The organism is Candidatus Dojkabacteria bacterium, assembly GCA_016927995.1.
Taxonomy (GTDB): Bacteria; Patescibacteriota; Dojkabacteria; order JAFGLO01; family JAFGLO01; genus JAFGLO01.
Window position 1 is genome coordinate 57672 of sequence record JAFGLO010000015.1, and the last position, 57671, is coordinate 115342.

Consider the following 57671-nt stretch of genomic DNA (forward strand, 5'->3'; position numbering starts at 1 on the left):
CGAAAAGATTGGAATGATCTGTGACGTTATAAGGTATGACGATATAACAACGGCCGAGTTAATATCCAAAATAAATCTTTTAAATAAAGACGATACAGTTGATGGAATTATGCTTCAATTACCACTTCCCGAAGGGTTTGATAAAGAAAAAATTTTAAACAGCATAGACTATACAAAGGATATCGATGGATTAACTGCCACATCACTCGGGCTTGTTGCTCAAGGCAAACCGTATTTTGTTCCTGCAACATCGCTTGCAGTAATCAGGCTTCTTGATGAGTATAAAGTTGATATTGTCGGAAAGGATGTTGTAATAATAGGTGCAAGTAGCTTAATAGGTATTCCGCTTGGACTTTTGCTTAGATATAGAGGTGGTACGGTAACACTTTGTCATTCACGTACACAAGGACTAGACGAAGTGGCTCGTACTGCCGACATATTAATCTCTGCCACGGGTAAACCACATTTGGTGAACAGTGAATTCGTAAAGAAGGGCGCAGTAGTAATTGATGTCGGTATTGAACAGGACCCTGAGACTGGAGCAATTGTGGGAGATGTCGATACCGGTTCAATAAAAGACATTGCCAGTGCCGTTTCGCCTGTTCCTGGAGGAGTTGGTCCGCTTACTATAGCAATGCTTCTTAGTAATTTAATGGACGCAGTAACTCAAGATCCATTATAACTCAACTTATAAAACAAAATAGAATCAATTAATGTATTAATAAAATGAATGAGCCAATTGGTAAAGTCGATCCGGTAGTTGCCAAGCTTATTGAGTCCGAATCCAAGCGTCAAGAGGAAGGGCTTGAACTTATTCCTTCCGAAAATTATGTTTCGAGAGCAGTACTTTCCGCACTTGGATCAGTGTTTACTAATAAATACTCCGAAGGATATCCTAAGCGTAGGTATTATGGCGGACAAAAATATACCGACCTTCTTGAAACAGAAGTAATAAACCGAGCCAAGACTTTATTTCACTGTGATCATGCAAACGTTCAACCTTTGTCCGGTGCTCCCGCAAACACTGCGGCTTATTTTGCGTGGTGTAATCCTGGTGACACAATAATGGCAATGGATCTTACACATGGTGGACATTTAACGCACGGACATCCCGTTACCCACTTATCAAGATTGTTCAAATTCGTTAGATATAAAATAAAAGATATTGAAACCGGCGAAATTGATTATGATCACCTAAGGGATACAGCGCTTATGGAGCGGCCCAAAATTATTCTTGCCGGGTACACCTCGTACCCACGAAACTATAATTATAAAATAATGGCCGATATCGCAAACGAGGTTGGGGCTGTTGCAATGGCTGATATTGCTCACATTGCCGGGCTTATTGCAGCGGGTGTAATTGACAATCCATTCGATTTTGGGTTTCACATGGTTACGACTACAACGCATAAAACTTTACGTGGACCTCGTGCCGGCTTGATTCTTACTAGGGGAAAGGTTGGTAATCCACTTGCCAAAGTTAAACGGACAATTGAAAATTTGCCAACACTTGTTGACAGATCAGTTTTTCCGGGGCTTCAGGGTGGGCCGCATATGAATGCTATTGCGGCAATCGGTGTTGCACTGAAAGAAGCGTCAACAAAAGACTTCAAGGTGTACGCAGAACAGGTGATTAAAAATGCAAAGGTCCTGTCAACCGAACTTATGTCACTTGGATGTAAACTTGTTACAAACGGAACCGATAATCACTTAATGGTAATTGATTGCGTGAAATCTTTTGAAGTAGATGGCAAAATCGTCGAGGATGTACTTTCCAAAGTTGGTTTAAACCTTAACAAAAACGTTGTTCCGGATGATCCTTTACCTCCATATAAGCCAAGCGGAGTCAGACTTGGCACTCCGGCAATGACAACTCGCGGACTTAAAGAATTCGAAATGAAAGAAGTTGCAGAATTAATTGTAGAGTCAATAAATTCACGCAAGAACGAGACAAAGCTTAAGGCAATAAAAGAGGAGGTGACTGCACTTTGTAAAAGGTTTCCTGTATACTAGAAAAGACTATTGTGTTACGGAATTCATGTGCTATAATAACAATAGCTGTAACTGAATTTAAATAAATAAAAATGCTTGATATCGATAAAATAATAATGCAAGCTGCGCCTGGTACATCTTCCGCATCGGGGGTATCAACTCCCTCGGGTGTTCCACAAACACTTGCCGAGCTTGTTCAACGTGCATTGACTCCCATTTTTGCAGTTGCGGGGGTTGTACTTTTGGGGCTTTTTATTTACGGTGGATATACCTGGCTTATGAGTGCAGGTGATCCAGGTAAACTTAAAGAAGCTCAGGGAATTATTGTTAACGCTATTATCGGTATTGCAATTGTAATGAGTGCGGCACTTTTAACTAGAGTTGTGGGGCATCTTTTGGGTTATGAAGGTATGGGTATATTTTAAGTTTATTTAATGCTTCTTGTAATGGATAATTTATCAAAGGTTATCAGTACAATAGGGAAAATTACTGTTGACCAAGGAATTACGGATCCCAACGAATTTGTTAGAAAAGCAATAACAATCGCTGTTTCCGTAGCAGGTATAGTAGCTTTGGTTTACGTGGTTTTAGGTGGGTATAAATTTTTGATTTCTTCGGGTGATTCAAATAAATACCAGGAGGCTATTCAAACAATAATGTATGCTGTAGTTGGGCTTGTTGTTGTTGCAATGAGTGGGCTTGTTATAAATTATGTCGGAAAAGTTTTAGGCTTAAAGAATCTCTTTGATTTAAGCTCTCTTCTAAACTAACTCTAGAAAACATAGAGTATTCATGATACAATACAGACTGATTTTAAATTCTTGTTATGTTTAATGGCAAACTTATACGCAGCAAAAAGAGCAATTCGCACAATTAAAAGACGATCCCGTCGGAATCAGGTTTGGAGAAATAAAATAACGTCAGTTGTTAAGGGATTTAAGAAATCCGGCAAAGTAAACGGGGAAGATTTAAAAACTGCATACAAGACCCTTGATAAGGCTGCAAAAAATAACGTTATCCATAAGAATAAAGCAGCAAGGTTAAAATCAAGACTTGCAAAGGCTTCTGCCGATGTTAAGTCAAAGCCTAGTAAATCCAATAAAGCATAAGTTTTAATTAAGTATACATTTTGGATCCTACGGTTACTCCCACAGTTGTTCCTGTTTCAGAAATCGGACAGGTATCCTCAGTTCGTCCCGTTGAATTCGTTGATCTCGACCAACAGTTCAAACCAGAAGGTCCTGTAGTGTTTGACCAAGAAGCTCCACAGGCCAAAGCTATTAAAGCAGAACTTGATCAGCTTAAACAACCATCTCCGGATATAGTGGAACCAATTAAGGACAATCGCCAAACGGATCAAGGAGTTCAGGCAATGGCCCAGACGGATCCAAACACACCGGCAGGAGCTCAACCGGTTGTTAGTCCGGCCCAACAAATCTTTGAAGCTGCAATAAAAAATGCTCCTGGGTATCAGTTGTCAGATAATGTCATAAGCGCTGCCGATAGGTTCGCACAAGGTCCGGCTCAAGAGGCTGCAACAGCGGCGGGTCTTAAGGCAGGGTCAATTTGGCTTCGCACCCTCAAGCTTGCCGCCTAAGTCCCATTTGCCAGTCATTTCCCTTTAGTATAAAATCAATCATTAGTTTAATACTCTGCCCGTGGAGTTTTTATATACAATCGCACAGTACGTAAAACCTGTTCCATACAATGATTCTACAAATGATTCCGTTACTACTGCAGCTTCAGCTCTTGATTGGAGCGCTATAATAATTTTTCTTGCCTTGTTTGTTTTTATCTGTGTACTTGTCGTTGTTGCAATATTAATCTTTGCAAAGAATCAAAGGGAGGAAGATAGAGAGGACAAGTCCCTCGATAGTGTACTTTATCGAGTAAGAATTGCTCAAAGCAACGAAATTGAAATAGGGGTTGCCGAGCAGTTTTTCTCGAACCTCTACAGTATTGGTAAAAAACAAAAGTTTTGGGAGCGGCTTTTAAAGGTAAATCCATCAATAAGTCTTGAAATAGTATCGCTTCCGATTGGAATAGATTTTTATATCTATACACCCAGAAAATTTGCAAAACACGTGGAAAACCAAATTTTGGCAACATACCAAGTTGCTGAAGTAGAGGAAATATTCGATCACAATATATTTAAAGAGGGTAAACGTGTAGCTGCCGTAGAACTTGTTTTGTCCGATGAGCCACATCAACCAATCAAAGTACATGAGGACTTTAAAGGAGACCCGCTTTCCGGTATTTTAAGTGGACTAACCAAAATTCAAGAAGGAGACGGAGCTTGTCTTCAGATAACAATATCTCCGGCAGATTCTTCTTGGCAGAAGTCGGGGACCAAATTCATCCAAAAGATTAATTCCAATAATGCCGATCCGGAAAAATCAAGAATAGAAGAGAGTCAGGAAAAGCTCCAGGCAATCGAAAAGAAATGTACTAAAAATGGTTTTTATACTGCAATCCGAATAGTTGCAACTGCTGATACCGACGATCTGGCAGAAGCCAGAGTAAATGGTATTGCATCTGCGTTCGATCAGTTTTCAAATCCGGGCATTAACTCCTTTAAAAAGAGAACACCCAAGGGAGCTGAACTAAAGCAATTTATGACCGACTTTATCTATAGAAAAAGTCCAATAGGAAAGAAGAACATACTTAATGTAGCTGAACTTGCTACAATTTTTCACCTTCCGAACAAGGAAATACAGACACCTTTGTTAAACTGGTTAGGATTTAGAAAGGCTCCACCCGACCCACGAATTCCTGCAGAAGGTTTGTGGCTGGGTACTTCAGTATATCGTGGCGAGCGTAGACCAGTTGCAATACGTCCGGAAGACCGTAGGCGACACATGTATATAATTGGTAAAACCGGAGTAGGAAAGTCATGGTTTTTGCAAAACCTTGTTATGCAAGATATCTATGCCGGACATGGAGTTGCGTTTCTCGATCCTCACGGTGATACGGTTGAATGGTTACTTAAGAGAATTCCGGCTGATCGGGCCGAAGATGTTATTTATTTTAATGCAGCCGATCATGAACGTCCGGTAGGGTTTAACATAATGGAGTATTACAACGAGAGTGATAAGCACTTGGTTGTTAACTCTTTCCTCGGACTTATGTATAAAATGTTTGACCCAAATAACCAGGGTATTGTAGGCCCAATCTTCGAGAGAGCCGTTCGAAATGTAATGCTTACCGCAATGTCCGAACCGGGTTCAACGTTGGTTGAGGTTGTGCGTATTCTTACCGATGAAGAATGGGTTAAATCATATTGGCTTCCAAAGGTAAAAGATGATCTGGTAAGACGTTATTGGACCGATCAAATGTCCCAAACCGATAAATTCCATAAATCCGAAGCGCTTGGCTATCTTGTTTCAAAGTTTGACCGTTTCGTTACAAATGAGCTTATGCGTCATATAATCGGACAATCAAAGTCGGGATTTGATTTTAGGGATGTTATGGATAATAAAAAGATTCTCTTGGTAAATCTATCGAAAGGTTTAATAGGTGAAGAAAATGCCGAATTTCTGGGACTTTTAATGATTCCTAGGCTTTTGCGTGCCGCCATGAGTAGAGCCGATATAGACGAAGAGCAGCGCCAAGATTTTTATCTTTATGTTGATGAATTCCAAAACTTTGCAACGGATAGCTTCGAACAAATATTATCCGAGGCCCGTAAATATCGACTTAACCTTATTGTTGCAAACCAGTATATTCAGCAGATCGACGAAAAAATCCGCGACGCAATATTTGGAAACATTGGTAGTATTGTAAGCTTTAAAGTTGGTACTGACGATGCCGAGTATTTGCAAAAGGTATTTGAACCCGTGTTTAACTCACAAGATCTTATTGGTATTGAGGCAATTAACGCCTATGCAAGGATTCTTGTTAATAATGAATGGCCACCTGCATTTTCAATGTCTACTTGGTATGATTCCGGAAAATGGGTTTCAAATCCCAAGGTTCGTGATTTGGCTGTTCAGCTTTCGCGAGTTCGATATGGTGCCGATGTTAATGCAGTTCGTGAAGATATTTCAAGGAGAGCTCATCTTGCCGTTGAAAATGCTCCTCCGGCAACGGGTGGAATTCCTGGTCTACCAACGTTCTAATATGTTACTATCTAAAATCAGTTTGCGTATACATTCATGAGCTCCGAATATAAGCTTAACCCTGCAGAGGAGAAAATGTATACTAAAGTTTATAAGAGTTACCGAGAGGAGATATTTCGCTTTGTTTATAGCCGGATTCATTCCAGGGAGATAGCAACCGATATTGCAAGCAAAGTTTTTGTTAAGCTTTTCACAAAATTTAGGACAATTCGTCATGAAACCGTTCGAGCTTGGCTTTATCAGGTCGCCCGTAACGAAATGATCGACTACTTTAGAGCTCGAAAGCAAACAGTCTCTTTGGAGGAGGAATTTTTTGAGGATGTATCAAGTGGTGATGATGCCGCAGGTAAAGTGGAAAAAGAAATTCAAAGCGACAAACTTAAAAAGATAATGGGCAAACTTTTGCCCAAATCCCGAGAAATCGTAACGCTTAGGGTATATGAAGAGTTAAGCTTTAAAGAGATTTCCGATGTCATGAATATTACTGAAGGATCTGCCAAAATGATGTATTATAGAGCAATAGATAAATTATCCGAACTTCTAAATGGAGGAAAAGCAGACATATAAACTAACATTTGGCGAAATCTTCAAAATAGTAAAGATTTGGTTGTTTTTGACAATTATTACTACTGTTTTGATCTCCTTGATGCTTGTTATATTTAAGTTAGGGGTAACTGTCTCAAAAGAAAATATTGCCTGCGTGGGCGATATTGTAAAAGGTAATTCCCCTGCCGACTATACAAGTTATTACGAGCTTAACGGGTTTGTTTATCCATTAACCTCAGTAGTAAATAAGGGTGAGCATAAATTTATTGCCGGTTGTGGAGAAGCTAATGGGCTCTTACGCTCAGGTGCATTTTTAGTTTTAGTAAATGTTCCGGCATGGCTTTTCGTTTCCGTAATTGTTACTTTCCCTGTTGCAGTAACACTTTATCTGATCGAATTAGTAACTCGTGGCACATTCGTTGAGAAAATCATTGGCTTCCTTGGAAAAGTTAAGCGATTTGCTGGATCAGTCGTTAGAAATGTCTTAAATATAAAGCTTCCGGTGTGGATCTCTTTGGTTGCAGTTATTGTTATTGCCGGTGGCTTATTTATTGCATACAGTAGCAAAGTTCAATCCAGGTTTAAAGATATATTCGGAAGTTTCCTTGGTACTAGTGAGGAAGTAGATACACTTAAAGAACAGATATCCGATTTAGAAACTGAGGTAGGAGAGAAGGGAAAATCCGTTGATGATCTAGAGGAAACAATAGAAGAACTTGAAACTCAGCTTGATAAACTTAAAGCGGGTGAGAGTACAAAAGCAAAAATTTGTGTTACAGGACTTGATAACAGAGCAAAGTGTACTGGTGCAGAGAATATACTTCATCCTTATTCCAGTTCAGGCTTTGATTACAATGACTGGCAAACCATTAATGCTAGCGATATAAACGCAACTTTTAAGTTTCCCAACGGGGAGTATTCTACTGATTCGCCTTCCAGCACGGAAACATATTACCAGTTAATGGTCGGAACCGATAGACAGTATCTAATTTCTAGGTTTAGTGATGTAACGGATTTTGATGGATTTATAAACGAATTTGTAAACGTGAATGATCCTAATTCCCAAACAGAGTATTCATATATGGTTCGAGATGGTCAGTTTATAATAACGGTTATAAACGAAGATTCTGAGGGCACATTATGTATTTCGTTTTTCTTTTCAGGATCTAATGCATATATGTTAGCGTATGGATATTATGGTGATGCAGAACCAGATTATACAGAGTTTTTAATGTTGCTTGATAGTTTTGAAATTGTTACTAATTAATCTAAAAAACGTAATCTATTATAGAAATAACTAATGGCAAAGGTAATGAAAAAACTTAAAACAATGGTAAAACAGATAAAGGAGGGAGTAAGTAAGTTTGTTATTGTAATGACTTCAAAGGCTAAGGATTTTCTGTCGAAATTTAGGAAGTCAAAGCCGGTCGATGGCACAAAGTTAAATAACAAAGAAACTTCCGTTGATGCCAAAACGGCAAAAAAAGAGCGCGAGGTTGTTAACTTCCTTAAAAAACATAAAACAGTAAAGCCAACAAAAGAAATGCTTTCGTCTTTAGATCAGGCAGTATTTGAATCTACCAAAATAGAAGGAATTAAGCCGCGAAAAACTTTTGAACTCGACTTTAAGGGGCTTTTTGCTAACACATATTTTAAATATTCAGTTGCAGTGTTTTCAAGTTTATTCATTTTTCTTTTGGGGCTTTCAATTTTGGGATTACCTGTATGGTTGTTTCTTCGAAGATTCTGGGTAAATGTCACAACTAATCCTGTTTATGCACCAATTGAGGTTGTTGCAACGGCTTCAACAAACTATGGTGTTTCGAGAGGAGCAACGTTTATAATAAAAACTGATGAAGGGGTTGATTCAAGGCTTTTGGCTGAAAGTATAAGTATCTCACCGGAAATTGAATTTGAAATTACAACAGAAGGTGAAAGTCTTTTAATTGTCCCGGTAGAAGAACTTTCGGCAGACACAATTTATGTAATTACAGTTCCCAAAGATACCAAGATTTCTTCGAGTACCAGGCTTGCCGTGGATTTGTCATTTGTATTTGTCACTGAACCGGATTTTAAGGTTACTGGTACAACCCCTCGAAATGGGGTTTCCGGTCCTGCAGATACTGCCCTTGAAATCGAATTTTCGTATAACAATGTGGTGCTTGATTCGTTTACGCAACGGTTTTATGTAACACCTGCACGTGCCGGTGAGTTTTTACAAGTCGATCACAAAATTGTTTTTGTACCTACGGAGCCTTTGGTACCAGGAGTATCATATACATTTGGAGTTACCGATGGAGTTGAAACAGCTGATGGTCGAGTTTTGGCTAGTGGTGTCGAGAGTACATTTATTGCCACACATCCTAAAGATTATGACATTGAAGTCGGCTATTTTATGCCAACTTTGTGTGCAACGGATGGTGAGGGACTTGTTAATACGGTCGACAACTTATCCTCGTGTGATTTTTATGATAATGGATTAACCAAACGAGATGTTACAGCAAAGATCTTTGCAGTAACAAAGGAACAGTTGGTTCGTGGGGTTGTGGAATTCTCGAATATGAGGCCGGATTTTGTAGACGGATTAACTCCGGTTTGGAGCACTACCGTTGGTGGTGGGGATTATGGCAAATATAGCATTAGACCAGGTATTACGGCAGCCGGAATTTACATGCTCGAGCTTTCAATGAGCTTTCCAACGGGGGAAACCTCATATAATTACGAATATATTATCGTTAGTGATCTCTCGGCAGTATGGCAACAGTATAACAACTCAAACAATGTTTGGATAACTAATGCCGGAGCAAATGCGGTTATTCCCAATGCTACCGTTGAAGCTTATGGCGATGATAGTATACAACTTGCTACGGTGCAGACCGACTCAAATGGACTGGCAGCCTTCGATAGTGAGGGTGTAGAACTGATAGTCGCTTCAATAGACGGTAAATATGTAACAGTTGCGCCTTCCAGGTATTACTACGGCAATTTCTCTTGGAGAACGGATCTTGTAACAAGTGTTGTTTTGGATAGGCCGTATTATTCCTATGGTGATAAGGTGCAGTTCAAAGGTATTGTAAGAGATAAAAACACATTACTTACCGTTCCCTTGAATATTAATTCGATACGTGTCGAAGTTGTTACCCAAATGTACGAGTTTGGTATAAGTAACGAAAAAGTAATTACACAATACAACGTTCCTTTTAATCCAGTAATGGGTACCTTCTCCGGGGAATTTTATTTACCTTCAAGTATCTCCGGATCTGTATACTTAAACCTAAAGGTTGGTGACAATATAATTGAATCAAAAAATATCAGTATAGCGGAGCTCGAGAATGTATCAGAGGTTACATACGAACTCTCAACGAGGACAGAGATTTTTTCACACAAGTCTAGTGTGGATGTTTTTATTGATGGTTATTATGCCAATGGGTCGCCAGTACTCTCCGAGATGGTTGATTTAAATGTCTCGGTTAGTAGAGCAATGTTTTACGGAATTCCGGAGGGAACTCTTACTAAGGCGGATATGACAGCATCTTATTCGGCTGAAAGTTACATAATTTCTAACGTTGAGATTGAAGAGGGTCGTGCAGTGGTTTCCATTGACACCTCTGCTTGTCCAGATCTCTGTAGATATAATATTTCTGTTCAGCCCAAGGAAGAGTATGGCTATAGTACTAGCAAATACGCATATTTTACGGTGAATAATATAGATACTTATCTTGTTGCAGAGTCAGTAAAAGAAACTTATAACTCCGGAGAGGCCTTTACAGTTAATGCTTCGGCCGTTACCTTATGGACAGGTGCCAAAGTTCCAGGAATTTCGGTGACGGGCACGCTTCAGCGTACTTGGTACGAACCATATGTCGTTAATGAATATAATCCTGAAACTAAACGAACAGAACCTGTAACCAAATACAATAGACATGTTGATACATGCTGGTCAGGTTCGGCAACGACAGACTCAAGCGGAAATCTAAGCTTTAATATTCCTAACTCAGGGGAAGGTAGCTATGATCTGAATATTGTATTTACCGGGGCCGGAGGTAGCCTAATTACGCTTCCGAGACCGGTTAATTGGTATGTTTATGGATCAACTTCAAGTTCCGGTTATGCACAAGTTCTGTTTGACAAAGATTCTTATGCGCCGGGAGAAACCTCTGTGATTTCTGTTACCGGAGTGTCCGAAGGTTATATGTACTTCCAGATTCAGTCATCTGCAAATAAAGTTGATTACGTGGTTAACTTAGCTCAAACAAACTCGGTAAATTATACTGTGCCGCAAAATGGTGTAGGGCAAATCAGTGTTAATTCTCATTACCAGGTTGGTGTAAACAAATGGCGTACAAGCTATGATTCAGCGGTTGTTGATAGATCAGATAAAAAATTAACAATTAGCTTTGAAGGTATTGCCGATTCATATCTGCCCGGACAGGAAGTTTCTTTCGTTGTTTCCGTAAAAGATTCCTCGGGCAATCTGGTTAATGGTGAAGTCGCTATTGACATATTTGACTCGCGCTTAGATAGTGTCGATTCAGACTATGATCTGTTTAATGAATTTTACGGACAGTACGTGTCAATGTTTTCCTCAAGTTATTATTACAGTTTATTATATTTGCCTGGATACGGGGCCGGCGGTGGTGGCGTAGGTTTCGTAAGGTCTGATTTTGAACGGTTGGCATATTGGAATGACACAGTTACCTTAGAGGATGGAAAAGCGACAATAACATTTAAGCTTCCCGATACAATAACAAGCTGGAACGCCTATGCGATTGCGTATACTGCCGACAGCAAATTCGGGTATGGTAAAGATACACTTGTAAGCACTCAGGATATATATGTTTCCGTACCTGAACTTCAGTTTATACGTGAGGGTGATACCGTTACACTTCCAGTGAGTGTTCGAAATTATACTTCAGGTAACGTCTCCGGTACATTATCTGTTACCGCAACCGGTTGTAACGTCACGGAGGGTGCAAGTAAAAATATATTAATGGCTCCGTTTCGTGGTTCGAAAATGAATGTAACTTTAGTACCTGTTGGCTCGGCGGACTGTGTAGTAACTTATGCATTTACAAGGGGGTCAACTCTGCTCGACGGAATGGAAGTAAAATACGATGTTTTTTCCAACGAGAATTTAACTACAAAAGCTGAGTTGTTAACCGTCCCGGCCGGAGAAACAGTTAACGTTTCAATTGACTATACAAAGATTGAGTACATTAACAGTCTTACAATTTCAAATGCGACCAATAACCCTTACGATATAGCTTCATCTTTTGACATAGATACAGTTTCAACTCAGGAAGTTGCTGCACTGGTTCTGAGCCAGTCATTAGAGTCCGATCGAAACAATGAAATGCTAGCGTTTGCTCAGACGGTTCTTGCAAATAATGTCACAAATGATGGTTGTTTCGGTTGGTTTAGTTATGACGCAGGTGATATCGAGGCTACCGTTTATGGGTATATAGCCCTAAATCAGCTTTTGGAGTGGGGTTACGATGTAAGCGATATCTCTAAGGTTGAAACATATCTTGAAAATATTTTGCAAAGTACGGCAGTTGATAATAAGTACAAAACAATGACAATTTGGGGGCTTTCATTTTCGCAGAATCACAGAGCACTGGCGGCTGCGCTTAACCTTGTCTCGGACGGTGAAACACTCACCGATCTCTCGTATGGATATCTTTTGTACGCATTAAACAATTTTGGTGCAACCGGTCAAGGAATTGGTATTGCAAACAGACTTATACAAAATGCAACCAAATCAGAGAAAATGGCTTGGTGGAGTGACCTTGGAAGTATTTCGGCAGGTTCCGACAACGACAGGTACGTTACGGCAATAATTGCATTGGCTCTAAAGCCGTATAACGGCGATGCCATTACAGACAAGGTCTACAGATCTGCTATCTATTATGTACAAAACACAACATATAAGGACTCTAAAAATATTAAAAACTTCTTTATAGTACTTGCAAGTGGTTTCCTTGGGGGTGAACCTGAGCCGCTAGACGTTAGTGTGTCGATTAATGACCAATCACTTGATTGGGATCTAAGCTACGATAGCGCAATAATTCCGGAAGAACTTTTGGTAAGTGGGGAAAACAGTATAAGTGTAACTAACAATGGAGCTACACCGGTAGTACTAAAACTTGAGTACTACAAACCGATAGAGAATTTTGCAGTCAGTATTCCGGCAGCTCAAGAGATATTCAATGTTTCTACCGGGGCACCGGTTTCGCGAAACAGAATAAACGTTGGTGATACGATTGTTGTGAGAACTCAAATTGACCCGATTAACGATTCGGGAACACTTGTAGGAAGTAGTGTAATTCCAACAGGGTACAGAGTGGGTTACCCATATAACGTCGATTGGGACACATATCAAAACTACCTAAAGCAGCTTCCCGATACGGTAAGTTTTATGTATTCTTCAAGTCTTACGCCCAGATTTTTTGAGTATTTTGGCAGGTACGACAAGGATACCTCCAGAGTTGTTATTGATCAAATCTTAACTTGTCACTTTGCCGGCAGTGCAACCGTTGGTGAAACCTTTGTTGCTATCGATGGTGATAGGTCCATTGGAGTATTACTTTCAGGAACTCAAATTACCTGTGTCGAGTAAAGTTATGTCATAAAGTTGACACCTTTTAGCTTTTTTGTTACTTTGGATATAGATATAAATTACATATTCTTATTCAATGGCTAATGTATTTTCCAATCTTTTTTCTACTGTCTGGGAGTTTGTTAAAAAATGGTGGTGGGCAATTCTTTTGGGACTTGTTGTAGTAAGTGTAGGAGTTTGGGGTTATCTATACTTTTTTAAGTACAATAGTAAGGTCAGCAATATTAGGCTTACCAATCTTACAGCCACCTCTTTTACAGTTTCGTGGGTTTCCGATTCACAAGAACCAGGAGTTGTGCTTGTCCGTGACAAAAAGGGCTTTTTGCCGGGGCCGTTGGCGTCTATTGGTTCAACCAAATTTTTTGACGACAGAGATGTTAACGCAGCCGAGCTTTCCGCCGGTGAAAAACGTGATGAACGTGCAAAATCTACAAAATATTCCGACGGGGAAAGTATAATCGTTAACGCCAATGAGCTTAACTTTAAGGTTAAGGTCAATAAAAAAGGTAATTATTACCTTCACTATGTTACTGTTTACGGGCTTAAGCCGGAAACCGAGTATTATTACATGATTGGTAATGGTATTCGCTGGTATGGGAATAAGGCTTTGGAAGAACAGGCGGCTTTAAATGTTGACTTTGGAGAAGTTAATCTACTTGAGATGAAAGTTACAACATTCCCTGAGCTTTCCGACCTTATTGATCCACATCAATCCTATGGAACGGTACTCTTTAACGAAGGAAGGAGAGAAAATGTTGTTGTTTACTCATATATGAGCGGGGGTGACAACCCTGCCTCTCTTCCGGTGTCATCGCTTTTAAATGAAGACAATGGCTGGTATATCGACATTGCTAATGCTAGGTTTGCAGATGGTTCCGCCTATGGTGGTTATACCGATGACAATCTCCAAAATTTTGAGATTGTATATGTAACTGATACTAAAGTTACGGGATCAAATTTTGGTGTAACTAGGTTTGATTATAATGCCCCTGCGCCTACTTATACGATAAATGCCATGGTAACAAATGCAACCTCTCCCAATAAGAACTTCTCTGTGCTTTCTGCAATTAGTACTCCCGTTTACGCTGCATGTGAAGGATATACCTATGCGTATCCTGAAGAATATTGTGCAACTAAAAACGCTGCGGGAAGCTGCTGCAGAACTTGTGTTAGAAATGTTTACAAAAATGGTAGTGGACTTTTTTGTACAAAAGAGGTTGATGGAAGCTGTAATGATACAGGTGCGTGTTCTGTTGCGCAACCTGCATATCAGACAACCCATCAGGAGCAAACGGAGACTGGGATACAGCCGGTTTCTCCAGCTACCAACGATAAAATCTCGGTAGATAGTTGTTCGAGTCCTGTTATAAAAAAAGTAAATTGTGGGGAAGAAAAAATTAGTTGGGGCGCAAAATGTGGATGCGTAGATTCTTGTAATTGTACATGTCCTGACAGTTCACTGGTTGGTCCTGGTAAGACCTGTGTAGATCCGCAGGTCAGAGTCACGTTTAGTGAAAACAATAGGACAAGTTCAGAGGTGTTTACCACAGATGAGCATGGTTCTGTTGTTGCTGATATTGAAATGTCAGACAGTATGGGACGTACTTATTCTGGAGAATTTAATAGGACATTAGAAGGAACGACACGGGTTGCTCAGTTACCTCCAAGTAGCGGAACCTTTAAACAGTATTCTGGAACCGTGATTTCATATGAAGGGTCTTTTACAACTCCGACCACGACTTATAGCGGAGAATTCAGGACATCTTCTACTACACTAGATTACATTAGTAATTATGATGCAAGCCTTGGTGATTCAATGGGAACGGGCAAAAGCGAAGAGGGAGTCTTTGTTGCTAACCCTGACGCTCATGTGAAATTGTCGGGAACAGTTAAAATGGATGGACAAGATGTTCAGGGTACCTTTACAACTGATAAATCTCTAAAAGAGCTGGAAGGGGAAACTACTGTTGTGGTAAAACAATCAGGGAAGTTTGTATCTTCTCGGGGTCAGGTATATGTTGGTACATTTGAGCCAGGTAGTGGAGACTCAAGTAACATGGGTACATTTAAACGAACAGAAGGAGAACCTTCAATAGAGGTAGGTCCTGACACCAATGTTCCAACGTACGCAAGTACAGGATCGCTGGCATTATCTTCTGGAGAAGTTACTCTATATTGTGACGTTACAGGCACTACGGGAGTAAGTACTTGTAGCAAAGTTGTTGTCGGATTACAAAAGCCAGGTGATGCATATGAGGCTAGTGCATATATGGAAATTGATGATACAGCAATAATTGCTGAGACTGATTTGTGGGAGAAGACGAAGGAAACTGTAAGGGTTATTGCTGTAAATACGAATGGAACTATACAGAACCTGGCTGTTGAGGTAGCTGAAACATCTGAGTCTCCCAAGGATTATGTACTTAGTTTGATTCCTGTAACACCCTCGGACGGTAGTAACTTAACTAATGTTGTGTATGCTGGAGAAAAAACGGTGAGCGTAGGTAACAATGGTTTAGTGATATTTGAGGGTAGTGGAGAATTCCAGGTAATTCCTGAAGGTTATTCACTCACAACCTCAATAAATACGACTGTTTCTGAAGGGACTCAAGGGGCAATTATTCTTTTCCTTGATACCAACGAAAATGGAGTTTTAGATGAAAATGAAGAATTTCTAGAAACTCCAGGCATCGAAATTACACTTAAAAAAGTGGCTGACAATTTTCAAGTTAACCTTACCGAAGGCTTTAACTATATGGCATTTCCATTCTACTCAGACGATATGAGCAAAGCTTCCGTGTTTGTTGAAACAATGAATGCCCAAGGATGTGATGTGACTTTAGTTGCCAGATACGATAGTGCTTGGAAAGCATACCAAACTAGAACCGATGGCGCTAAAACCGAAGATTTTGTAATAACGCCGGGTGAGGGATATGTAATCCGAAGTCACAATGCTTGTACCTTTAATGTGTTTGGATACCTTGTAGAAGGTGCCGTTCCAGTCGATATTAAGCCGTCATGGAACTTAATAGGAATTCATGGACTTGAAAGTTACAGTGGATATACTGCCGACGACGTAATTTTGTCACTTAATTCACAGGGAATTCCTGTCGAAATAGTAACTCAGTGGAATAAAGGTAGATATGAAAGCCGAATTATTAAGCAAATTGAGGGGACAACTCGAAAATACGGTGAAGATTTCCCGATTGACGAGTTTAGAGCCTATTTTATCCAAAGTACAGGTCGTGGTAGGTGGGATCCGGGCAAACGCGAGGACCTGAAATAATGACCTAGTTACTAATTTATGGTATATTGGGTAACAAATTTGGATTAGTAATGGTTTTTAATGTATATCTCTTTCGAGACTAAAAGAACTCTTAGGACATTAGGGATTTCACTACTTGTAATATTGGCTTTAGGCGCTATTGTATGGGGACTTTTAAGTGTTATAAAGTTTAAACCGGGGGCAAGTCCCGCTACAACACCCCAAAACGTAAAACTCACCGATCTTTCAGATACTTCGGTGGTGCTTTCCTGGGTAACCGAAACCGACACAACCGGATACGTAATATACGGAACAACAAGTGATCTTAGTATGTTTGTGCGCGACAGGCGTGACATAATTGCTGGTTCATTAAACCAGTATACTGTACATTACGTTGTCTTAGAGGATCTGGATCCCGAAACCACATACAACTACAAAATAGTCTCTAACTCGGTCGAGTATGGATCAGGTGATAATCCTTACAATTTCTCAACTCTTCCGGTAACCGATTTAGGACTTTCTGCTCCAAGCCCGCTTTATGGAACAGTAGTTAATGATCCGGGTAGAGCAGCAATTGTTTACGTGTTTTTAACCGATAATTCCGGTGCAAATTCTGCAACAGTTTCATCTATTACAAACGAAGACGGTGGCTGGGAGGTCGATCTCGCCAATCTTTTAACTGAGAATGGCTCAGGGAAATTCACATTTGACGGTGACACTCAAGTTACCATTTCGGTTCAGGGTGGGTCGCTGGGTGTGGGTCGTGTAGTTTCTACTGTTGGAGCTAACGTTACTGCACTTGACGTAACATTATCGGCAAGTGCAAGCCTTGAACAACAGCAGACAAATAACACGGGCACCAATACAAATGCTAACACCAATACCGACACTGACACCGACACTAACACTAATACCGGGACAACAGATAACACAAACGCCGGCAACACTACTAATAACTCCGAAAATCAGGCAAGTAATCAATCGGTTAATAATACCACACAGGGATCTTGGTCAAACCTTAGTCAGGATATATCCCTGAGTACTTCTTCGGCGTTGGGTACCTCTTCTATTGTAACCGGTGAATCAAGTGTAAAAATTACAAATGTTACCGACACAAGATTTTCCGTTTCTTGGGTAACACCTGTTAAAGTTAAAGGTACTGTATCTTACGGGAGTTCAGGCAACTCATTAAATAACACGGCCTACGACGAGCGTGATACCGTAGCGAGCCAAGGGCTTTACTACACCCATCACGTTACCTTAACAGATCTTGATATAGGCGGAACCTATTATATTCGTGTAAATTCCGGAACCGATAGATATTTTACCCCAACAGCAAGGGCTGTAACGTTAAACCAGTTATCGGCAACTCCTCCGGCACTTTCACTTTTAAATGGTTCCATTTCCGGAACCGGACAAAATGATACACTTGTTTATGCTACAATTTCCGATGCTGACAGCCAGGGGTCAGGAGGATCCTCTCAGGAGCTTTCGACCGTTGCTTCGGCTACCGGTGGATTTACAATTAGCCTTGGAGAGGCTTATACTACATCTGGAACATCATACTATCAGTCAACTAATAACGATGACGTACTTGTTTCAATGGCAACCTATGGTGATAATGACACCCAAACGGTTAAAGTATCCGCAGCCGAGACCGGAACCTCGTTTACTCTTGATTCATATGGCTCGTCCGATGGTAGATCAAACAAACTTTTAGATATGTCAGTTCTAAAAGGATCATCCCCCAAAACGGCCGGATTAATAACGATTATAATGTCGGTTGCCACCTTTATTGTGTCCATACTTCTTTCCAGCCAGCTGTACATATATAATAAAAAGCATGCCTGGGAAAATAAAATAATAGATACCTTAAGTGAATAGTAAATCGGGTTTAAGTTTATTATTCTTTACAATCTTGGGGAGCTCGTTAGGTTTTACTTTGGTTGCACAGCTATTCTTAAATCAGGTTAAGGCCGAGTCACACTATCAAACAGTTGATGTAGACAGAAATATAGCGGAATCGGGATTTGATAAGTATGCAAAGGTCGAGAAAATAGTATTATGTAACATTGATAAATCTAGTTTATATAATAATGTTTCGTCAGAAGATTGGTACAAATCTCTATATTTTTATACAATAACATCACTTCATTTTTATGATATTCCATACAATTTTGTATATGATGGTGGAACTATATATCAGGGACGGCAAACTTCACATTGGGTAGATTTACAGCCACTTGTTGTAAACAACACTCAGGGAATCGTGCTTGTTGGCGTAACAAATCTCGCAGGGAGTCTAGATTCTACACTTTCCTCGTTTATTTCGTATCTTTTAGATGTATACGATATTTCTCCGAGTGCAGTTTTGGTAAAAGATTGTAAAATTGAAAAGACCCAAATTCAAGATAGTTTTGTGTCAAATTTCTCGCTTGAAGAATCTTTTGTTAGCATATCTTCTTTTGTTGGACAACTTTCAGTGTCCGACAATTTTAAGCGAACTTACGAGGGGAGTGTAACAACAGTTTCCAATGAGGAATATACAGATCCCGACAAAAATCTGTCTGTAAAAATTAATATTGAGAATACCGGCGATTATGCTTGGTATGCAGTAGACGATTTCTACATTGTTACAACCGACTTGTTTTTGCATGATAGTCAATTCTTTTTAACAGGAGTATGGCCAAGCAGATCACATGCAAAAAAAATCGATCAGGATATACCTCCGGGAGAAACTATTCCAATCACTTTTGAACTTAGACCGGGAATAATGCCCGGAGAATATACGGAAAAGTTCATTATCGTTGACAAAAACAAACTACCCATACAAGGAACCGAATTTAGCGTAAGCTTTATTACAAACAATGTTGACTATACTTTTGTACGTGTAAAAGAAAATCAGTGGGGCTTTTTAAATGTACGTGAAAGTCCATCCTCATCAGCAGAAATAGTAACGAAAGTGTCGCCGGGTGAGATTTTCATTGTTGTAGAGCATGTTAATTCGTGGTACAAAATTAAGATAGATGAGACTCGCGAAGGCTGGGTTTCGGGAACATATATAGAATTTCTTTAATGGATCTTCAGACACTTAACGACAAGCAAAAAGAGGCAGTTACTTATTTTGATTCTCCACTTTTGGTTTTTGCAGGTGCAGGCTCCGGAAAAACTCGTGTTATCGTTCACAAAATCGCATATTTAATCAATGAGCTTAAGGTTTCGCCACATAACATTTTGGCACTTACCTTTACCAAAAAAGCTGCAGAAGAAATGAGAAGTAGAGTATCCCAGATGCTTAACTCAAGTGTAAATCTTAAGGGTATGTTTGTTGGAACGTTTCATTCATGGGGTGCATATATTCTACGTCGGGAATCCCAAGAGATAGGTCTTAATCAAAACTTTCCAATATTCGACAGTACCGACAAAGACAACATAATTAAAGAAATAATAAAAGATTTTAACATTGGTAAGGTTTCATTTGGTGCAGTTTCTGCCGTAATTTCAAGGCTTAAGAGTGACTTGATTTCAAGTTCCGACTACTTAAAACTTAATTTTAGCTCTCCTCAGGTTGAGCTAATGGCTAAAGTATATGACGAATACGAAAAACGCAAGTCCAACATGGGTGGAGTTGATTTTGATGACCTGTTAGCGTATCCGCTTAAATTGTTTTCTGAGAATTCCGAAATTTTACAAAAATATAAACAGACTTATTCATACATTCTTGTCGATGAATACCAAGATACCAACAAAACCCAATATAAGCTAATCAAGAATATTTCAAACGAAAATGTGTGTGTAGTGGGTGACGACGACCAAAGTATTTATTCATGGCGGGGTGCAATTATTGAAAATATCCTGAGATTTAAATCTGACTTTGCACAGGCAAAGATCATTAAACTTGATACAAATTATAGATCCACACAAAAAATAATTGATGCCGCATATGGTCTTGTTGCAAATAACACAAAGCGTGAAGATAAAGAAGTTTTTTCTGTCTCTGATACAGGCGAAGATCTTACCTTGTACGAAGGCGATGACGAGAACGACGAAGCTTTCTTTGTGATAAGTCGGATCCAAAAGCTTTTGGATGAGGGTTATTCTTTTAATGATATTGCCATTTTCTATAGAACAAACAGCCAATCCCGTGTGATTGAGGAACAGTTGGTAAGTTATGGATTGCCGTATAGGATATACGGAGGGTACCGGTTTTACGAACGTGCTGAAATAAAAGATCTAATTGGATATATTTCCTTTCTTGTTGACAACAAAGATGACATATCTCTATTTAGAATACTTAATACACCTGCAAGGAAAATCGGACCGTCAGCTATTTCGAAACTTAAGGAAGTTTCGTCACAAAACGGTATAAGCGCCAAGGAGTTAGTAAGAGCATATATTGTTAATTCCGGGGTTGCACTACCGTTTGGAAGTAATACCAAAAGTCTTTCCGACAAAGACATAAAAGCCCTTAAATTCTTGGACAAGTTTGTAGAAGCTTTTAGGGAAATTGATTTTTCAAGGTTTTCAACCCTTACCGAATTTGTTACCACTATAATTGAAACAACTAATTACAAAGAGTATTTAGCCAATAAATACCCCGAGCTATACGAAGAAAAACTTGAGAATATTGTTCAACTAAAACACGTCACCGAAAAATATGGATTTCAAAACAGTGACCTGCTTAATTTCCTAGAAGAGGTCGTACTAATGCTGGATATTGAGAGTGAATCAACGAATAAAGAAGGTGCAGTAAATCTTATGACACTACATGCTTCAAAGGGTCTTGAGTTCTCGGTTGTGTTTATTGTTGGGATTGAGGAGGGGGTCCTGCCACATTTTAGATCACTTGAAAGTACCGATGCAGTTGAAGAAGAGCGTAGACTTTTATATGTTGGCATCACTCGTGCGAAGCGAAAAGTATTTTTAAGTTATACAAGATTTAATTCAGCAAGACTTATGTCCAGAAGTCCTTCTCGCTTTTTAAGTGAGATCCCGGAGGAACATCTTCAGATAATTATGTAAACCTGTGGAAGCTTTTGTGTTACGATTTGTTGTGTTTTCATTAAAGAATAACACTTCAAGCTTTGTCAAACATGATTTCCCGTGGTGATGAACTTTAATAGGGGATCCGAATTATATTGAAACTCGCTATTTCAGACGATTTCTTTAACTTAAATTTTTGGGTAATTTAGAGTTGACCCACGTGCAAGTTTTTTGAGCATTAAAGCGACCTGCAGGAGGCGACTTTGAGGGTGTATACCTTGCGTGTACGTGTCTGTACCTGTTTTGTATACAAGTTATTGAGAAGCAAAGCTCTTTTTAAAAAAGTTGGAAAATCTTTCTACTGCTTAACTTTAGTAGTCAGTACCGAAATTCATAAACAGTGATTTTGCGTGATTTGAGGATATTTATATAAGATAATTTAGGAGATGATCAATTGTAACGCCATTCTTTTTCAGCCTGTTACAATAGTCGCAATAGTGCTTTTGTTAGATGGTTTTATGACCTATCTGTTGTTGTCTCCGTTCCGAGTTTTTGTTATAGTGAAGAAGTATTATATACCGTCAAAACATAATGCAACTATTCAATAAATTAAAGAAAACTTTCGGACTTCGCGAAAGTTCTAGAATTAATCGTTATTTTAATATTGTTAGCACTTTTTTCTTTGTTATATTTGCGTTGTTTTCAACCTTTAGAGTATCCCCCGCATATGCCGGTTCAATTGAACAAGCTGCACTTGTTGCACTTGCAAATGTTGATAGAATTTCCCGTGGATTAATTCCCTTGCAAGTAAACAACGAACTTGTGGCAGCAGCGTATCTAAAGGCTTATGACATGCTTGATAAACAGTACTGGGCACACTATGGTCCCTCCGGAGAGAGTCCGTGGATGTATATTTTGTCATCGGGATACGATTATACCTATGCAGGTGAGAACCTAGCTTATGGTTTCGAGGACTCATCCGGGGTGCACGAAGCATGGATGAATAGCCCGACTCATCGAGACAACATATTAAATAACAGCTTTATTGATGTAGGAATTGCTGTTGTTAAGGGCTTCTTTGAAGGATCCGAGACTACCCTAGTTGTGCAACTTTTTGGATCGCTTGGTGATTCATCCAAAACGGTTGATATATCATCGAAGCCGTTAAATATCCTTTATCCGACAGAAGGTTCTGTTGTAATTGATGAGCTGTTCGGTGTGCTGGGAACTGTTTCAACCGATGTACAAAATCCGCTGGTTCAGATTTTCATGGATGGTGAGAGTATTGGTGGAGCAATTATTTCGAGTGGGACCTTTAGTAAACGATTAAACTTTTCAAAACGAGGTGGGCATAAACTTACTGCCGATCTACTGGATTCAATGGGAAATATTGTTTATAGTGACATGGTAAATTATGAAATTGCAAACAATAATTGGGTCCAATTAGCTCCAACCAACCTTTCTTATGAACGATTAACAGATGACACATATAATTTAACTGGAACGGTAACAAAGGACGTTCTAAAAGCGAATATTAAAACATCAACAGATGTTATTAATTGTAATGTGATAAATCAATCGCTAACGTGTGTTGTACCCAAGAAGATTTTTGAACAAAAAAATAAACAGTTAATCCTTCTTGACAACTCCGGAACGGCTGCCAATGTGGGTGTCGATAATCTTATTGTATATGGTGTTTCGGGAGCTGTGTTCATGGGAAGTAATGTACTTGGTCGGCTTCTTACCGAAGGGCAACAGATGACTTCAAAGTTTTTGAACCGGGGAACAATCGGTCTGTTTTTGTCGATATTTGTAATGATTGAGATTATTCGTGTAATTATATTGTGGAGAAATAACAGCTACAAAGGTCACTACGGCTACAGAGTTCTTATATTCATGCTTGCGCTTTTTGCACAGCTTTCATTTACTGGGGGAGGGATAGTTATATGAAAACCCAAAGCAAAATATTCAAAAAGAATCTTTTAATTAGTTCGTTAGTATATTTTGTCGTGCTTGAGCTTACTTTTTTTGTTAAGCAGTCTCTTAATACTGATTCATACCTTTTATCTTGGCATCTTGTACTTGCAATACTTTCACTTGGACTTAATTATCTTTCCTTTTACGTTTTGTTGACAAGAATAAATGATCAGAAACGAGCGAAAAGGAACTGGACTTTAACTCAAATATTTTTTGGTTTTCCGATTCTAATATGGACTCTTACAATTGGAGTTCTGATTCTCTTAACAAGTGGGTATTCAGGTCAATTATGGATTTTGATCTCATCAACAATTTGGACGGTTTTTCTTGCTGCATTGCTTAGATCAGTACAAAACGCATATTCGGTCTCAAAATATATAAAACTGATTGACTTTGTTGCCGTATATATTTTCTTTGCGGGAATACTATTGGTTGGATATTTCTTAAAAGATCTAACCTTTGGTGCTGTTCTAATCGTTTATCTGATAATGATATTTGCAACCTTTAAGCTTGAACTTTTAACAAAGCCTTTCTTTTATATAATAAATCTCTTAGCAATTTTTGTGATGTATATGGTCTTTTTGTTTATAGATCATCAGTCGAAACTGCTTTTCTTTCGAGAGGCACTTTTCTTTACAAATATTTTTTTCTTGTTTTCATCGGTCCTAAGGCTTATTGAACTTGGACGATTCAAAAAAGACAACATATTTCAGACAATAATAGCCTTTCTTGTTGTGGCAATTGTAACATTGGGTGGCTAGTTTACCGATTTGATTTTTACTGATTCTTTTTTACCAGACGGGGTAGCATAATTTGCAGTATCTCCAGCTTCTTTGCCTAGAATTGCCTTGCCAAGTGGTGATTCAACCGAGAGTTTGTTTTCTTTGGGATCTGCCTCCTGTGGAGAAACGATTGTATATTCGATATCCTTTCTACCCTTAACAACGGTTACAGTTGATCCGATTTCGGCAGTTTTGGAATTAACGTTCTTTAAAATTTTTGCGTTTTCAAGTATCTGTTCAATTTCGTTTATTCTTGCTACGTTGTTTTCGTACTCTTCCTGAGACATGCTCCAGGCACTGTTTTCCGATAAATCACCAGCTGATCTGGCTTCGGCCATTCGCTTACGGATATCGAGCATCTTGGGTCCCTTGCGTTCGGCAAGCTCGTTCTTTAATTGTTGTACTCCCTCTGCAGTTAATTGTACAACCTTATCCATGTATATATAATAAAGTTAATGAAAAACGAAAGAATTATTACACGTGTCATTCTAGTATGTCAAGTGATTGTTTCGGCTTTTGTAGATTTGTTAATAGTTGTCGCAATTACAGGGTACCGAAGTTCCGAACAATTGATAACATTGTTAACAAATACCTTACCCGTTGGAATAGAGCTAGAATCATCTGTGATTGAGGATTATATCGGTTGTTCAAGGTGGGAACAACTAAAATAAAGGTCTTCGCAGAAAAGCTTATTGATGCCAAGTTAAAGATGGAAAACAACAAGCTGGTAATGCCTTTTAATAACTATGCAATTGTTGATCTTTCGGAACAAAGAGAATATGTGTTTTCCGATGAGACTATTTATGTCTATAGAGTTGCAACCGGGGCTGCCGAAAATCCAACTCCTGTGGGTGTCTGGAAGATTGTTAAGTATTATGAAGATTTTGAACTGAGTTCACTTTACGGACCGTGCCTTTTAAAACTTAATTATTTTGATGGACGCACCTGGATTCCAACAGAAAGAGCTTTGCATGGGACTAATACGCCTGATATAATAGGTTCACCTGAGTCTTTTGGGTGTATATATCATTACAATGATGATATCCTTAAGATTTGTGAGCTCTTTAAAATTGGTGACTTTGTAATTGTGATCGAGTAGAGATTGTTGACCGCAGGTTGCTTATAACCCGTTATCAATGCTATGGGTTTGGCGTTTCGGGTTTGATACCTTTTACGTAATACCTTTAAATATACCGTTTCTCACTTGTGCCGCTATCGTCTAACGGTTAGGACGCGGGATTCTCAATCCTGTAATCGGGGTTCGATTCCCCGTAGCGGTATTTATTCAGTGGGGAATCGAACCTGTATCACTTGTTTAGTTTCTTGATCCATGCTCCAAGTATTCGCATTCAGCCTTAGCCTGAGTTAGGTACATCTCAGGCTCCCCGTAGCGAGTGGGTATTTTGCAAAGCGTAAATTGTATTCATAAATTTTCAAAAAAGCCGTGATTAAATTTAAAATAATAACTCCGTTTCCGGACTTTGTCTCAACAATAAAAGACTTTAGCATAATAAAGAATGCTATTAATAAAAAGCTTGTATCGATAGAGGTCCACGACTTGCGAAAGTGGAGTTTAGGTAATTACAAACAGATTGATGATACTCCATACGGTGGTGGTGCCGGGATGGTTTTAATGATCGAGCCGATATTTAATGCCCTTAATGATCTAAAGAGTACTGACTCGCATGTTGTTTTGACATCTGCAAAGGGTAAAAAGCTTGATTATCAAAAATCACACGAACTCTCAGAAAAAAAAGAGATTATTATAATATGTGGTCATTATGAAGGTGTCGATCAGCGGATAGAAGACAATTTGGTCGACGAATCAATAAGCATTGGCGATTATATTCTTTCCGGCGGTGAACTACCTGCAATGACTATTGTGGATGTGGTAACACGCCTTGTTCCCGGAGTTATTAATGCAGACTCATTAACAGAAGAAACAGATCAGAAAAATAAAGAATATCCTCATTACACACGACCGGCAAAGTTTAAGGGCTGGGCGGTACCGGAGGTATTGTTAAGTGGTAATCACGAAGAAATTAAAAAATGGCGAGAGTCTCAGCGCAAGAAAACATAAAAATTGCTGCCGAAATTGCAACTTCGGAGTTACGGGCATGTTATACATCCGATGGTATTATTGCCGGATCTACAACGTATGACGACTATTGGACGGGGGATTTTTTCTGGGCTGCACTTGGAGCTTTGAGCTTAGGCGATGTTGCTCCTGTTATTTCTCATGTAAAATTGCTTGCAAGGTTTCAGCGAAAAAGTGGACAGATTCCATTTTTAATAAGAAGAAATTTTCCGGTTCTCCCATTTTGTGGAATAAAGGTTGGAATTCCTTATATCTCACAAGTAAGAAGTCATAAGTTTTTCTTTTTAAGCTCGTTTTCTGACAGCACTCCATATTTTATTATTTTACTTTCGGAATTGTGGGAAAAAGGAATTTTAGAAAAAGCAGATTATTTAGAAAATTTTAGACATGCTGTTAACTGGTGTATACAAAGAATAGGCAAGGATAACCTTGTATTTGATTTACCAATATCTGGTTGGAACGATGGAGTTTACAAGCTTGGTAAAGTGCTCTATACAAATGTGCTATTTTATAAAGCGTTAGTGGAAGCTGGTTCAATTTCCAGTGAGGCTAGAGATATTTCTCAAAGGGTCTTAAAGTCGATTCGTGAAAAGCTATGGGGTAATGGTTATTATAATGACTGGGTATTTTTAAAATCTCATACAAACTTTTGTACTGTAGGCAATATGCTTGCAGTAGTTTATGACGTCGCGACAAAAGCAGAAGTTGTATCAATATTGGATTTTGTGGAAAAAAATCTATATAAGGATCCTTTTGTTAGTACTGTTTTTCCGGCATATAAACAACACAAAATTGATATTTGGAATCGGCTTAGTGGAATGGGCGATTATGCCAACGGAAGTAGTGTGTACTGGCTTGAGCCTGTGCTTTTATATGTAATCGCACTTGCCCAAATTGGACTTAAATCCAAAGCCGTTAATATCTTTAAGAAAGTGGCTAGTCAGATAGTAAGGTCGATAGGGGTGTACGAGATATATGATTCGAAAGGAAAACCGTTTAGCAGTAGGTTATATAAATCTGAACATCCTTTTGCAAGGAGTTGCGGACTCTTTCTTTTAGCAAAAGAATCGCTTAAAGATTTTCACCACCAATAAGGATAATGTTTTTAGGATCCAGAATTCGTTCTATAAACATATCACGTTTTTTGCGCCTAAAGTCGAACTCATCTTTTGTTAGAACGGAATACTTAATTTCGCGCTTTTCTTCTGTTTCGACTTGTTTTACAAGGTGGCTTGCAACGGGCACGTGAATTTCTCCGACCAATAAAAGGTCGACATCGTACTGGTTTTTGTGGGTATTGTTAACATAGTTTATTGTTAAAATAGCAATTTGAACATTTCCAATAGCCGTTGAATTTTGAATGATACTTTTCCCAAGTCCTGTTGTTTTATATACAAGTCTTAGAAATTCTTCATAAAGTGGAAATTGCGGATTGGCAGAAAACATTTTTTTTCGACCGGCCTTTTCGGCTTTAATAAAGCCAATATCGAGTAGGTTAGCAAGCTCACGGCTTACGGCATTTACCTGTTTTTTTATAATTCTAGAGATGCTTCTTAGGTGGATTTTTTCTCCCGGGTTTTTAATAAACCAGGTAATAAGTGATCTTCTTGTGTCAGCAGTTAGTATCTTGTCTAATATGTCCATATAGAAATTCTAAAGGTTAATATACTACTATACCATACTTTTTGTGAACATTTCAATAATCAGGCTACCTGTCTTGCAATGTATACAGGTTTATCGGAAGAATCATAACCCAGATTTGACCCCTATTAAATACTACCTCCTCATTGGTTCCTCTAACGTAATATTTTGTTCTGTCGTTAACATTGGATTTACTCCATGTCGCATCGATTTTTTTACCGTCTATATAAATTGTAGCGTTTCCTTGTCCCGTGGTCCCAAGTATAAGATGACCCTCATAATCAAAGCTTTGAGTAAATGTAGTCTCCTCAATGATTACTGTTTTAACGGAGATTTGACTACCCGTTATTGCGTCAACATGAGGTTGTCCGGCTAAATATCGTTTATAAGAATTGGAATCTTTGTCATATTTAAACTCAACGTCCATTCCGGATGTAAAGTTCTTCCAGGGTATAACATAGCACGAGGTTTCACCTCGATTGGTGTACGTTGCATCGGTTTTAAAAGGAGGGTTAGTGAAATTACTTTCCATACTATAGCCAAGTGTTTTAGCAGCACTGATCATATCTTCTGTGTTTACGTATGCGTTGTGTGGTGATGCACGCTTGCTGTCTCGCCAATAAATGTCGGAGAATCCAACGGTTTTAACGTTGTATGTAAATAATGCACCCATTGCATTTGTATTTGGACTGTCTGTTACGGCCCCGCCAATATGGGCATAGATTGCATCGAATGGCAGAAGCCAGTGAATATAATAAAGCCTTGTGCTTCTTACCGGACCTACGTATTCAGGCATGTGTGACCAATAAATTGGCATGAATCTTGTAATTCCGCCTTCTGCAAGTGTTTCAAAAACGATATCGGCATATATAAGTCCCGTTTGGGGTCTTGCGTCGGGGTGGTTCTCTATCATCACGGCGATTGGGGGTGTTTCTGTCATTTTTTCGTATTCTTTTACAGACATAAATATCCCGTTTATTGGGTTCTCCATGGTTTTAGGGTCAGAAATCTGTTCCAAAAATATGCTTGGGTTGGGATTGTTTACTTTTGCGTCAATATCAGAGGGAAGATTGATTTTTTGTGGGTCAACTCTACTGGTAATTGACGTGTAGGTGAAATATCCGATTCCTCCGATTATTAAGGCAAATGGAAGTGATATTACAAGTATTCGTGGGACGAATGGTAGTTTTGAGACCCAGTTCTTGATGGCTTTTAAAAACTTTAAGAGTTTACGTTCTTTTATTTTGGTGGGAATTGAGGATTCTAATGGGGTATGTGTCATTGGAGATGTGGCATGTTTTGGGTCGATCGGTGAATTGGTAGCGGTTGAATGTGTTTTCGAGGGTAAGCTTTGATTAATGTTGGGGTTTTTTGTGGTATCAATGATTTTCATTTTTATGGTGCTTAAGTTAATCAATCGTTATACGAATAGTATACGTTAAATTTTGTTTATTGTAACTATCTATTGTGGCAAAATGTCAGTTTAATTGGTTTACACACGAGGGTTGGTTTGTTACAATCGAGCCACTAAGTTTTAAAGGTATTTTAGATGGTAAAGCAAAAGAATGATGACAGTATTGCCGTTGCTTCAAAAGATAGTGCCATTAGTGTTGCCGTGTCCGAGATTGAAAAAATGTTCGGTAAAGGTTCAATTATGCGTTTGGGTGACAAAAAACATGTTGATGTTGATGTAATTCCAACCGGAGCGCTTTCATTGGACGTTGCGCTTGGGGTCGGTGGGGTCCCGCGCGGTAGAATAATAGAAATTTATGGACCTGAATCTTCAGGCAAAACTACGCTAGCATTGCATATTGTTGCTGAAGCCCAGAAAAAGGGCGGAAGAGCCGCTTATATTGATGCAGAACATGCACTTGACCCTGTTTATGCAAGCAACTTAGGAGTCAATATTAAGGAACTTTACATTTCTCAACCAGACTATGGTGAACAGGCACTTGAAATATTAGAAATGCTTGTACGCTCGGGTGCAATGGATGTTATCGTTATTGATTCAGTGGCCGCACTTACACCAAAGGCCGAAATAGAAGGAAATATGGGTGATACACACATGGGTCTTTTGGCAAGACTAATGTCTCAGGCATTACGCAAATTAACTGCAATCTCAGCCAAAACAGGAACAACCGTAATATTTCTGAATCAAATAAGGTTAAACATTGGTGTATTTGTTGGCAACCCGGAAACAACTACCGGAGGTAAGGCGCTTAAATTCTACTCGTCCGTTCGAATGGACATTCGACAGCGCGAAAAAATCACCGAAGGTGACGAGATTGTTGGACATTTGCGGGAGGTCAAGGTTGTTAAAAACAAGGTTGCCCCACCATTCAGACGGGCAACATTTGCAATTATTTATCCACAAGGAATGGACAAAGAATCAAGTATCATTGACGCAGCAATAAAAGTTGGTGTACTTGAAAAGAAAGGCGCATGGATAAGTATGGAAGGAAAACAAATTGCACAAGGTCAGTCAAAGATGATTCAGCTTCTTAAGGAAGATACAAAGTTTTGCAAGGATATTGAGAAAAAAGTAAGGGAAAAAATTAAGTAATATAATTATGGCGCGATGGATCCTTTCCGATAACTCCATTCTGGAAGGTAATATCCCATCAGACTTATCGGACTACAATCCTTATTTACTGCAACTTTTGTTTAACCGTGGTGTAACGGACAGAATAAGTATTGAAAAATTCTTACACCCGCAAATTTCCGATTTACCACATCTTTCGGAGTTCAAAGATCTTCGGAAAATCGTTGATAGAATAAATCTTGCCGTCGAGCGAAAAGAAAAGGTATATATTCACGGCGATTACGATGTTGATGGTATGACTGCTACGGCAATTTTGTGGGAGTATCTTTACAATCGACTAAAACTTAATGTGCTTCCATATATTCCGGATCGGGAAGGTGAGGGTTACGGCTTAACTGACTCATCAATATCTACAATGTCCAAACGTGGAGTAAACCTTGTAATAACTGTTGACTGCGGCATAAGAGATCATGAACTGATTGATAAATGGAGCAAGAAGGGAATTGACTTTATAGTTACCGATCATCATCAATTGCCTGCTAAAATGCCGGATTGTTTAGTTTTGCATCCGGAAGTAAAAAGTAAAAAAGGGTTTTTAGGTACATCCGGGGCTGCAATTTCTTGGATTTTGGTGTGCGGTTGTGAATATTTTAAAGATACTAAGAACTTTTCATATCTTAATATTCCGGGCTTGGATCTTGTCGCGATATCAATACTTTCGGATATGATTAACAGTATAGGAGTAAACAGGGTTCTTCTTTGGTATGGGCTGGAACAGCTTAAACTAACAAAGCGTGCAGGCTTAATAGCCTTATATCAGGCACTTGGTTTAAATTCACTAGAAATTTCGTCGGCAGACCTTTCGTACAAAATCATTCCGAGACTTAATTCTTGTGGTCGGATTGGGGATCCACTTGATCCCGTTAGGTTACTTGTTGCAGACACCGAAGAAATTGCCGAAAAACATGTGCTTAAAATAAATGATTTAAATGATAAAAGAAAAGGAATAACTACAGATCTTTATAATCAAGCGAAAGCCCAAACTGTTGATGATAGTTCCAGCACACTTGTTGTTATTGGTGAGGATTGGCCCGAGGGTCTAGTCGGACTTGTTGCCGGTAGACTTAACTCCGAATTTAACAAAGTTTCAGTAGTGTTAAGTAAACGACCGGATAGGTCCGTTGGATCGATTAGGAGTATATCCAGTGTAAACATTGTATCTGTACTTGAATCAATGCAAGAGCTTTTGGAAAAGTTCGGCGGACATGACCAAGCAGCAGGCTTTACCGTTAATACTGAAAATATAGACAATTTTGTTAGTAAACTAAGAGCAAGTATTAATGAAATAACAAACAAGGAAGAACGTTATGTTACCCATAACATTGAGCTTAGTTTAAAACCCGATGAATTTGACTGGAAGTTACTTTTGACAATTCAGCAGTTAAGGCCGTTTGGTGAAGGAAATCAGGAACCATTAATTATGTTACGCAGTGGTAGGATTGATGCAATAAAAATTGTCGGCGATTCACACCTTAAACTAACTGTCGGAGGAGAGTATAATTACATAGACTGTATAGGATTTTCGCTTGCCGAAAAGACAGCAACCGTTAAAATCGGAAACATTGTTGATCTTGTAGGATATCTCGAGGTAAACAAATGGAACGGTAGTGAGTCATTGCAGTTCAGATTTATCGATATTCGAGTAACAGATTAACATGGATTTCTCTAAAATGCATCAAAACTTTCTAAGTCCTGAACCGAAAGATAATACCGGTTTATTATCCAATAATTTACCGGAGTCCAAGTTTCAAGTTGAACATGGATTGAAAAAGCAACCCTCTAACGAATCCTCTAATATTATCGATTCGGATGTTACTGCTGGTACTAGTAATCAGTCAGCCCAAACATTCTCCACAGATTTAAAAGAAAAGCCGATATATGTTTCGGGAAGTTGGAAAGACCTTGAGGCAAGACCGTTTAACCCCAAGACCATTTTTCTTATTGCTTTTATCATCACTCTTCCAATACTTATTTTTGTAATAAAAGGTATTTTTACCACAAGTGAGGCTGCAGGAAATTATTTAGTAGGAGCGGACATTGTTGACCCAAATATTCAGATTGATAGTAAGGCGCAACCTGCAGTGGAGTTAAAAAATTTTTCAATAGACTATGCTGAATGTGTTGATAAGCTTTCGGCCGCATTGATTGTTGATTTGTCAACGGGCGAGGAGATCTTTGCATACAATGCTTCAAATAAACGTGCCATTGCAAGTATATCCAAATTGATAACAGCCTATGTCGCATACAATACTTACAGTAAGGACCAGCTGTTAACGGTGGTTACACCAAGGTATTATTATGGTAGTCAACTTGGACTTTTAGAAGGTGAATTTCTTACAGTTGATGATCTTGTTTCGGCAATTCTGATTCAGTCTTCGAATGACGCAGCTTATATTCTTGCCGACAATTATCCCGGCGGATATAACAATTTTATTGCCGAAATGAATAATTTTGCAAGTTCACTTGGGCTTACAAATACAAACTTTGCAAATCCCGTTGGACTTGATGACTCCCTTCAGTATTCTTCTGCCGCAGATGTTGTCAAGATTCTAAATGTAATTCTAAATATTTCTTACCTAAGGGGTAAACTTGAAACAAGTAATAAGGATATTTCGGTATATACAATGGATGGTGAATTTATTCGGGAAATTAATCTTACAAACATTAACGAACTGTTAATCGATGATTTGGTTGATGGTGGGAAAACCGGCTATACCGGTAGTGCCGGTGGTTGCCTTGTTAGCTATGTAGGTGATGTTGTGTATGTTGTCCTAGGGTCTTACGATAGATTTGAAAGTACGAAGTGTTTACTGGGAGTGGGTGAAGCAGTAAGTAGTGAAGCAGTGAAATAGTGAAGTAATCCTCCGGAAGATAACTATGAGAGAAGTGGCAAGCTTTAACAATAAAAATAAAACAGATAAAGGGTTCACTTCGAACATAGGAATCAACGGAAGCTTACGCAGTAAGTAGTAAAGTAGTGAAACAGTCACCTGTTACAGATTTGTCCCTAAGGAAGTAAACTAATACTTTATTGCCGGAACGTAAATAACGAAATCAGCTTTACCATAACTTGTGTTGGCTTCACCAGTAAAAACATAAACCGGTTGTAGGAATTCCTGTTCGTAGCTAGTGTCTAAATATGCAAGCGAGATATCAAAGACTCTAAGTGAGGTTACAACGGTATCGGCCGGAACGGTATCAAGCGTTAGTGCACCGTCAAGCTTTAAACTGACCAGATAACCATTACCGGTTTTAATTTTTTGAACAGCGTTTTCCTCACCAATTAGTTCATAGGTTCCGCAAGGCGCTTCCGAAATCGGCCAGTTGGTATAGTTAAAAAAAAGAAGTGAATCTTTTGCGGTGGTATATCGCTCAGCTCCGGCTAGCACAATAAATATATTTGATTGACTGGGCTTTTCGGTAACAAGAGGTACGTTGTAGGCGCGTACAACAATATTTTTGCCATCTGATTGCAATCTTTGCTTTGGGGCATTAGCTAATTCTTTTTGGAGAAAGGCGCCAAGTTCTCTACTTTCAAGATATTCCTCTTCAATTACCACAATTGCCTTGGTTTTGACATAATCGATTCTAAGTACATCTGCATCAATTCGAGAGGCTGTTTCTTGTAGATTGTTTTGTGAGGTCACAAGTAAATACCTGGTAATTGTTTTCGATTCGTCAATATTAGAAGGCATTATGCCTAGACCGGTAATCAAAGACTTTGCAGATGAAGTGATTGAATTAACGTCAATGATACTTGAGCTCGATGGTTGGAAATAGGATAGGTTTGTACTTATTGTGAAGTTTTGATTTCGTGTTTCTACAACCATAATTTTTCCCTTTGCCGTATTGGTGAATATATAGGCAGTTTGTCCCTCGCGGCGTATTGTTTCAGGATCGAATCCGAGCGACTTTGCAAGTGATTTTGCAATGTCCATTACTCCAAGATCGGGTGAGACTTCATATTTGTAGACGTTAACAATTTTGGGAAGGCCAGGATATTTTCCGGTCTCTGTTTCAATTTCAAGGTTCTCAAAATTTACCTCAAGCGGAAGTCCGGTGAGACTGGGTGGATAAACTTTGCCGCAACCGTTGTTTGCAATAATATACTTGTCAGGAAGTTTAGGCCCTGGATACAAAAAAGCAACAAGTTGCCAAATTCCAAGCACAAAGAGTATAGCAACACCAACGATTATTCCACCTTTTTTTGTCCAGTAGGACGCCTCTGTAAGTGTCATTGCCAAATTGAAGTAAAGATTTAACTAGAGTATACTTCTGTTATGAATATAGCTTAATTATGATACTTCGTCAATGAATAAAGTTCGTGTAAGGGCCGCTCCAAGTCCGACAGGGAAGGTGCATATAGGGAATATTCGTACGTACCTTTATAACTATCTTCTTGTTAGAAAATACGGTGGTGCCAATATTATCCGTATAGAAGACACCGATCAGAAACGAAAGGTTCCACAGGGTGTTGAAGCAATGATAGAAGCCTATGAAGCCTATGGAATTACCTTTGACGAAGGGCCTCATGTTGGTGGATTGCATGGACCATACGTTCAGTCCGAGCGCAAAGAAATCTATTCAAAGTATGCTCACGAATTAGTCGAAAAGGGTGCAGCATATTACTGCTTTTGCACGGAAAAAAGATTGCAGGAGGTGCGTAGCCGTCAGCAAGAGAATAAGGAGAGAGTGATGTACGATCGTGCCTGTAGAAATCTCTCAAAGGAAGAAGCCCAAAAACGTGTGAACGCCGGTGAAAAATACGTTGTACGAATGAAGTTTCCGCTTGCGGGTTTTACCGAATTTAACGATGTTATTTATGGGAAAATCAGAATAAATAATAATGAAATTGATGATATGGTTCTGCTTAAATCCGATGGCTTACCAACCTACCATTTCGCAGTAGTAGTTGATGACCATCTGATGCAAGTAACACATGTTATTCGAGGACGAGAGTATCTTACTCAGACCACTAGAAATGTATTTCTCTATAACGCTTTCGGATGGGAGCAACCTATATGGGTAAATGTTCCACAAATTCTTAATCCCGATGGTAAAGGAAAGTTAAGCAAACGCCACGGGGCAATGCCTGCGCTTGCATATTTACGTAAAGGATACCTAAAAGAGGCGGTAATTAATTATATAATGCTTTGTGGTTGGTCGCCTCCACCTGAAAAGTCCAATCAGGACGACATCTATTCTGTCGAGGAACTTATTTCCCTTTTTGATTTGACGCGATTTCAAAAGGCTGGTGCCAGGTACGATCAAAAGAAACTTGATTATATAAATGGAAAACATATAAGAAACCTTAGTATCGACAAGCTTTGTTCGGTGATAATATCTTGGGGTGAAAACCTAGTGCTTAAGCCGTTTATTACTGACAAATACGAGGATCCGGAGCCGTGGGAGGCAAGTCTTAAACAAAAGATTTCTAAACTCCTACCATTATGGAAGGCTGACCTGAATAAGTTTAAAAGAATTCTAGAACTTGTTCAGGAGCGAATGGTTTTACTTTCCGACATCTTAGATAGTACTCTGTTTTTTTATGAGCAGATTAAGTCACCGGAACTAAGTACGGTAAAAGGGCTTGCTGCATACGAATCTACCGTTTTGGAAAATGCCAAAGAAAAATACACTGAAGTCTTTAACGGATACAATGATTTATCCGATATTTCGCAAGAGAAATGGGTTGCAGATGTAAGATCAACGGCTGATGAATTTGGCATAAAGCATGGTGATTTGTTCATGCTTGTTCGTGTACTTATCTGTGGATCGGAATTTTCACCACCACTTTTTGAATGCTTGCAGCTTCTTGGAAAGAAAGAAGTCTTGGCAAGGCTTTCGCAATAAGTTGCAAACTGTTGCTATGGATTTGATTTAAACGTAAACTTATATATAAAATAAGATTTATAAAATGAAAATGGACCCAAAGACAGGTAAAAAGATACTTCAAATTCTTGGCGTTGTAGGTGCCGTATTTTTTGTGGGAGCTCTAGGATATGCAGTATACGTAAAATTTTTCTGGGGTAAGGTTTCCGACGAAAATCGTTTAAAAGCACAGGAGTATTACCTTACAGCAATCGATAATATTTCGGACTTGAGCTATTCAACGGCGCTTGAAAATCTAAACGAAGCTCTTAATCTGGATCCTTATAATATTGACACATATCTTGCAATTTCCAACGTTTACAAGAGTAAAAACCGATATGACCTTCAACTTCAGTTCTTATCTTCTACTGAAGGAGTAGTAAGATCGGATGAGCGAATTCAGCGTGAGATAGGTATAAGTCAATATAAAAACGGAAGATATGATGAGTGTTCGGCAACGTTGCAATCACTTTTTAAGGCAAACTCTGTTCAGGAGTCAGATGTATATTTGTTTAATGCCCTGTTAAAGGTCGGAGAATATAATCTTGCAACGGGTTATCTGTCAGACATAAACAGTTGTGACAATAATTACAAGCAAGCTCTAGTCCTTATAAAAACACTACTTGCGGGTTCTGATTACAACACAGCAATTAACTCTATTTCGGTTTGTAAGGACACTTCAGCGTTGGGCCCGCTATATACAACTCTTTCCGAGATTAAGAATTCCGAACTGGATGATGCCGGTAAAACCCAAAAAACACTTGTGGTTATTGCAAACGAGGCACTGAAAAATGGGTTTGACAGATATGTGGTTTATCTGCTTGAGACGAAAATGTCTGAGTTTCAAAACTACTGGGAGCCTAACTTTCTATTGGCTTCTGCATATTTTAAGCTTGGGGATGTTAGTAAGGCTTTAGCTTGTGCGCAAACTGCGTGTACTGTTAACCCCTTTAGGTATGAGCCGGTTTGGTTGATTGCCCAAATAAAATCACAGCAGGGTGATAAGGAAGATGCAATATTAAAATATGAACAGGCTATTCTTTTAGCCGGTGACGAAGCTTCTCCCGTACAGGAAGAGTATGTTGACTTCTTAATAGCAGGAAATCTTTTTTCGAAGCTTGATATAGAATTTATTTTGGTTGCCGAGAAGTATGAAAGAAATGAAGAATGGACCGAATATGGGGAAATTTGCTTAAAGGCACTTAACTATTACCTTGGAAAAGACAATGAGCCCAAGGCTACTTATTATGTAAACAAACTTTTAACCTACAGTCAGGAAGAGCTTTCCGATTTAGGACTAAATGACATGTTTTATTTACTATATGTTGAATACCTTGTTTCAAAAGGGGACATTTCAACTGCCGAAGGTATAGTGGCCGATATCACATTCGAGGAACAGATTTTTACCGAATATGTTGTTGGTGTTATTAACTTTACAAAACGTGAAGACAGTGTTGCAATAGAACATTTTCGAAAGGCAATTGACATGGATACGCAAGGATTCATAACCGATAAGTCCAAAGAATATCTAAGGATTCTTGGAGTGTCGGTGAAATAGTAACCGGTTGATACGATATTGAATTTGCTGTTGTAACTCTATATAATTGCATCATCCATTAGTGCAAAGTATTTCTTGTTTTGTTATACTACGCGCTGTGTTCGGATAAATTTATATAGTATCTAATAATGGCAAAGGGTGAAAATATTAAAGTTGACCTTAAACTTTTACGGAATATTGGCATTATTGCCCATATCGATGCAGGCAAAACAACCACAACGGAAAGTTTACTTTTTTATACCGGAACAACTCATAAAAAGGGTGACATCAACGACGGTAATACAACAACCGACTGGATGGTTCAGGAGCGCGAAAGAGGAATAACAATTACTTCCGCTGCAATTACGTGCTTTTGGGATTTAAATAACGTTAAGTACAGAATCAACATCATTGATACCCCGGGTCACGTTGATTTTACTGCCGAAGTTGAGCGATCACTTCGAGTACTTGATGGCGCCGTTGTTATATTCGACGGAAAAATGGGAGTTGAACCTCAGAGTGAGACTGTTTGGCGTCAAGCTGACAAGTATCATGTTCCAAGATTTTGCTTTATTAATAAGCTAAATCTTATCGGGGGTGATTTCTATATGAGCCTGGCCAGTATAAAGGAAAGGCTAAGTTCTAGTGCAGTTGCAGTTCATCTTCCGATTGGTAAAGAATATGAACTTAAGGGTGTTGTCGACCTTCTTTCGCAAAAGGCTTATACCTATAAAACATTTGAAGATCAAGAACTTGTCGAGGAAGAAATTCCCGAAAATATGAAAGACCTGGTTACGGAACATAGATCGGAACTTGTCGAAAAAATAGTTGAATTTGATGATGCTCTCATGGAGAAATATCTCAACGGAGAGATGCCAACCGTTGATGAGCTAAAGCAAGCGCTTCGTAAGGGTGTTGTTGCAGGAAAAGTGTTTCCCGTGTCCGGAGGAGATTCAAGAAGTCCCGTAGCAAGAAAAATTCTCGATACAGTTGTTGAATATCTTCCTTCTCCGCTTGATATTCCTCCTGCCGAAGGTGAACTTCCCCAAACCGGCGAAAAGATAAAGGTTAACCCAACCGATGAGGAACCTTTTACAGGGCTTGTCTTTAAAATTATGAACGATCCGCACGTTGGTAATCTAGCATTCTTTAGAGTGTACAGCGGGGTTTTAAACAAAGGAACGTATGTTGTAAACTCCACCAAGGGAACAAAAGAGCGTGTCGGTCGTCTTTTATTAATGCACGCTAATCATCGAGAAGAGATTGAATTTGTTCGTACGGGTGATATTGCGGCAGTTGTTGGACTTAAAGACAGCACAACGGGTGACACTTTATGCGACGAAAAACGTAAAATTCTTTTGGAAAACATTGTGTTTCCGGATCCCGTTGTCTCAATGGCAATCGAGCCAAAGACAAAGGCCGATCGTGAGAAAATGGGTATGGCACTTGGAAACCTTATTAAAGAAGATCCAACGCTTAAAGTTTCCACTAATCAAGAGACTGGTGAAACAATAATATCCGGAATGGGTGAACTTCACTTAGAAATTATTATTGACAGAATGGTGCGTGAATTCGGAGTAGAAACAAATACCGGTTCTCCACAGGTTGCATATAAAGAAACCGTTAGGGAAGCTGCCGAACGTGAAGGTAAGTTCATTAAGCAATCCGGTGGTAAAGGTCAGTATGGACACTGTGTGCTTGTGGTCGAGCCCCAGGAACCTGGAAAAGGATTCGAGTTTGTCAATGGAATTAAGGGTGGTGCAATTCCTAAAGAATATATTCCGTCTATTCAGAAGGGTGTCGTAGAGGCAATGCAAAGTGGTGTTGTGGCCGGTTACCCTGTAGTTGATATCAAAGTAACCTTAAAGGATGGCTCGTTCCACGAGGTTGACTCATCCGATATTGCATTCCAGATTGCCGGAAAAATGGCCTTTACTGATGCAATGAAATCGGCTAAACCTTGTCTTTTGGAACCGTACATGAATATTGAAATAATCGTACCTGAAAAATACGTTGGTGATATTAACGGATTTGTTAGTAGTAAACGAGGAAGTATTGAAGGTACCGAAATGAAGAATAACCTAAGTGTTATTAAAGGCAGAGCCCCGCTTGCCGAATTGTTTGGATTGGCTAAGGAAGTTAGAGCTATTACATCCGGGAGAGGATCGCCGACAATCTTCTTTTCCCATTATGACAGAGTGCCTATGTCGGTAGAGGAGAAAATAAAGGGAACAACAAACGTTTCTTGATTTTTTGAAATCGGTATGCTAAACTCACGTGCTCGTTTCAACGAGAGAGTTTTTCAATACCACAAATAATTAAATTTAATTAATAAAACATGGCTACATACGATAGAAGTAAATCGCACGTAAACGTAGGAACCATAGGTCATATTGACCACGGTAAGACTACGTTGGCTGCGGCTATCTTAAAGGTTACGCGCCCGTCCGACTGGGAAGCCGAGCGAGACAAGCTCGACAAAGACCCAACGTCGCGTGCCAAGAGCATTACAATTGCTGCTGCTCACATAGAATATGAAACAGAAAAGCGACACTATGCTCACGTAGATTGTCCTGGCCATAAGGACTATATTAAGAACATGATTACAGGGGCTGCTCAGATGGATGGTGCAATCCTTGTTATTAGTTCTGTCGATGGACCAATGCCTCAGACAAGAGAGCATGTACTTTTGGCAAGACAGGTTGGCGTTCCAAAGATTTTAGTATTTATAAACGTTTTTGGTGAGAAGGATGAAGAAATGATTGAACTTATTAAAGATGAAACCAAGGAACTTCTCAAACAATACGAATTCGACGAAAATTGTCCGTTTGTTGTAGGTAGTGCACTCAAGGCTTTGGAAGGTGATGCAGAGGCAGAAACATCAATCAAAGAGCTTCTAACTGCAATCGATGAATACATCCCCGTTCCGGAGCGTGCCATTGATAAAGACTTCCTAATGCTTATTGAAGACGTGTTTTCGATCGAGGGTCGTGGAACTGTTGCAACAGGACGTATCGAAAGAGGTGTTGTAAAGGTTAACGATGAGGTCGAGCTTTTGGGACTTACTAAGGATGTCAAAAAGACTGTTGTTACTGGTGTCGAAATGTTCCACAAGTCACTTGACCAGGGTATGGCAGGTGATAACGCAGGAATTTTGCTTCGAGGTCTTAAGAAGGAAGAGGTTCAAAGAGGACAAGTTCTTGCAAAACCGGGAACAGTAAATCTACACACTGAATTCAAAGGTCAGGTTTATATCCTTTCCAAGGAAGAAGGCGGAAGACATAAGCCATTTATTACCGGATACAAGCCACAGTTCTATATTGGAACAGCTGATGTAACCGGAGAGGTTTCACTTCCGGAGGGTGTAGAAATGGTAATGCCTGGTGATAACGTTGAATTTTTGGTGAAACTTATTGTTCCCGTTGCAATCGAGAAAGGAATGAGATTTGCAATTCGTGAAGGTGGACGAACAGTAGGTTCGGGTGTTGTTACCGAGATAGTAAAATAAGTTCTTTTAAATTTGGAGCATTACTCAAATGGCTGTAAAGATTAAAAAGCTTAGAGTAAAAATTAAAGGTTATGATGCCAAGGTAGTGGAGAGTAGCTCCAAAATGGTACTAGAGGCAGCATACAGTACTGGTTCTAAAGTTTTAGGACCAGTACTTCTTCCTAGACGAAGGCGGATTTATTGTGTAACCCGCTCACCTCACATTGAAAAAAGGTCGATGGAGCACTTCGAGAAGAATTCTCACGTAAGGTTAATCGACATTTTAGAACCGACTGTCCAAACCGTTGACTCATTGCAGCATTTGGAATTACCTGCCGGTGTCGACGTAGAAGTTAAGTCACTTTTAGAATAAAGATGATGTTTATTGGTTTGAAACGGGACATGACTCATGTTTACAAAGATGATATGTCTGTTCCGGTAACAATAGTAGAGGTGCCGGATAATTATGTGGTATCAAAGCGGTTTGACACAAACAAAGACAAGTGGCTCGTTTCCGTAGGAATTGGTGAAAATAAAAAGGCCGGAAAAAGAATAAGTGGTCAGTTTAAAAACGTAGGCAAGGTTCCCAAACAGGTAAAGCAGTTTTGGGTGTCAAAAAACGTTGGAGATTTATTAGAGGTTGGACAGTTGTTAAACCTTGGTGAACAATTTAAAGATATTAAGACCGTATCCGTTTGCGGAAAGAGCAAGGGAAAGGGCTTTGCTAGCGTAATAAAACGTTGGGGTTTTAAAGAAGGTCCGGAAACAAGAGGTCAAGGGACAATGAAACGTCACCCGGGTTCAATCGGTGCACAGGGTACCGGTAGGGTATTCGCCGGTAAAAAAATGGCCGGTCGCATGGGTGGTGATTCTATTAAACTTAGCAAGGTCAAGGTTGTTGAAGTTCAGAATAACTTGATACTTTTAAAGGGTGGACTCCCGGGTTCACGGGGAAGCTGTATTTATATGGAAATCAATAATTAATGGATATTAAAGTTTTCGACTTAACAAACAAAGAAGTATCAAAGATTTCTTTGTCTCCTTCTGTTTGGAATGTTGACTTTGATCCTGCAGTGATTGAAAAATATGTACAAATTGTTCTTTCAAATCGTAGGGCTTATAGTGCAAGTGTAAAGGATCGTTCCGAAGTTAGAGGTGGAGGAAGGAAACCTTGGGCCCAAAAGCATACGGGTCGCGCACGTCACGGCTCGATAAGATCACCAATCTGGGTTGGTGGTGGAGTTGCGCATGGTCCTGTTCCGGGAAAACGTCTAAAGTCAATGAACCAAAAGGAGCGTCAGTTGTTTTACAGAGTTGTATTAAGTAAGCTGGTAAAGGAAAATCTGGTTACATTTGTTTCTGCAGATTCATTCGAGAAGCTTGATAAAGCTATTTCAAAGGAAACAAAGGGTCTTACTAAATTGGTTTTGAGTAAATTTAATAAGTTCTTTAATCCTAACGGACTTGTAATTGTGTCAAATGATACATACAATTCAATTCTTCTAGGACTAAGGAATTTAAATACCGTAAGTGCAATGGGTGCAAAAAACGTTGACTGGCTTCAAATATTAAATGCGGGTCAGGTAATAATGACAGATTCAGCGGCAAAGCAGCTAAACGATAACTTAGATACAGGTAAAAAGAATGATTAAGCCGGTTGTCTCGGAAAAAAGTTTTAAACAGTCCGACGAACTTAAGTGTTACACGTTTATTACTTCTCCCGAAGAGACAAAAAACACAGTAAAAACAAAGATTGAGAAAATGTTTGGGGTAGAGGTCGATAAAGTTAGGTCAATATCAGGAAGAACCAAGCGTAGGTTTAACGCGAAAGTAAGGAAAACGGTTTCCGGTAAAAAATACAAGAAGTTTTTTGTGTTTGTTAAGCCCGGCAGTGAAATAGAATTTTTTAAGAATAAATAATCATGGCACTAAAAAAATACAAACCAACAAGTCCGGGTAGAAGGCACAAAGTGGCTGTTCATACGAAGGATTTGTCAAAGGAGAAGCCGCTAAAACGTTTAACGGTTGGTAAGAAAAACCGTGCGGGTAGAAACAGTCAGGGTAGAATCACTGTTAGACACAGAGGCGGTGGTGCAAAACGGAACTACAGGATCGTTGATTTTAAAAGGAAAAAATTTGGAATCTCGGCTAAAGTTGAGACAATAGAGTACGATCCTAATAGGGGATCAAATATTGCACGGATTCTGTATGCCGACGGAGAGAGAAGTTACATTCTTGCTCCGGATGCATTAAAGGTTGGAGATAACGTTATCTCCGGGGAAGATGTTGAAATTAGGATTGGTAACACATGCGCCTTAAAACAAATTCCGTCAGGGACAATGGTTCATAATGTTGAGGTTATGCCGGGCGCAGGCGGAAAGCTTGCCAAGGCGGCCGGTTCCGGATTAACAGTTCGTGGTAACAACGGAAAGGGTTATGTTATTGTAAAGCTGTCATCGGGGGAAGTACGACTTTTAAATGAAAATTGCTTGGCAACAATCGGGATAGTAAGTAATCCCGACAAGCTAAATGTTGTTTTAGGTAAGGCAGGAACAAGTAGACACTTAGGACGTAGGCCCGAGGTACGAGGAGTTGCGATGCATGCAGTTGAACATCCACACGGTGGAGGTGAAGGTCGTAACGGATTCCGAGTTGCAAAAGATATTTGGGGGCACAAAGTTGGTGTCAAGACCCGAAAAAATAAGCGTACGCAGAAGTTCATTATTAAGAGAAGACCTGTAAAACGAGATAAAAAATAATTTATAAGTATGGGTTATGTCCAGATCACTAAAGAAAGGTCCGTATATTAATCCCAAAATCCTGAAGAAGGTTTTAAAACTTAAGGAAGAGGGAAAGCGTGGCCCTATAAAGGTTTGGGATAAGGCTTGTGTAATAACACCTGACATGGTTGGAATGAACTTTGAGATTCATAATGGAAAAGATTTTATACCGGTTTTGGTAAATGAATTTATGGTTGGTTTTAGGTTTGGTGAGTTTGTTTTAACAACGAACTTTAAGGGACACAGTAAGAAAGGTAAAATCGCAAAGACATATGGTAGTACCGGTCGATTTGAGTAATTTATTAAATAATTATTGTGAAGGGTAGTATATTTAAAGGTCCGGGTACATGCACAAGGAAGAACGTTTATTCTTCTTTACAGAAGGCAAAACTTGTGGCGGACCTAATTAGAGGAATGGGTTTGCAGGAAGCAAGAGCAACACTTCACCTCTTAAACAAAAAGGTGGCTGTTGATTTTGACAAATGTTTAATGACTGCATTTGCCAGCCTTGCCGAAAAGGATAAGACTGCTGATGAGTCAAACACAGTAATAAATCAACTTTCTGTGGCTGAGGGCAGAAGAATACGAAAGGTCATATTCGGAGCAAGAGGGCGGGCAAGCAGAAAGTACAGAAAGTATTGTCATATATATGTTAAGTTAAACAAAAAGGGATAAATGGGGACAAAGATGAACTCGGTGGCCTTAAGAATCGGAATAAACAAGACCTGGACATCTCATTGGTTTGCCAAGAGGGGTGAGTTCGCCGATTATCTCATGGAAGACATAAAAATTCGAGATTTTGTTCGAGGAAAGCTATCTCATGCAGGACTTGATTCAATAATAATTGAACGACCTGCCGGGAAATTAATTGTAGAAGCTTCCGTTGCTAAGCCGGGTGTAGCAATTGGTAGACAGGGCGCCGGAATCGAAGAGCTTAAGAAAAGCATTTCCGATATGGTTGGTAAAGCAGTTGATCTTCGCATAAAGGAATATGGAAACGCAGATCTGTCCGCAAGAATCGTTGGTCAGGAGATTGCAAATGGTATAAATAAAAGACAAGCACCAAAACTGTTGGCAAAACTTTTCATGAAGAAGGCGATGCAGGCTGGTGCAAAAGGAATAATGGTCTGGGTGTCCGGAAGAATTCGTGGACATAAAGATGCAAGGCGATTAAAATTTACCGAAGGATCAGTTCCTTTACAGACACTTCGGGTAAATCTTGATTATGCTTTAGTTACAACCCAGTATCCTGGTGCGGGTACCACTAGTGTGAAAGTATGGATAAATCGATAGTTCGTTGATAGTCTTAATTATGTGTGTTAAAATACCAAGCTATGTTACAACCTAAAAGATATAAATACGCAAAACAATTTACGAAGCGACCCAGAGGTATTGATGTTAAGTCAACCACTGTGGTTTTTGGTGACTTTGGGTTAAAGGCCATGGAAAACGGCTACATTACGTCAAATCAGATAGAATCTGTACGTATGGCCATTAGCCGATTTACCAAAAGAAAAGGAAGAATCTGGGTAAGAATTTTCCCTGACTTGGCAATTACGGCTAAGCCACCAAGCAGAATGGGTGGCGGTAAAAGTCCAATTGATACCTGGACTGCACCTGTTCGTAAGGGAAGAATTCTGTTTGAAATAGGTGGTGTCGATGAAAAAACAACTAAAGGTGCATTCGATTTGGCTAGGCATAAACTACCGATTAAAGTTAAGTTTGTTGAAAAGGTATAATGGCTACTGAAAAAAAGAAAGTTTTAAAACCGAGCAAAACGGTTGACAAGCTTTCAGGGTTAAAAGCAAATGTATTAAAGATTCATTGGGATATAGTTACCGGCAAAGAAACCGACACGTCAAAGTTAAAGAAAGCTAAGAAAGAAGTCGCAAGATTTCTAACAAACGAGAAAAGTAAATTAATAAAGAGTCCAAATGGCCATTCAGAAAATTAAGGGTGAAGTAGTAAGTACCGGAATGACTGATACCGTTGTGATTTCCGTAAAGCGGGCCATTTCTCACCCGATTTATTCAAAGCGTGTATTTAAAAGTAAAAAATACATGATTCATGCGCCTGGAGCAAAACTTTCGGTGGGTGATATCATAGAGGCTAAATTGGTAAGACCAATCTCAAAAAACAAAAAATGGGCTTATATTAAGAAAACAAAAAAATGATTCAAAAGGGAAGTAGACTAACAGTTGCAGACAACACCGGAGCCAAAATCGCGGAGGTTATTGGTAACTATGGAGGTTCCGCAAGAAGATATTCTTCGCTGGGGGACATTGTTATGGTTTCAATAAAAAAGTCAAATCCCGGGGGAACGGTTGAGGCACACGGAAAACATAGGGCAGTAATCGTAAGGACAACAAAAGAAACCAGAAGGTCCGACGGTAGTCGTATTAGATTTGATGATAACGCTGCAGTAATACTTGATGGCACAACAAAACAACCCAAAGGAACAAGGGTTTTTGGTCCTGTCGCAAGAGAAGTAAAAAACAAAGGATTCGATAAAATAAGTTCATTGGCACCAGAGGTACCGTGAAAATAAGAGTAAACGATACAGTTAAGGTTCTTTTAGGAAAAGATGCAGGAAGAACCGGAGTTGTACAGGCAGTAAATCCTAACAAGAATTTAGTGTTGGTTGGTGGTTTAAATATTTTTAAGAAGCACGTCAAAAAGGATAATAAGGGAGACGGTGGAATAGTCGACATTTCAAAGCCAATTCAGGCTAGTAAGCTTGCTGTTTTATGTCCAAGCTGTGAAAAGACAACAAGGATTGGATTCAAGAAAACAGACGGAAAAGCCACAAGGGTATGTAAAAAGTGTGGAAAACCCCTAGAAGTAAAAACCCAAAAGTCAGTTAATTCAGATAAAAAATAATGGATAGCTTTAAGCAGATACACGATAAAGTAAGGACCGAATTGGCAAAGGAAGGTAAATATGCTAATATAATGGTCGCTCCGCGGTTAAGAAAGATTGTTGTTAATGCGGGCGTTGGAAACGGTACTAAGGATAGAGCCGTTGTAGAAGATGTAGTAAGTATACTTACTCAGATTACTGGGCAGAAGCCGGTTGAAACTAAAGCAAACGTTGCCGTATCAAACTTTGGAATAAGAAGGGGTGATGTTGTTGGAGTAAAAGTCACGTTAAGGGGTGAGCGAATGTGGAGTTTTGCGGAAAAGTTCTTAAACATTGTACTTCCCAGATTTAGGGACTTTAGAGGAATTGCTAAGAAATCGATTGATCAATCAGGAAACTTACACATTGGTGTTCTTGATCATATGGTTTTTATAGAAATCGATCCCAATAAGGTTCAAAATAATAGATCTTTCCAGGTGAGTCTTGTTGCAAATGCAAGTTCAGCAGAGGCTGGCTTAGAGTTTTTTACAAGATTAGGGTTTCCTTTTATTGAATAAATTTTAATTACTTTAAATGGCTACCACAGCAGGTTGGGTTCAATACAAAAGGCTCAAGAAAAAATCAAAATTTAAGACAAGAGTTTACGAGCGTTGTCGCAAATGCGGAAGATCGAGAGGTGTTTTCAAAGAATTCGGGCTTTGCAGAATTTGCTTTAGAGAGCTTGCACACAAGGGAGAAATTCCGGGTGTAAAAAAGTCAAGCTGGTAATTTATATATTTATAAAGTTATGGTTACAGACATTGTTGCAGATACAATAACAAGAATATATAACGGATCACTTAGTAAACTCGACGTTATTGAAGTCGTTTACGGAAAACTTGTTGTGGGTGTCTTGCAAATCCTTAAGGATCAGGGTTTTATAACTGATTTCGAGGAGATTGATAATAGTGGAAAGAAGTCTATCAATGTTGTCTTGAAATACGAGGACAAAGATCCTATAATCACCGGAGTAAAGAGAGTTTCCAGTCCCGGAAGAAGAATATACAGATCGGCTAATCAGGTAAGAAAAGTAAAGCAAGGACTTGGAGTAGGAATCTACTCTACGTCAATAGGATTAATGTCCGATAAAGATGCTTACATTAAAAAAGTAGGCGGCGAATATTTATGTGAAGTTTGGTAATATGTCAAGAATAGGTATAAAACCGATTACAATACCGGAGGGCGTTAATGTGTCGGTGGACAATAATATACTTACGGTTAAAGGACCTAAAGGCGAACTTACTTTCCCTGTTCATGACATGATAACGGTTTCTGTAAATGACAAAAGTATTGAGGTAGCCAGAAAAAATGATCAGGAATTAAGCAAAGCAATGCATGGCACAACCAGAAGCATAATTAAAAACATGGTAGAAGGTGTTGTTAACGGTTACCAGAAAGTTCTTTTAATCCAGGGTATTGGGTATAGGGCAAGTTTAAACGGCAAAGATATATCGTTAAGTATTGGATATACTCATCCAGTTGAAATAATCGCTCCGGAAGGCATTACCTTTTCTGTAGAAGACTCGGTAAAAATAACCATATCAGGAATAGATAAGCAACTTGTGGGTGAGACTGCAGCAAAAATAAGGGCAGTCAGGAAGCCTGAACCGTATAAAGGTAAGGGTATTAGGTATGAAAACGAGTACGTAAGGAGAAAGACTCCTCGAGTTATTTCTTCAGAATAATTATAAGCATAAAAACATGAGCAGTGTAGCGGAATCAAGACAAAGAAGAAAACTAAGGGTAAGGAAGAAAATTCATGGTACGTCTTTAAGACCCAGGATTTCCGTATTTAGGTCAGCAAAGCACTGTTATGTTCAGGCAATAGATGATGACAAAGGAAAAACTTTAGTTGGGGTTCGTGATACTGATCAAAAGGCTGATTCAAAAAACAGTAAGTGGTTTGCATTGGGAGCAGTAATGGGTGAAGCCTTAGTAAAAAAGAGGCTGAAATCAGCCATCTTCGACAGAGGGGCATACAAATACGGCGGTAGGTTAAAAGATATTGCTGACGGTATACGATCTAAAAAAATAAATTTTTAATTCTTGCTTGTGAAAAGAAGGGAACAACGAAGAGAAAAGCCAAGGTTTGAGAGACATATTGTTGACACAAGGCGTGTCGCAAAGGTTCGTGCAGGTGATAAGCTATTAAGTTTTAGTGCTTTGGTTGTTGTCGGTGACAAGAAGAGTAAAGTTGGTGTTGGACTTGGTAAAGGTCGTGATACAAGGGCCGCAATAATGAAAGCAGTAAATAAAGGTGAACGAAAAATGTTTGAAGTATGTAGGATCGGAACAACAATTCCGCACGAAGTCCTTCATAAGTTTGGGGCTGCAAAGATACTTCTAAAACCCGCTCCCCCCGGTACTGGTGTAATTGCAGGAAGTTCGATTAGACCTGTATTAGAACTTGCCGGAATTGCCGATATTGTCACAAAGCAGGTGGGTAGAGGAAACGCAATTAATAATGTTTATTGCGTAGTTGAAGCATTAAAAAAACTAAAAAAAGAGAGAGTATTATCGAAGCGCTCCAAGGCACCTAAAGTTGAAGAAACAAGTGTTGACACAGTTGAGGAAAATAAAAAGATAGATTTACCCAAAAGCAAACAGGTCAAAACTAAGTCAGTAGAGAAGGTCGTGAGTCCCGTAAAAACAGACGTAAAACCTTCTAGAACAGTAAAGTCAGAAAAAAATACTAAACTTAAAAAATCATAGATGAGTATACTTGCCGAAGTTTCATTTAAAGGAAATCCCCTTCAGAAAAAAAAGCGACTTGGTAGAGGTTATGGATCAGGAAAAGGTGGACATACGGTAGGACGTGGTCAAAAGGGACAAAAATCAAGAGGGAAGAGAAAAGTAAGACTTGGGTTTACCGGAGGACAGGTATCATTACATGAACGACTTCCTCATTACAGAGGAATTACCAGGAGAAATATCGGCGTAAGAAGATCCACAAAAACTGTTAACGTATCACAGATTGAAACGCATTTTAAGACCGGTGACATTGTTAACAAGGCTGCGCTTATTAATAAGAGGCTTGTCAGGAAAACAGAGCTTGTAAAAATTCTGGGAAACGGTGATCTTAAGAAAAAGGTAAAAGTTATTAATCTTAACGTCTCGCTTTCCGCAAAGGAGAAAATAGAAAAGGCGGGTGGAGAAGTTATCAATGAAGGCTAAGAGCAAAATACAAAAATGGATTCTTTCATTTAGAAGCGGTAATGGTCCAGACATTTTAAATAAGACTCTATTTATATTACTGGTCTCGGTACTCTTTAGAATTCTTTTTGCAATTCCTGTGCCCGGAGTGCCAATAAACTCACTTGGTGAGTTATTATCTCAATATTCACTTACCGAAGTTTTAAACATAACGTCGTCCGGGGCATTAATGAATACAACCTTAATTGCTATTGGGTTGGGTCCATATATAAATGCCTCCGTAGTAATTCAGCTTTTAACAACTATATTTCCCAAGTTCCAGGAACTCCAAAAGGAAGGTGTTTCCGGCCGGATGAAGCTTAGTATGTATACAAGGCTTCTAACTCTTCCTTTGGCGGTTTTTCAATCTGTCGCGATTTATCTTGCATTAAAAGGTGACGGGATAATCATGCCGCTTTTTCCTCTGGAGCTAGCTTGTTTGATTGCTGCATTTACTGGCGGTTCTTTTCTTTTGATGTGGTTAAGTGAACTTGTAACTGAGGATGGATTTCTAAACGGCAGCTCATACCTAATTGCCGCAGGAATACTTTCAGATATACCGAGTAGGTTTATAAGTGCATCCGGTAGTGTTGGAACATTAGTACTTATATTAACAATAGTAGGAAGTTTGCTTTGGATTGGATTTGTAGTTTTTGTTACATCCGCAGAGCGTAGAGTTGTAATGAAACACGCTAAAATAATGACATTTAACAGTAAAAAGGTAAAAGATAATCATTTGCCACTAAAACTAAATCAAGCCGGAGTGATGCCTGTCATTTTTGCAACATCATTTGTTTCTATGCCACAACTCTTGGTAAAAGTCTTGTCAAATGTTTCATGGGTGCAAACTACAGCATGGTTATCAAATGCTGTTTCGAAAATTGAGTTGTTTTATACAGATGCTTCACTTGAATACTATAGACAGGGACTTATTGCGCTTTTAATAATTGTATTTTCATTGGTATATACTTTTGTGGTATTTAACCCACGAGAAGTTGCTGAAAATCTTCAAAAACAGGGAGCCTACATTCCGGGTGTACGACCCGGGAAAGATACAACAAATTATCTAATTAAAGTAATGTTGCGACTTTCTGTTGTTGGTTCTATATTCCTGTCGCTTCTTGCGATGTTTCCGTTTATTGTCCAGGAGATTACCTCGCTGTTTAATGAGAATCTCATAATCCCAATGTTTTTCAGCGGAACAGGTATTTTAATTGTTATCGGTGTGGCGATTGATCTTTTTAACAAGATCAGATCAATGAAAACCGAAACATACTCTATTACCGGTATTTAAAGTCTTTTGTAATGATAATTATTATCCTTGGTCCAAGTGGTTCGGGGAAGGATACTCAGGCAGATCTTATCTCCAGGAAATATGGATTTAGCGTTTGCGGAACAGGAGATCTTTTTAGACATGAAATTGAAAAGGGTACAAAGTTAGGTAAAATCGCTGAAGGGTATATAAAAAAGGGAATCTGGGTCCCAATAAGATATTGGGAACAGGTTGTAAAGAATTGGATCTCCAGAACAGATCTTTCAAAAAATCACCTACTTGTAGGCTTCATAAGAATAGACGGTCAACAGCAAATATTGGACAAGCTTTTGGCCAATGCAAAAAGCAGAGTGGACTTGGTAATTCACGTAACGTTATCTGATCAAGAAGCTATCAAAAGACTGAGTTGTAGATGGTTTTGTAAGACATGTGGCGAAACATATGACGATGTACATAAACCACCCAAGGTTAAAGGCATTTGTGATAAAGACGGAAGCAAACTAATAAAAAGAGAAGATGATAAACCCCAAAGTATAAGACATCGAATGAGTGATTATAATAAAAATATTCACCCAATAATAAGTTACTATCGTGAACATGGGGTTTTAGAGGAAGTGGATGGTGCACCGTCAATACCTAAGGTTTTTAAAGCTATCTCAAAAATTTTAACGAAAAACAATGAAAAAGCCTGAAGCAATGAGAAAAGGCGGCAAAATAATTGCCGAAATTCACGAAATTCTAATGGGGATGATATCTAAAGGAGTTAGTGAACTTGAAATAGAGAATAAAGCCAAGTCGTTATGTAAAAAATATAACGTTATTCCGGGATTTCTGGGTTATGAGGGATATCCTGCCGCTACTTGTATTTGCGTAAATGACGAGGTTGTACATGCAATTCCGTCAAATTACAGGTTTAAGACGGGTGATGTGGTAACTATTGATTTTGGAATTGTCTTTAATGGTTATAATCTTGACATGGCAAGAACCGTAGTTGTTGGTAAGACCCAAACCAATGATATAATCGAGGTTAGTAAGACAGCACTAAAACTTGCAACGGCGATATGTAAAAACGGTGTAAGGGTCGGAGATATTGGGGAAGTAATTCAGGACTATGTTGAATCTCATGGATATGCTATAATCCGGGAACTTGTTGGTCATTCAATAGGTAGGCATTTGCACGAAGCTCCGTACATTCCCAATTTTGGGAATAAAGGAACCGGTGCAGTATTAAAAAAGGGTGATACAATTGCAATAGAGGTTATAATTTCCGAAGGTTCAGGTGAAATTGTAATTGCAGAAGACGATTGGACAGTACTTACGGATGATGGCTCTATTGGTGTAGCCACCGAAAATACTATCATGGTCGGGTCAAGTGCCCCCGAAGTGTTGACTATTCGCTAGAAAGAGTATAAAATAGCCAGCATTGTCAATGGTATATCCGATATGATATGTTAAATTTAATCAGTGGCTTGTATGGAACCAAAGGTCTTTGAAATAGACGGTGTGGTAACAGAAGCACTTCCACAGATTAAATTTATTGTTGAAATCGAGGTCAGTGGTAAAAAGCGTCAATTAGTTTGTCACCTGGCAGGAAGAATGAAATTAAATTACATAAAAATCGTTGTGGGTGATAAGGTAAAACTCGAGATTAACTCATATGATCCCACAAAGGGAAGAATAATATATAGGCACCCTTAAATGAAAGTAAAAACATCAGTAAAAAAAAGATGTATACATTGTTATGTGGTTAGAAGAAAAGGTAGAGTGTATGTGTATTGCAGAAAAAGTCCTAAACATAAGCAGAGGCAAAGATAAATTTAATCAAGTAAGATGGCAAGACTTTTTGGTGTAGAACTAAATGACAACAAGAGAGTAGCATATGCATTGACCGGAATAGTCGGTGTCGGGTTAAATCAGGCAAGAAAGATTATTGTCGCTATAAATATTGACTCTAACCTTAAGCTTAAGGACCTTACAAACGACGAACTTGACAGAGTTCGAAGTTATATCGAAGAAAATCTAAAAGTCGAAGGTGAATTAAGACAAGAAGTTAATCAGAATATTAAAAAGTTAAAAGACGTTCGAGTTTATCGAGGAATAAGGCACAAACTTGGACTTCCAGTGAGAGGTCAGCGAACCCGTAGAAATTGTCACACCCGTAAAGGACATTCAATGCCGGTTGGTGGACTTAAGCGTGTACTTACGAAGACTTAATTGTTTTAAATATTAATGGCAGATAAAGCTGTAGACAAAAAGACCAAAGTTTCAAAGGTTGTTAAAAAGGATGTAAAACCCAAGAAAAACAAGGTTAAAAGAAAGGTTCTAAGGGGGCGTGCATATATAAAGGCCACTTTTAACAATACAATGATTACCATTACCGATGAAGAAGGTGCAACTTTGGCTTGGGGATCTCCGGCAATATTAGGGTACAGTGGAGCCAGAAAAGGTAGTTCTTTTGTTGCTACAAAAGCCGCAGAAGATGTTGCTACCCGTGTTCAACGATTTGGTCTTGTCGAAATAGATGTTTTTGTTTCGGGACCCGGTTCAGGAAGAAACGCGGCAATTAAAGGACTTGCTTCGGGTGGACTTAGGATAAATACTTTACGTGACGTAACCCCGATAAGGCATGGTGGATGTAAACCAAGAAAACGACCAAGGGGTAGTTAGTTTTAATTTGTTAACTGGATTCTTAAATGGGTAAATATACAGGGCCAAAATGTAGACTTTGCAGACGTGAAGGCGTTAAGCTTTTCTTAAGGGGCGAAAGATGTTTGTCTCCAAAGTGTGCATTTAACAGAAGACCAGTTGCTCCGGGAATGTATCCCAATACTACCGGTAAGATTTCAGACTATGGTGTACATCTTCGTGAAAAGCAAAAGGTAAAGCGGATGTATGGAATGGGTGAGGCACAATTTAAAAGGTTTTTTGGTATGGTTTCAAAGGAATCGAATCGAGGATTTGCCTTTCTTCAGCTTTTGGAAAGAAGACTGGACAATATTGTACTAAAATCAGGTTGGGCTGTTTCAATTTCGTCCGCCAGGCAGATTGTAAGTCACGGTAATATTTCCGTTAATGGTAAAAAGGTCGATATTCCATCATATCTTGTTAAAGTCGGTGATAAAATAACAATAAAGAAACTTTTGTGGGAACCGTCCGGCAAGGCTCCAAAATGGCTTGAAGTTTCTGGAACCGAATGTATTATTAAAGATTATCCGTCAAGAGAAATGATTGACTCCGGAATCAAAGAAAACCTTATTGTAGAGTTTTATTCTAGATAAATTTAACCTTTCATAGATGAGTCTTTTTGATGACGTAAAAGTTACAACAAAACAGGAATCGGCAGTAAAAGCTAAAATTGAAGTTACAAATCTTCCGTCCGGATACGGATACACCTTGGGATCTGCAGTTAGGAGAATCCTTCTAAGCAGTATGGAAGGTGTTGCCGTTGTCGGAGTAAGGATTACAGGCGTAACTCACGAATTTTCAACAATAAAGGGTGTAAAAGAAGGTGTGTTCGAGATTCTTTTAAATTTAAAGCGGGTAAAATTTAAGATTGATGGTGCCGACGAGGCTACCGGTGTAATTAAATTTCCCAAGAGTGGCGTTGTAACAGCAAAGGATATAACCGTTCCTTCAAACGTTACAATTGCAAACCCTGATCAAAAGATTGCTGAGATTAGTAAGCTTTCGGGTAGTGTTAAATTTGACTTAGATATAAAACGTGGAATTGGTTACAATCATGTAGAACTTGTTGATCGAAACGAGATCGGATATATTCCACTTGATGCTGACTTTTCTCCAATTAGACGAGTCGATATGGATGTTGAAAAAGTAAGGTTTGGTGAAAGAACCGATCTTGACAAAGTTTCCTTAGTCGTTGTAACGGATAACTCCGTTGAACCACTTGAGGCTGTAAAGCGTTCAATTGGAATCCTAGTTGAAGCCTTAAGCACATTTGGCGAAATATTAAAAAATGAAAAGGAAGACGTTGCCGAACCAACCGAAGTTCAGGAAGAATCAGGTTGGAATATTGAAAATATTGACATTCCGACAAAGGTTAGAAACGTATTGATTGCGGCAGGGGTTAAAACACTAGACCAATTAACAAAGCTTACGGTTGCAGATGTGATGGAGATACAGGGATTGGGAGCAAAGGCTGTAAAGGAAATAGAGAAAGCACTTAAGAAAATAGGATTAACATTAGCAAAATAATAAATGAAGGTTCTGGCAAAACAAAAAATAAACGCACGAGTAGGTGTTCGAGAAAGGCTTATAATCTCTCAGTTTGTATCTTTAGTAACTACAGGTAAAATTACAACTACCACTACTAAGGCTCGTGCATTAAAGTCATTTGCCGACAAAATAATCGGAATGATTGTATCTAAGAAGACGGCTCACGATCAGAATATTGTTAGGGCCAGATTAAAGCACAACAAAAGACTTGCCGAAATGTTCGAGAAACTTTCTAAACTTCCCCCTAGAATGGGAAGTTATGTAAGTATGATCGGTGCAGGTAATAGAAAAGGTGATAATGCTGCTGTATCGGAAGTATCACTTATTGATTACGACAAACTTACAAAATCTACAAAAGAAAACAAAATAGAGGACAAAAGTTCCAAGAAGGAAGAAAAAAATACTTCCGGTCGTGCTAAGAAATCTTAATTGGAGTTAGTTTAAATGAGAAGAATCAGACAAGACACAACCTGGGTAAAAGGAAAAGATACTCATAAGCGAAATTGGTATCTTGCCGATGCCAAAGGTCAAACCCTGGGTAGACTTGCCACTAAGATTGCAACTATATTGACAGGAAAGCATAAGCCGGACATGGTTCCAAATCTTGATCAAGGTGATGGCGTTGTAGTTATAAATGCAAAGTATGTTAGACTTTCAAGTGAAGGAAAGCTCGAAAACAAAATCTATCGAAGTCATACCCGTTATCCGACCGGACTTAAAGAAATTAGTCTTGGGGCGATGCTACGAAAAAGTCCCGAAGAGGTAATAAAAAGAGCCGTAAAGGGTATGCTCCCGGTAAACAAGCTGAGAGACAGATATATGACTAGGCTTTCTATTTTTGCAGAGGCAGAGCATGACAAACAGGCTCAAAAACCTGAACCAATAGATAATTTGTTTAAGTAGTTTAAGTGGTAGACAAAAAGTTAAAATACATCGAAGGTATAGGCAGGAGAAAAACATCAACAGCCAGAGCTAGAATATATGATGGTGAAGATATTTCAATTGTTAATGGTAAGGATATCAAAGAATATTTTTTTAACCAGTCAGATCTTGAATCCGCAATTGAACCGCTTACCGTTACAAATACTCAAAAGAAGTTTGGCTATTCGATTTCGGTTAATGGTGGTGGAATTTCCGGTCAGTCCGGTGCAGCGAGCTTGGCATTGGCAAGGGCCCTTGTCAAATTCGATGAAACGTTAAAGCCGGCACTCAAGGCTAAAGGTCTTATGACTCGAGATCCACGTATGGTTGAGCGTAAGAAATACTTTCTTAAAAAGGCAAGAAAATCTCCGCAATATTCAAAGCGTTAAGCTTTCACCTGTTCCGACCTATAGGACAATGCTTCCGTTATATGGCTTGCTTTTACTTTACGGGAATTTTTAAGGTCTGCAATTGTTCTACCAACCCTTGCAATCTTAACAAAGGCTCTAGGAGATAGAGCAAGTTTTTTATATGCAAGATTAAGAAGATCTTCGGCTTCATTAGTAAGTTCACAGTATTCCTTTATTTGCTTGTATGATAACTGTGAGTTGCTTGTAAGTTTTGTACCTGAAAACCTTGTTTTTTGAATTTCTTGTGCTGTAAAAATTGATGTTTTCAAAGCGCTAATTTCGGTATCCGTGCAAGTGGAATTAGCAAGATTCTCCGGTCTGGTAATGTATTTGTAAATGTCAATTCTGTCTAAAAGTACTTTTGATACTTTGTTAAAGTATCGATTTATTACAAAGGGTTGGCAGGTACATTCATGCTCGGGATCATTAAAGTACCCGCAGGGACA

General features: G+C 39.0%; 63 protein-coding genes and 1 tRNA gene (2 of these 64 cut by a window edge). 59 read left to right on the top strand and 5 right to left on the bottom strand.

Annotated features, from left to right (window positions below; genetic code table 11):
* The 16 genes from JW962_03720 to JW962_03795 all read left to right on the top strand — a co-directional run.
* Positions 1 to 682, top strand: the 3' portion of a protein-coding gene (locus JW962_03720; GenBank protein MBN1374411.1) for a bifunctional 5,10-methylenetetrahydrofolate dehydrogenase/5,10-methenyltetrahydrofolate cyclohydrolase. Its footprint begins 155 nt before the window's first position; only the last 682 of its 837 coding nucleotides appear in the window; the start codon falls outside the window, past its left edge; the stop codon is at positions 680 to 682.
* Between the two features lie 44 nt (positions 683 to 726).
* Positions 727 to 2013 carry a serine hydroxymethyltransferase gene (locus JW962_03725; protein ID MBN1374412.1) on the top strand — a complete coding sequence of 429 codons (1287 nt, stop codon included), beginning with the start codon at positions 727 to 729 and terminating at the stop codon, positions 2011 to 2013.
* 71 nt (positions 2014 to 2084) lie between these two features.
* Complete coding sequence (locus JW962_03730; protein MBN1374413.1) at positions 2085 to 2417, top strand: hypothetical protein; 333 nt, start codon at positions 2085 to 2087, stop codon at positions 2415 to 2417.
* 21 nt (positions 2418 to 2438) lie between these two features.
* Positions 2439 to 2762, top strand: a complete 324-nt coding sequence (locus JW962_03735; GenBank protein MBN1374414.1) for a hypothetical protein — start codon at positions 2439 to 2441, stop codon at positions 2760 to 2762.
* Between the two features lie 63 nt (positions 2763 to 2825).
* Positions 2826 to 3101 (top strand): 30S ribosomal protein S20, encoded by a 276-nt coding sequence (locus JW962_03740; GenBank protein MBN1374415.1) that lies wholly within the window; start codon positions 2826 to 2828, stop codon positions 3099 to 3101.
* 20 nt (positions 3102 to 3121) lie between these two features.
* Complete coding sequence (locus JW962_03745) at positions 3122 to 3589, top strand: hypothetical protein (GenBank protein MBN1374416.1); 468 nt, start codon at positions 3122 to 3124, stop codon at positions 3587 to 3589.
* Between the two features lie 61 nt (positions 3590 to 3650).
* A complete protein-coding gene (locus JW962_03750; GenBank protein ID MBN1374417.1) occupies positions 3651 to 6110 on the top strand; it encodes a DUF87 domain-containing protein in 2460 nt (819 codons plus the stop codon).
* Between the two features lie 36 nt (positions 6111 to 6146).
* Positions 6147 to 6677: a sigma-70 family RNA polymerase sigma factor gene (locus JW962_03755; protein ID MBN1374418.1), complete on the top strand. Its 531-nt coding sequence runs from the start codon at positions 6147 to 6149 to the stop codon at positions 6675 to 6677.
* Positions 6655 to 7923, top strand: a complete 1269-nt coding sequence (locus tag JW962_03760; GenBank protein MBN1374419.1) for a hypothetical protein — start codon at positions 6655 to 6657, stop codon at positions 7921 to 7923. Before JW962_03755 ends, JW962_03760 begins: the two co-directional genes overlap by 23 nt.
* A gap of 45 nt (positions 7924 to 7968) precedes the next feature.
* Positions 7969 to 13275 carry a hypothetical protein gene (locus tag JW962_03765; GenBank protein MBN1374420.1) on the top strand — a complete coding sequence of 1769 codons (5307 nt, stop codon included), beginning with the start codon at positions 7969 to 7971 and terminating at the stop codon, positions 13273 to 13275.
* Between the two features lie 76 nt (positions 13276 to 13351).
* On the top strand, positions 13352 to 16561 hold the full coding sequence (locus JW962_03770) for a fibronectin type III domain-containing protein (GenBank protein MBN1374421.1): 3210 nt from the start codon (positions 13352 to 13354) through the stop codon (positions 16559 to 16561).
* Positions 16562 to 16621: 60 nt separating this feature from the next.
* Positions 16622 to 18424 carry a fibronectin type III domain-containing protein gene (locus JW962_03775; GenBank protein MBN1374422.1) on the top strand — a complete coding sequence of 601 codons (1803 nt, stop codon included), beginning with the start codon at positions 16622 to 16624 and terminating at the stop codon, positions 18422 to 18424.
* Positions 18417 to 19616 (top strand): SH3 domain-containing protein, encoded by a 1200-nt coding sequence (locus tag JW962_03780; protein MBN1374423.1) that lies wholly within the window; start codon positions 18417 to 18419, stop codon positions 19614 to 19616. The genes JW962_03775 and JW962_03780 overlap by 8 nt, the downstream gene beginning before the upstream one ends.
* Positions 19616 to 21562 carry a UvrD-helicase domain-containing protein gene (locus JW962_03785; GenBank protein MBN1374424.1) on the top strand — a complete coding sequence of 649 codons (1947 nt, stop codon included), beginning with the start codon at positions 19616 to 19618 and terminating at the stop codon, positions 21560 to 21562. The genes JW962_03780 and JW962_03785 overlap by 1 nt, the downstream gene beginning before the upstream one ends.
* 552 nt (positions 21563 to 22114) lie before the next feature.
* A complete protein-coding gene (locus JW962_03790; protein ID MBN1374425.1) occupies positions 22115 to 23473 on the top strand; it encodes a hypothetical protein in 1359 nt (452 codons plus the stop codon).
* Entirely contained in the window at positions 23470 to 24261 is a 792-nt protein-coding gene (locus JW962_03795; protein ID MBN1374426.1) for a hypothetical protein, read from the top strand. The genes JW962_03790 and JW962_03795 overlap by 4 nt, the downstream gene beginning before the upstream one ends.
* Here JW962_03795 and JW962_03800 read toward each other — a convergent pair.
* Positions 24258 to 24719, bottom strand: coding sequence for a transcription elongation factor GreA (locus JW962_03800; protein ID MBN1374427.1), 462 nt, complete (start codon positions 24717 to 24719; stop codon positions 24258 to 24260). The genes JW962_03795 and JW962_03800 overlap by 4 nt on opposite strands.
* Positions 24720 to 24934: 215 nt before the next feature.
* On the opposite strand from JW962_03800, the gene JW962_03805 reads away from it, so the two are divergent.
* From JW962_03805 to JW962_03820, 4 genes are all read left to right on the top strand, one after another.
* The gene (locus tag JW962_03805; GenBank protein ID MBN1374428.1) at positions 24935 to 25381 is read left to right on the top strand and encodes a L,D-transpeptidase; all 447 of its coding nucleotides are present in this window, start codon (positions 24935 to 24937) and stop codon (positions 25379 to 25381) included.
* A gap of 109 nt (positions 25382 to 25490) precedes the next feature.
* A tRNA-Glu gene (locus tag JW962_03810) sits at positions 25491 to 25562 on the top strand.
* Between the two features lie 164 nt (positions 25563 to 25726).
* Positions 25727 to 26362, top strand: a complete 636-nt coding sequence (gene trmD / locus JW962_03815) for a tRNA (guanosine(37)-N1)-methyltransferase TrmD (protein MBN1374429.1) — start codon at positions 25727 to 25729, stop codon at positions 26360 to 26362.
* Positions 26332 to 27474: a hypothetical protein gene (locus tag JW962_03820; protein ID MBN1374430.1), complete on the top strand. Its 1143-nt coding sequence runs from the start codon at positions 26332 to 26334 to the stop codon at positions 27472 to 27474. The genes trmD and JW962_03820 overlap by 31 nt, the downstream gene beginning before the upstream one ends.
* Here JW962_03820 and JW962_03825 read toward each other — a convergent pair.
* Complete coding sequence (locus JW962_03825; GenBank protein ID MBN1374431.1) at positions 27452 to 28024, bottom strand: hypothetical protein; 573 nt, start codon at positions 28022 to 28024, stop codon at positions 27452 to 27454. The two genes, JW962_03820 and JW962_03825, sit on opposite strands and share 23 nt — an antisense overlap.
* A 64-nt stretch (positions 28025 to 28088) precedes the next feature.
* Complete coding sequence (locus tag JW962_03830) at positions 28089 to 29414, bottom strand: DUF3048 domain-containing protein (GenBank protein ID MBN1374432.1); 1326 nt, start codon at positions 29412 to 29414, stop codon at positions 28089 to 28091.
* Positions 29415 to 29570: 156 nt separating this feature from the next.
* On the opposite strand from JW962_03830, the gene recA reads away from it, so the two are divergent.
* Genes recA through JW962_03845 form a run of 3 tightly spaced genes read left to right on the top strand, consistent with a single transcriptional unit; the run spans position 29571 to position 33475 of the window.
* Complete coding sequence (gene recA, locus JW962_03835) at positions 29571 to 30584, top strand: recombinase RecA (protein ID MBN1374433.1); 1014 nt, start codon at positions 29571 to 29573, stop codon at positions 30582 to 30584.
* Positions 30585 to 30591: 7 nt separating this feature from the next.
* Positions 30592 to 32277, top strand: coding sequence for a single-stranded-DNA-specific exonuclease RecJ (gene recJ, locus JW962_03840; protein MBN1374434.1), 1686 nt, complete (start codon positions 30592 to 30594; stop codon positions 32275 to 32277).
* A 16-nt stretch (positions 32278 to 32293) separates the two neighbouring features.
* Entirely contained in the window at positions 32294 to 33475 is a 1182-nt protein-coding gene (locus JW962_03845; protein MBN1374435.1) for a D-alanyl-D-alanine carboxypeptidase, read from the top strand.
* Positions 33476 to 33643: 168 nt separating this feature from the next.
* Here JW962_03845 and JW962_03850 read toward each other — a convergent pair whose 3' ends face one another.
* Positions 33644 to 34861, bottom strand: coding sequence for a hypothetical protein (locus tag JW962_03850; protein ID MBN1374436.1), 1218 nt, complete (start codon positions 34859 to 34861; stop codon positions 33644 to 33646).
* Positions 34862 to 34934: 73 nt separating this feature from the next.
* On the opposite strand from JW962_03850, the gene JW962_03855 reads away from it, so the two are divergent.
* The 36 genes from JW962_03855 (at position 34935) to rpsI (ending at position 57204) form a co-directional block, all read left to right on the top strand.
* Positions 34935 to 36476 carry a glutamate--tRNA ligase gene (locus JW962_03855; protein ID MBN1374437.1) on the top strand — a complete coding sequence of 514 codons (1542 nt, stop codon included), beginning with the start codon at positions 34935 to 34937 and terminating at the stop codon, positions 36474 to 36476.
* 70 nt (positions 36477 to 36546) lie between these two features.
* A complete protein-coding gene (locus JW962_03860) occupies positions 36547 to 38052 on the top strand; it encodes a hypothetical protein (GenBank protein ID MBN1374438.1) in 1506 nt (501 codons plus the stop codon).
* A 128-nt stretch (positions 38053 to 38180) separates the two neighbouring features.
* Positions 38181 to 40280: an elongation factor G gene (gene fusA / locus JW962_03865; protein ID MBN1374439.1), complete on the top strand. Its 2100-nt coding sequence runs from the start codon at positions 38181 to 38183 to the stop codon at positions 40278 to 40280.
* 89 nt (positions 40281 to 40369) lie between these two features.
* Positions 40370 to 41539, top strand: coding sequence for an elongation factor Tu (gene tuf / locus JW962_03870; GenBank protein MBN1374440.1), 1170 nt, complete (start codon positions 40370 to 40372; stop codon positions 41537 to 41539).
* A gap of 28 nt (positions 41540 to 41567) precedes the next feature.
* Entirely contained in the window at positions 41568 to 41891 is a 324-nt protein-coding gene (gene rpsJ / locus JW962_03875; GenBank protein ID MBN1374441.1) for a 30S ribosomal protein S10, read from the top strand.
* 2 nt (positions 41892 to 41893) lie between these two features.
* Positions 41894 to 42502 (top strand): 50S ribosomal protein L3, encoded by a 609-nt coding sequence (gene rplC, locus JW962_03880; protein MBN1374442.1) that lies wholly within the window; start codon positions 41894 to 41896, stop codon positions 42500 to 42502.
* Positions 42502 to 43170, top strand: coding sequence for a 50S ribosomal protein L4 (gene rplD, locus JW962_03885; GenBank protein MBN1374443.1), 669 nt, complete (start codon positions 42502 to 42504; stop codon positions 43168 to 43170). Before rplC ends, rplD begins: the two co-directional genes overlap by 1 nt.
* Positions 43163 to 43438 carry a 50S ribosomal protein L23 gene (rplW, locus tag JW962_03890; GenBank protein ID MBN1374444.1) on the top strand — a complete coding sequence of 92 codons (276 nt, stop codon included), beginning with the start codon at positions 43163 to 43165 and terminating at the stop codon, positions 43436 to 43438. The genes rplD and rplW overlap by 8 nt, the downstream gene beginning before the upstream one ends.
* A 2-nt stretch (positions 43439 to 43440) precedes the next feature.
* Positions 43441 to 44277, top strand: coding sequence for a 50S ribosomal protein L2 (gene rplB, locus JW962_03895; protein MBN1374445.1), 837 nt, complete (start codon positions 43441 to 43443; stop codon positions 44275 to 44277).
* A gap of 16 nt (positions 44278 to 44293) precedes the next feature.
* Entirely contained in the window at positions 44294 to 44596 is a 303-nt protein-coding gene (gene rpsS / locus JW962_03900) for a 30S ribosomal protein S19 (GenBank protein ID MBN1374446.1), read from the top strand.
* 17 nt (positions 44597 to 44613) lie between these two features.
* Positions 44614 to 44973: an uL22 family ribosomal protein gene (locus tag JW962_03905; protein MBN1374447.1), complete on the top strand. Its 360-nt coding sequence runs from the start codon at positions 44614 to 44616 to the stop codon at positions 44971 to 44973.
* Positions 44974 to 45591, top strand: a complete 618-nt coding sequence (rpsC, locus tag JW962_03910) for a 30S ribosomal protein S3 (protein ID MBN1374448.1) — start codon at positions 44974 to 44976, stop codon at positions 45589 to 45591.
* A gap of 41 nt (positions 45592 to 45632) precedes the next feature.
* On the top strand, positions 45633 to 46037 hold the full coding sequence (gene rplP, locus JW962_03915; GenBank protein ID MBN1374449.1) for a 50S ribosomal protein L16: 405 nt from the start codon (positions 45633 to 45635) through the stop codon (positions 46035 to 46037).
* Complete coding sequence (locus tag JW962_03920) at positions 46037 to 46252, top strand: hypothetical protein (protein ID MBN1374450.1); 216 nt, start codon at positions 46037 to 46039, stop codon at positions 46250 to 46252. Before rplP ends, JW962_03920 begins: the two co-directional genes overlap by 1 nt.
* Entirely contained in the window at positions 46233 to 46472 is a 240-nt protein-coding gene (gene rpsQ, locus JW962_03925) for a 30S ribosomal protein S17 (GenBank protein MBN1374451.1), read from the top strand. Before JW962_03920 ends, rpsQ begins: the two co-directional genes overlap by 20 nt.
* Entirely contained in the window at positions 46469 to 46840 is a 372-nt protein-coding gene (gene rplN / locus JW962_03930) for a 50S ribosomal protein L14 (protein MBN1374452.1), read from the top strand. The genes rpsQ and rplN overlap by 4 nt, the downstream gene beginning before the upstream one ends.
* Positions 46837 to 47178, top strand: a complete 342-nt coding sequence (gene rplX / locus JW962_03935) for a 50S ribosomal protein L24 (GenBank protein ID MBN1374453.1) — start codon at positions 46837 to 46839, stop codon at positions 47176 to 47178. The genes rplN and rplX overlap by 4 nt, the downstream gene beginning before the upstream one ends.
* On the top strand, positions 47178 to 47714 hold the full coding sequence (gene rplE, locus JW962_03940) for a 50S ribosomal protein L5 (protein ID MBN1374454.1): 537 nt from the start codon (positions 47178 to 47180) through the stop codon (positions 47712 to 47714). The genes rplX and rplE overlap by 1 nt, the downstream gene beginning before the upstream one ends.
* Positions 47715 to 47730: 16 nt before the next feature.
* Entirely contained in the window at positions 47731 to 47925 is a 195-nt protein-coding gene (locus JW962_03945; GenBank protein ID MBN1374455.1) for a type Z 30S ribosomal protein S14, read from the top strand.
* Positions 47926 to 47944: 19 nt separating this feature from the next.
* Positions 47945 to 48337: a 30S ribosomal protein S8 gene (gene rpsH, locus JW962_03950; GenBank protein MBN1374456.1), complete on the top strand. Its 393-nt coding sequence runs from the start codon at positions 47945 to 47947 to the stop codon at positions 48335 to 48337.
* Between the two features lies 1 nt (position 48338).
* Complete coding sequence (rplF, locus tag JW962_03955) at positions 48339 to 48881, top strand: 50S ribosomal protein L6 (GenBank protein ID MBN1374457.1); 543 nt, start codon at positions 48339 to 48341, stop codon at positions 48879 to 48881.
* A gap of 16 nt (positions 48882 to 48897) precedes the next feature.
* Positions 48898 to 49239: a 50S ribosomal protein L18 gene (rplR, locus tag JW962_03960; GenBank protein ID MBN1374458.1), complete on the top strand. Its 342-nt coding sequence runs from the start codon at positions 48898 to 48900 to the stop codon at positions 49237 to 49239.
* 3 nt (positions 49240 to 49242) lie between these two features.
* Positions 49243 to 49908 carry a 30S ribosomal protein S5 gene (gene rpsE / locus JW962_03965; GenBank protein MBN1374459.1) on the top strand — a complete coding sequence of 222 codons (666 nt, stop codon included), beginning with the start codon at positions 49243 to 49245 and terminating at the stop codon, positions 49906 to 49908.
* Positions 49909 to 50370: a 50S ribosomal protein L15 gene (rplO, locus tag JW962_03970; GenBank protein MBN1374460.1), complete on the top strand. Its 462-nt coding sequence runs from the start codon at positions 49909 to 49911 to the stop codon at positions 50368 to 50370. It begins immediately after the preceding gene.
* Positions 50360 to 51682 (top strand): preprotein translocase subunit SecY, encoded by a 1323-nt coding sequence (gene secY / locus JW962_03975; protein MBN1374461.1) that lies wholly within the window; start codon positions 50360 to 50362, stop codon positions 51680 to 51682. Before rplO ends, secY begins: the two co-directional genes overlap by 11 nt.
* An 11-nt stretch (positions 51683 to 51693) precedes the next feature.
* Entirely contained in the window at positions 51694 to 52353 is a 660-nt protein-coding gene (locus JW962_03980) for a nucleoside monophosphate kinase (protein ID MBN1374462.1), read from the top strand.
* Positions 52340 to 53062, top strand: coding sequence for a type I methionyl aminopeptidase (gene map, locus JW962_03985; protein MBN1374463.1), 723 nt, complete (start codon positions 52340 to 52342; stop codon positions 53060 to 53062). The genes JW962_03980 and map overlap by 14 nt, the downstream gene beginning before the upstream one ends.
* A 72-nt stretch (positions 53063 to 53134) precedes the next feature.
* A complete protein-coding gene (infA, locus tag JW962_03990) occupies positions 53135 to 53359 on the top strand; it encodes a translation initiation factor IF-1 (protein MBN1374464.1) in 225 nt (74 codons plus the stop codon).
* A complete protein-coding gene (rpmJ, locus tag JW962_03995; GenBank protein ID MBN1374465.1) occupies positions 53360 to 53476 on the top strand; it encodes a 50S ribosomal protein L36 in 117 nt (38 codons plus the stop codon).
* A 15-nt stretch (positions 53477 to 53491) separates the two neighbouring features.
* The gene (gene rpsM, locus JW962_04000; GenBank protein ID MBN1374466.1) at positions 53492 to 53875 is read left to right on the top strand and encodes a 30S ribosomal protein S13; all 384 of its coding nucleotides are present in this window, start codon (positions 53492 to 53494) and stop codon (positions 53873 to 53875) included.
* A 15-nt stretch (positions 53876 to 53890) separates the two neighbouring features.
* Positions 53891 to 54328, top strand: coding sequence for a 30S ribosomal protein S11 (rpsK, locus tag JW962_04005; protein MBN1374467.1), 438 nt, complete (start codon positions 53891 to 53893; stop codon positions 54326 to 54328).
* A gap of 26 nt (positions 54329 to 54354) precedes the next feature.
* Positions 54355 to 54939 carry a 30S ribosomal protein S4 gene (gene rpsD / locus JW962_04010; protein MBN1374468.1) on the top strand — a complete coding sequence of 195 codons (585 nt, stop codon included), beginning with the start codon at positions 54355 to 54357 and terminating at the stop codon, positions 54937 to 54939.
* A gap of 16 nt (positions 54940 to 54955) precedes the next feature.
* A complete protein-coding gene (rpoA, locus tag JW962_04015) occupies positions 54956 to 55873 on the top strand; it encodes a DNA-directed RNA polymerase subunit alpha (GenBank protein ID MBN1374469.1) in 918 nt (305 codons plus the stop codon).
* A 3-nt stretch (positions 55874 to 55876) separates the two neighbouring features.
* Positions 55877 to 56323, top strand: a complete 447-nt coding sequence (locus tag JW962_04020; GenBank protein MBN1374470.1) for a hypothetical protein — start codon at positions 55877 to 55879, stop codon at positions 56321 to 56323.
* Between the two features lie 15 nt (positions 56324 to 56338).
* Positions 56339 to 56797, top strand: a complete 459-nt coding sequence (gene rplM, locus JW962_04025) for a 50S ribosomal protein L13 (GenBank protein ID MBN1374471.1) — start codon at positions 56339 to 56341, stop codon at positions 56795 to 56797.
* 5 nt (positions 56798 to 56802) lie between these two features.
* The gene (gene rpsI, locus JW962_04030; GenBank protein ID MBN1374472.1) at positions 56803 to 57204 is read left to right on the top strand and encodes a 30S ribosomal protein S9; all 402 of its coding nucleotides are present in this window, start codon (positions 56803 to 56805) and stop codon (positions 57202 to 57204) included.
* Here rpsI and JW962_04035 read toward each other — a convergent pair.
* Positions 57201 to 57671, bottom strand: partial view of a YifB family Mg chelatase-like AAA ATPase gene (locus JW962_04035; protein ID MBN1374473.1) — the final stretch only. It continues 1050 nt past the right edge of the window; 471 of the gene's 1521 nt are visible here — the last part of the coding sequence; the start codon falls outside the window, past its right edge; its stop codon occupies positions 57201 to 57203. The two genes, rpsI and JW962_04035, sit on opposite strands and share 4 nt — an antisense overlap.

What these genes read in the sequence shown, in the direction of transcription:
- JW962_03800 (MBN1374427.1), bottom strand. Translation starts at nt 24,719, where the DNA reads ATGGATAAGGTTGTACAATTAACTGCAGAGGGAGTACAACAATTAAAG.
- rpsJ (MBN1374441.1), top strand. Translation starts at nt 41,568, where the DNA reads ATGGCTGTAAAGATTAAAAAGCTTAGAGTAAAAATTAAAGGTTATGAT.
- JW962_03830 (MBN1374432.1), bottom strand. Translation starts at nt 29,414, where the DNA reads ATGAAAATCATTGATACCACAAAAAACCCCAACATTAATCAAAGCTTA.
- infA (MBN1374464.1), top strand. Translation starts at nt 53,135, where the DNA reads ATGGAACCAAAGGTCTTTGAAATAGACGGTGTGGTAACAGAAGCACTT.
- recA (MBN1374433.1), top strand. Translation starts at nt 29,571, where the DNA reads ATGGTAAAGCAAAAGAATGATGACAGTATTGCCGTTGCTTCAAAAGAT.
- fusA (MBN1374439.1), top strand. Translation starts at nt 38,181, where the DNA reads ATGGCAAAGGGTGAAAATATTAAAGTTGACCTTAAACTTTTACGGAAT.
- JW962_03795 (MBN1374426.1), top strand. Translation starts at nt 23,470, where the DNA reads ATGAAAACCCAAAGCAAAATATTCAAAAAGAATCTTTTAATTAGTTCG.
- JW962_03735 (MBN1374414.1), top strand. Translation starts at nt 2,439, where the DNA reads ATGGATAATTTATCAAAGGTTATCAGTACAATAGGGAAAATTACTGTT.
- JW962_03860 (MBN1374438.1), top strand. Translation starts at nt 36,547, where the DNA reads ATGGACCCAAAGACAGGTAAAAAGATACTTCAAATTCTTGGCGTTGTA.
- JW962_03740 (MBN1374415.1), top strand. Translation starts at nt 2,826, where the DNA reads ATGGCAAACTTATACGCAGCAAAAAGAGCAATTCGCACAATTAAAAGA.
- JW962_03775 (MBN1374422.1), top strand. Translation starts at nt 16,622, where the DNA reads ATGTATATCTCTTTCGAGACTAAAAGAACTCTTAGGACATTAGGGATT.
- JW962_03845 (MBN1374435.1), top strand. Translation starts at nt 32,294, where the DNA reads ATGCATCAAAACTTTCTAAGTCCTGAACCGAAAGATAATACCGGTTTA.
- JW962_03755 (MBN1374418.1), top strand. Translation starts at nt 6,147, where the DNA reads ATGAGCTCCGAATATAAGCTTAACCCTGCAGAGGAGAAAATGTATACT.
- JW962_03980 (MBN1374462.1), top strand. Translation starts at nt 51,694, where the DNA reads ATGATAATTATTATCCTTGGTCCAAGTGGTTCGGGGAAGGATACTCAG.
- rplN (MBN1374452.1), top strand. Translation starts at nt 46,469, where the DNA reads ATGATTCAAAAGGGAAGTAGACTAACAGTTGCAGACAACACCGGAGCC.
- rpoA (MBN1374469.1), top strand. Translation starts at nt 54,956, where the DNA reads ATGAGTCTTTTTGATGACGTAAAAGTTACAACAAAACAGGAATCGGCA.
- rplF (MBN1374457.1), top strand. Translation starts at nt 48,339, where the DNA reads ATGTCAAGAATAGGTATAAAACCGATTACAATACCGGAGGGCGTTAAT.
- rpsD (MBN1374468.1), top strand. Translation starts at nt 54,355, where the DNA reads ATGGGTAAATATACAGGGCCAAAATGTAGACTTTGCAGACGTGAAGGC.
- JW962_03760 (MBN1374419.1), top strand. Translation starts at nt 6,655, where the DNA reads ATGGAGGAAAAGCAGACATATAAACTAACATTTGGCGAAATCTTCAAA.
- rplR (MBN1374458.1), top strand. Translation starts at nt 48,898, where the DNA reads ATGAGCAGTGTAGCGGAATCAAGACAAAGAAGAAAACTAAGGGTAAGG.
- JW962_03820 (MBN1374430.1), top strand. Translation starts at nt 26,332, where the DNA reads ATGGCGAGAGTCTCAGCGCAAGAAAACATAAAAATTGCTGCCGAAATT.
- rpmJ (MBN1374465.1), top strand. Translation starts at nt 53,360, where the DNA reads ATGAAAGTAAAAACATCAGTAAAAAAAAGATGTATACATTGTTATGTG.
- rplE (MBN1374454.1), top strand. Translation starts at nt 47,178, where the DNA reads ATGGATAGCTTTAAGCAGATACACGATAAAGTAAGGACCGAATTGGCA.
- JW962_03825 (MBN1374431.1), bottom strand. Translation starts at nt 28,024, where the DNA reads ATGGACATATTAGACAAGATACTAACTGCTGACACAAGAAGATCACTT.
- JW962_03725 (MBN1374412.1), top strand. Translation starts at nt 727, where the DNA reads ATGAATGAGCCAATTGGTAAAGTCGATCCGGTAGTTGCCAAGCTTATT.
- recJ (MBN1374434.1), top strand. Translation starts at nt 30,592, where the DNA reads ATGGCGCGATGGATCCTTTCCGATAACTCCATTCTGGAAGGTAATATC.
- JW962_04020 (MBN1374470.1), top strand. Translation starts at nt 55,877, where the DNA reads ATGAAGGTTCTGGCAAAACAAAAAATAAACGCACGAGTAGGTGTTCGA.
- rpsC (MBN1374448.1), top strand. Translation starts at nt 44,974, where the DNA reads ATGGGGACAAAGATGAACTCGGTGGCCTTAAGAATCGGAATAAACAAG.
- rplP (MBN1374449.1), top strand. Translation starts at nt 45,633, where the DNA reads ATGTTACAACCTAAAAGATATAAATACGCAAAACAATTTACGAAGCGA.
- JW962_03945 (MBN1374455.1), top strand. Translation starts at nt 47,731, where the DNA reads ATGGCTACCACAGCAGGTTGGGTTCAATACAAAAGGCTCAAGAAAAAA.
- rplC (MBN1374442.1), top strand. Translation starts at nt 41,894, where the DNA reads ATGATGTTTATTGGTTTGAAACGGGACATGACTCATGTTTACAAAGAT.
- rpsS (MBN1374446.1), top strand. Translation starts at nt 44,294, where the DNA reads ATGTCCAGATCACTAAAGAAAGGTCCGTATATTAATCCCAAAATCCTG.
- rpsH (MBN1374456.1), top strand. Translation starts at nt 47,945, where the DNA reads ATGGTTACAGACATTGTTGCAGATACAATAACAAGAATATATAACGGA.
- JW962_03855 (MBN1374437.1), top strand. Translation starts at nt 34,935, where the DNA reads ATGAATAAAGTTCGTGTAAGGGCCGCTCCAAGTCCGACAGGGAAGGTG.
- JW962_03850 (MBN1374436.1), bottom strand. Translation starts at nt 34,861, where the DNA reads ATGACACTTACAGAGGCGTCCTACTGGACAAAAAAAGGTGGAATAATC.
- secY (MBN1374461.1), top strand. Translation starts at nt 50,360, where the DNA reads ATGAAGGCTAAGAGCAAAATACAAAAATGGATTCTTTCATTTAGAAGC.
- JW962_03785 (MBN1374424.1), top strand. Translation starts at nt 19,616, where the DNA reads ATGGATCTTCAGACACTTAACGACAAGCAAAAAGAGGCAGTTACTTAT.
- rpsK (MBN1374467.1), top strand. Translation starts at nt 53,891, where the DNA reads ATGGCAGATAAAGCTGTAGACAAAAAGACCAAAGTTTCAAAGGTTGTT.
- JW962_03765 (MBN1374420.1), top strand. Translation starts at nt 7,969, where the DNA reads ATGAAAAAACTTAAAACAATGGTAAAACAGATAAAGGAGGGAGTAAGT.
- JW962_03790 (MBN1374425.1), top strand. Translation starts at nt 22,115, where the DNA reads ATGCAACTATTCAATAAATTAAAGAAAACTTTCGGACTTCGCGAAAGT.
- tuf (MBN1374440.1), top strand. Translation starts at nt 40,370, where the DNA reads ATGGCTACATACGATAGAAGTAAATCGCACGTAAACGTAGGAACCATA.
- JW962_03770 (MBN1374421.1), top strand. Translation starts at nt 13,352, where the DNA reads ATGGCTAATGTATTTTCCAATCTTTTTTCTACTGTCTGGGAGTTTGTT.
- JW962_03730 (MBN1374413.1), top strand. Translation starts at nt 2,085, where the DNA reads ATGCTTGATATCGATAAAATAATAATGCAAGCTGCGCCTGGTACATCT.
- rplW (MBN1374444.1), top strand. Translation starts at nt 43,163, where the DNA reads ATGATTAAGCCGGTTGTCTCGGAAAAAAGTTTTAAACAGTCCGACGAA.
- JW962_03920 (MBN1374450.1), top strand. Translation starts at nt 46,037, where the DNA reads ATGGCTACTGAAAAAAAGAAAGTTTTAAAACCGAGCAAAACGGTTGAC.
- rplO (MBN1374460.1), top strand. Translation starts at nt 49,909, where the DNA reads ATGAGTATACTTGCCGAAGTTTCATTTAAAGGAAATCCCCTTCAGAAA.
- rplD (MBN1374443.1), top strand. Translation starts at nt 42,502, where the DNA reads ATGGATATTAAAGTTTTCGACTTAACAAACAAAGAAGTATCAAAGATT.
- map (MBN1374463.1), top strand. Translation starts at nt 52,340, where the DNA reads ATGAAAAAGCCTGAAGCAATGAGAAAAGGCGGCAAAATAATTGCCGAA.
- rpsQ (MBN1374451.1), top strand. Translation starts at nt 46,233, where the DNA reads ATGGCCATTCAGAAAATTAAGGGTGAAGTAGTAAGTACCGGAATGACT.
- rplB (MBN1374445.1), top strand. Translation starts at nt 43,441, where the DNA reads ATGGCACTAAAAAAATACAAACCAACAAGTCCGGGTAGAAGGCACAAA.
- rplM (MBN1374471.1), top strand. Translation starts at nt 56,339, where the DNA reads ATGAGAAGAATCAGACAAGACACAACCTGGGTAAAAGGAAAAGATACT.
- rpsM (MBN1374466.1), top strand. Translation starts at nt 53,492, where the DNA reads ATGGCAAGACTTTTTGGTGTAGAACTAAATGACAACAAGAGAGTAGCA.